This window comes from Pseudoalteromonas sp. RB2-MNA-CIBAN-0110, assembly GCF_040309305.1.
GTDB lineage: Bacteria > Pseudomonadota > Gammaproteobacteria > Enterobacterales > Alteromonadaceae > Pseudoalteromonas > Pseudoalteromonas arctica.
Genome location: NZ_JBEOOQ010000039.1, coordinates 1 through 47,882 on the forward strand (window position 1 = coordinate 1; position 47,882 = coordinate 47,882).

Annotated in this window: 42 protein-coding genes and 7 tRNA genes; 19 read left to right on the plus strand and 30 right to left on the minus strand. The window is 39.0% G+C overall.

The features are described 5' to 3' along the window. Positions 1–2: 2 nt before the first annotated feature. From AAEY68_RS16545 to AAEY68_RS16570, 6 genes are all read right to left on the minus strand, one after another. Positions 3–75, minus strand: a tRNA-Thr gene (locus tag AAEY68_RS16545). Between the two features lie 102 nt (positions 76–177). Further along, positions 178–253 (minus strand) — tRNA-Phe (locus AAEY68_RS16550). A gap of 131 nt (positions 254–384) precedes the next feature. Further along, a tRNA-Thr gene (locus tag AAEY68_RS16555) sits at positions 385–460 on the minus strand. Positions 461–517: 57 nt separating this feature from the next. After that, positions 518–593: transfer RNA gene (locus tag AAEY68_RS16560), tRNA-Phe, on the minus strand. A gap of 55 nt (positions 594–648) precedes the next feature. Beyond that, positions 649–724, minus strand: a tRNA-Thr gene (locus AAEY68_RS16565). 59 nt (positions 725–783) lie between these two features. Further along, a tRNA-Phe gene (locus AAEY68_RS16570) sits at positions 784–859 on the minus strand. Positions 860–1,200: 341 nt separating this feature from the next. Between AAEY68_RS16570 and AAEY68_RS16575 the strand changes: the two genes are divergently transcribed. Further along, positions 1,201–3,978 (plus strand): ATP-binding protein, encoded by a 2,778-nt coding sequence (locus AAEY68_RS16575; RefSeq protein ID WP_007582951.1) that lies wholly within the window; start codon positions 1,201–1,203, stop codon positions 3,976–3,978. 52 nt (positions 3,979–4,030) lie between these two features. On the opposite strand, the gene AAEY68_RS16580 is transcribed toward AAEY68_RS16575, so the two are convergent. Together AAEY68_RS16580 and mutY are read right to left on the minus strand one after the other, a co-directional pair. Continuing rightward, positions 4,031–4,303: an oxidative damage protection protein gene (locus tag AAEY68_RS16580; RefSeq protein WP_007582954.1), complete on the minus strand. Its 273-nt coding sequence runs from the start codon at positions 4,301–4,303 to the stop codon at positions 4,031–4,033. Positions 4,304–4,338: 35 nt separating this feature from the next. After that, positions 4,339–5,400 (minus strand): A/G-specific adenine glycosylase, encoded by a 1,062-nt coding sequence (gene mutY / locus AAEY68_RS16585; RefSeq protein WP_024594521.1) that lies wholly within the window; start codon positions 5,398–5,400, stop codon positions 4,339–4,341. Between the two features lie 161 nt (positions 5,401–5,561). On the opposite strand from mutY, the gene trmB reads away from it, so the two are divergent. From trmB to arcA, 4 genes are all read left to right on the plus strand, one after another. Next, on the plus strand, positions 5,562–6,287 hold the full coding sequence (gene trmB / locus AAEY68_RS16590; protein WP_007582957.1) for a tRNA (guanosine(46)-N7)-methyltransferase TrmB: 726 nt from the start codon (positions 5,562–5,564) through the stop codon (positions 6,285–6,287). 66 nt (positions 6,288–6,353) lie between these two features. Then, entirely contained in the window at positions 6,354–7,379 is a 1,026-nt protein-coding gene (locus AAEY68_RS16595; RefSeq protein WP_165722087.1) for a methyltransferase, read from the plus strand. A 151-nt stretch (positions 7,380–7,530) separates the two neighbouring features. Then, the gene (locus AAEY68_RS16600; RefSeq protein WP_350586452.1) at positions 7,531–9,135 is read left to right on the plus strand and encodes a sensor histidine kinase; all 1,605 of its coding nucleotides are present in this window, start codon (positions 7,531–7,533) and stop codon (positions 9,133–9,135) included. A 491-nt stretch (positions 9,136–9,626) separates the two neighbouring features. Beyond that, on the plus strand, positions 9,627–10,343 hold the full coding sequence (gene arcA, locus AAEY68_RS16605; protein ID WP_002962549.1) for a two-component system response regulator ArcA: 717 nt from the start codon (positions 9,627–9,629) through the stop codon (positions 10,341–10,343). A gap of 16 nt (positions 10,344–10,359) precedes the next feature. Here arcA and arcB read toward each other — a convergent pair whose 3' ends face one another. After that, entirely contained in the window at positions 10,360–12,678 is a 2,319-nt protein-coding gene (gene arcB, locus AAEY68_RS16610; RefSeq protein ID WP_350586454.1) for an aerobic respiration two-component sensor histidine kinase ArcB, read from the minus strand. Positions 12,679–12,910: 232 nt separating this feature from the next. Between arcB and folE2 the strand changes: the two genes are divergently transcribed. From folE2 to AAEY68_RS16630, 4 genes are all read left to right on the plus strand, one after another. Further along, a complete protein-coding gene (gene folE2 / locus AAEY68_RS16615) occupies positions 12,911–13,831 on the plus strand; it encodes a GTP cyclohydrolase FolE2 (RefSeq protein WP_024589695.1) in 921 nt (306 codons plus the stop codon). Positions 13,832–13,947: 116 nt separating this feature from the next. Next, positions 13,948–14,544, plus strand: a complete 597-nt coding sequence (locus tag AAEY68_RS16620; protein ID WP_007582968.1) for a DUF2726 domain-containing protein — start codon at positions 13,948–13,950, stop codon at positions 14,542–14,544. 122 nt (positions 14,545–14,666) lie between these two features. Next, on the plus strand, positions 14,667–15,374 hold the full coding sequence (mtnN, locus tag AAEY68_RS16625) for a 5'-methylthioadenosine/S-adenosylhomocysteine nucleosidase (protein ID WP_024594517.1): 708 nt from the start codon (positions 14,667–14,669) through the stop codon (positions 15,372–15,374). Next, positions 15,375–16,319: a cobalamin biosynthesis protein CobD/CbiB gene (locus AAEY68_RS16630; protein WP_024594516.1), complete on the plus strand. Its 945-nt coding sequence runs from the start codon at positions 15,375–15,377 to the stop codon at positions 16,317–16,319. A 74-nt stretch (positions 16,320–16,393) separates the two neighbouring features. On the opposite strand, the gene tyrS is transcribed toward AAEY68_RS16630, so the two are convergent. Beyond that, positions 16,394–17,593: a tyrosine--tRNA ligase gene (gene tyrS, locus AAEY68_RS16635; protein ID WP_007585427.1), complete on the minus strand. Its 1,200-nt coding sequence runs from the start codon at positions 17,591–17,593 to the stop codon at positions 16,394–16,396. Positions 17,594–17,915: 322 nt separating this feature from the next. Here tyrS and AAEY68_RS16640 point away from each other — a divergent pair, with 322 nt between their 5' ends. After that, positions 17,916–19,229, plus strand: a complete 1,314-nt coding sequence (locus tag AAEY68_RS16640) for a peptidoglycan DD-metalloendopeptidase family protein (protein WP_007585425.1) — start codon at positions 17,916–17,918, stop codon at positions 19,227–19,229. 82 nt (positions 19,230–19,311) lie between these two features. Here AAEY68_RS16640 and AAEY68_RS16645 read toward each other — a convergent pair whose 3' ends face one another. The 5 genes from AAEY68_RS16645 to AAEY68_RS16665 all read right to left on the minus strand — a co-directional run bounded on the left by AAEY68_RS16645 (position 19,312) and on the right by AAEY68_RS16665 (position 23,795). Further along, the gene (locus AAEY68_RS16645; protein ID WP_007583822.1) at positions 19,312–19,488 is read right to left on the minus strand and encodes a hypothetical protein; all 177 of its coding nucleotides are present in this window, start codon (positions 19,486–19,488) and stop codon (positions 19,312–19,314) included. Between the two features lie 13 nt (positions 19,489–19,501). Continuing rightward, entirely contained in the window at positions 19,502–20,473 is a 972-nt protein-coding gene (locus tag AAEY68_RS16650) for an aldo/keto reductase (RefSeq protein ID WP_350586457.1), read from the minus strand. Between the two features lie 142 nt (positions 20,474–20,615). Then, entirely contained in the window at positions 20,616–21,746 is a 1,131-nt protein-coding gene (locus AAEY68_RS16655) for a sodium ion-translocating decarboxylase subunit beta (RefSeq protein WP_002961942.1), read from the minus strand. 13 nt (positions 21,747–21,759) lie between these two features. Continuing rightward, positions 21,760–23,541, minus strand: coding sequence for a sodium-extruding oxaloacetate decarboxylase subunit alpha (gene oadA / locus AAEY68_RS16660; RefSeq protein ID WP_024594514.1), 1,782 nt, complete (start codon positions 23,539–23,541; stop codon positions 21,760–21,762). 11 nt (positions 23,542–23,552) lie between these two features. Continuing rightward, on the minus strand, positions 23,553–23,795 hold the full coding sequence (locus AAEY68_RS16665) for an OadG family protein (protein WP_007583814.1): 243 nt from the start codon (positions 23,793–23,795) through the stop codon (positions 23,553–23,555). A gap of 519 nt (positions 23,796–24,314) precedes the next feature. Here AAEY68_RS16665 and AAEY68_RS16670 point away from each other — a divergent pair. The 3 genes from AAEY68_RS16670 to AAEY68_RS16680 all read left to right on the plus strand — a co-directional run bounded on the left by AAEY68_RS16670 (position 24,315) and on the right by AAEY68_RS16680 (position 25,339). Beyond that, positions 24,315–24,488 (plus strand): DUF1328 domain-containing protein, encoded by a 174-nt coding sequence (locus AAEY68_RS16670; protein ID WP_002961939.1) that lies wholly within the window; start codon positions 24,315–24,317, stop codon positions 24,486–24,488. Positions 24,489–24,546: 58 nt separating this feature from the next. Further along, complete coding sequence (locus AAEY68_RS16675) at positions 24,547–24,738, plus strand: hypothetical protein (RefSeq protein ID WP_007378921.1); 192 nt, start codon at positions 24,547–24,549, stop codon at positions 24,736–24,738. 133 nt (positions 24,739–24,871) lie between these two features. Continuing rightward, on the plus strand, positions 24,872–25,339 hold the full coding sequence (locus AAEY68_RS16680) for a YcxB family protein (RefSeq protein WP_010555487.1): 468 nt from the start codon (positions 24,872–24,874) through the stop codon (positions 25,337–25,339). A gap of 50 nt (positions 25,340–25,389) precedes the next feature. On the opposite strand, the gene csrA is transcribed toward AAEY68_RS16680, so the two are convergent. The 6 genes from csrA to AAEY68_RS16710 form a co-directional block, all read right to left on the minus strand. Beyond that, entirely contained in the window at positions 25,390–25,581 is a 192-nt protein-coding gene (gene csrA, locus AAEY68_RS16685; protein ID WP_004587515.1) for a carbon storage regulator CsrA, read from the minus strand. A gap of 91 nt (positions 25,582–25,672) precedes the next feature. Further along, on the minus strand, positions 25,673–26,890 hold the full coding sequence (locus AAEY68_RS16690; protein WP_101217461.1) for an aspartate kinase: 1,218 nt from the start codon (positions 26,888–26,890) through the stop codon (positions 25,673–25,675). A gap of 6 nt (positions 26,891–26,896) precedes the next feature. Beyond that, the gene (gene alaS / locus AAEY68_RS16695) at positions 26,897–29,497 is read right to left on the minus strand and encodes an alanine--tRNA ligase (protein ID WP_350586460.1); all 2,601 of its coding nucleotides are present in this window, start codon (positions 29,495–29,497) and stop codon (positions 26,897–26,899) included. 19 nt (positions 29,498–29,516) lie between these two features. After that, on the minus strand, positions 29,517–29,969 hold the full coding sequence (locus tag AAEY68_RS16700) for a regulatory protein RecX (RefSeq protein ID WP_007583805.1): 453 nt from the start codon (positions 29,967–29,969) through the stop codon (positions 29,517–29,519). Beyond that, positions 29,969–30,757: a BPSS1780 family membrane protein gene (locus AAEY68_RS16705; RefSeq protein ID WP_007378958.1), complete on the minus strand. Its 789-nt coding sequence runs from the start codon at positions 30,755–30,757 to the stop codon at positions 29,969–29,971. The genes AAEY68_RS16700 and AAEY68_RS16705 overlap by 1 nt, the downstream gene beginning before the upstream one ends. 81 nt (positions 30,758–30,838) lie before the next feature. Beyond that, positions 30,839–31,462 carry a GTP cyclohydrolase II RibA gene (locus AAEY68_RS16710; RefSeq protein WP_169060590.1) on the minus strand — a complete coding sequence of 208 codons (624 nt, stop codon included), beginning with the start codon at positions 31,460–31,462 and terminating at the stop codon, positions 30,839–30,841. A 248-nt stretch (positions 31,463–31,710) separates the two neighbouring features. Between AAEY68_RS16710 and AAEY68_RS16715 the strand changes: the two genes are divergently transcribed. Next, positions 31,711–32,826, plus strand: coding sequence for a TonB family protein (locus tag AAEY68_RS16715; RefSeq protein ID WP_350586462.1), 1,116 nt, complete (start codon positions 31,711–31,713; stop codon positions 32,824–32,826). Positions 32,827–32,893: 67 nt separating this feature from the next. Here AAEY68_RS16715 and AAEY68_RS16720 read toward each other — a convergent pair whose 3' ends face one another. The 3 genes from AAEY68_RS16720 to AAEY68_RS16730 form a co-directional block, all read right to left on the minus strand. Beyond that, complete coding sequence (locus AAEY68_RS16720) at positions 32,894–33,403, minus strand: hypothetical protein (protein WP_007583799.1); 510 nt, start codon at positions 33,401–33,403, stop codon at positions 32,894–32,896. A gap of 99 nt (positions 33,404–33,502) precedes the next feature. After that, entirely contained in the window at positions 33,503–33,952 is a 450-nt protein-coding gene (locus tag AAEY68_RS16725) for a low molecular weight protein-tyrosine-phosphatase (RefSeq protein WP_350586464.1), read from the minus strand. A 34-nt stretch (positions 33,953–33,986) separates the two neighbouring features. Then, positions 33,987–34,493, minus strand: a complete 507-nt coding sequence (locus tag AAEY68_RS16730; protein WP_282115304.1) for a DUF3087 domain-containing protein — start codon at positions 34,491–34,493, stop codon at positions 33,987–33,989. Between the two features lie 155 nt (positions 34,494–34,648). On the opposite strand from AAEY68_RS16730, the gene AAEY68_RS16735 reads away from it, so the two are divergent. From AAEY68_RS16735 to AAEY68_RS16755, 5 genes are all read left to right on the plus strand, one after another. Continuing rightward, positions 34,649–35,284, plus strand: a complete 636-nt coding sequence (locus AAEY68_RS16735) for an energy transducer TonB (RefSeq protein WP_350586466.1) — start codon at positions 34,649–34,651, stop codon at positions 35,282–35,284. A gap of 14 nt (positions 35,285–35,298) precedes the next feature. Beyond that, positions 35,299–35,907 (plus strand): sigma-70 family RNA polymerase sigma factor, encoded by a 609-nt coding sequence (locus AAEY68_RS16740; protein WP_350586468.1) that lies wholly within the window; start codon positions 35,299–35,301, stop codon positions 35,905–35,907. Then, complete coding sequence (locus AAEY68_RS16745) at positions 35,894–36,517, plus strand: hypothetical protein (RefSeq protein ID WP_024592801.1); 624 nt, start codon at positions 35,894–35,896, stop codon at positions 36,515–36,517. The genes AAEY68_RS16740 and AAEY68_RS16745 overlap by 14 nt, the downstream gene beginning before the upstream one ends. Positions 36,518–36,710: 193 nt before the next feature. Then, positions 36,711–36,995: a hypothetical protein gene (locus AAEY68_RS16750; RefSeq protein ID WP_024592802.1), complete on the plus strand. Its 285-nt coding sequence runs from the start codon at positions 36,711–36,713 to the stop codon at positions 36,993–36,995. Positions 36,996–37,105: 110 nt separating this feature from the next. Continuing rightward, positions 37,106–38,329 carry a methyl-accepting chemotaxis protein gene (locus tag AAEY68_RS16755; protein ID WP_024592803.1) on the plus strand — a complete coding sequence of 408 codons (1,224 nt, stop codon included), beginning with the start codon at positions 37,106–37,108 and terminating at the stop codon, positions 38,327–38,329. A 612-nt stretch (positions 38,330–38,941) separates the two neighbouring features. Here AAEY68_RS16755 and AAEY68_RS16760 read toward each other — a convergent pair. The 6 genes from AAEY68_RS16760 to AAEY68_RS16785 form a co-directional block, all read right to left on the minus strand. Beyond that, positions 38,942–39,889, minus strand: a complete 948-nt coding sequence (locus AAEY68_RS16760) for a hypothetical protein (RefSeq protein ID WP_024592804.1) — start codon at positions 39,887–39,889, stop codon at positions 38,942–38,944. A 591-nt stretch (positions 39,890–40,480) separates the two neighbouring features. After that, complete coding sequence (locus AAEY68_RS16765) at positions 40,481–42,223, minus strand: potassium/proton antiporter (protein WP_024607631.1); 1,743 nt, start codon at positions 42,221–42,223, stop codon at positions 40,481–40,483. A gap of 252 nt (positions 42,224–42,475) precedes the next feature. Beyond that, positions 42,476–43,852, minus strand: coding sequence for a Na+/H+ antiporter NhaC family protein (locus AAEY68_RS16770; protein ID WP_007583783.1), 1,377 nt, complete (start codon positions 43,850–43,852; stop codon positions 42,476–42,478). 191 nt (positions 43,853–44,043) lie between these two features. Then, a complete protein-coding gene (gene pbp4b, locus AAEY68_RS16775) occupies positions 44,044–45,702 on the minus strand; it encodes a penicillin binding protein PBP4B (RefSeq protein WP_024592807.1) in 1,659 nt (552 codons plus the stop codon). Positions 45,703–45,711: 9 nt separating this feature from the next. After that, positions 45,712–46,887 carry an exo-beta-N-acetylmuramidase NamZ family protein gene (locus AAEY68_RS16780; RefSeq protein ID WP_024592808.1) on the minus strand — a complete coding sequence of 392 codons (1,176 nt, stop codon included), beginning with the start codon at positions 46,885–46,887 and terminating at the stop codon, positions 45,712–45,714. A gap of 918 nt (positions 46,888–47,805) precedes the next feature. Beyond that, positions 47,806–47,882, minus strand: a tRNA-Arg gene (locus AAEY68_RS16785).

A 47,882-nucleotide genomic window follows, 5' to 3' on the forward strand; every position in this document is an offset into this window, starting at 1 on the left:
GGTGCCGACTAACCGAGTCGAACGGTTGACCTACTGATTACAAGTCAGTTGCTCTACCAGCTGAGCTAAGTCGGCACACAAAACTGTGTGCTAAGGCACGTTCAATTTTAAAGATTGATAACTTTTATAAAGCACTTAAAATAAAAAAACCTTGCATAAGCAAGGCTTCTCAATAAATGGTGCCTCGACGCGGAATCGAACCACGGACACGAGGATTTTCAATCCTCTGCTCTACCGACTGAGCTATCGAGGCACATAAACTGTGCTAATTAATTGTGATACTTTACAATTAACTTTAAATAAATGGTGCCGACTAACCGAGTCGACGGGTAATTTGAACAGACTACTGATTACAGCTTTTCTTTTCAAACTACTTTAAATAAATGGTGCCGACTAACCGAGTCGAACGGTTGACCTACTGATTACAAGTCAGTTGCTCTACCAGCTGAGCTAAGTCGGCACACAAAACTGTGTGCTAAGGCACGTTCAATTTTAAAGATTGAGAACTTAAAGTAAATGGTGCCTCGACGCGGAATCGAACCACGGACACGAGGATTTTCAATCCTCTGCTCTACCGACTGAGCTATCGAGGCACATAAACTGTGCTAACTAAAAGTAAAATAATTATTTAACTTTTAGCTTTATAAATGGTGCCGACTAACCGAGTCGAACGGTTGACCTACTGATTACAAGTCAGTTGCTCTACCAGCTGAGCTAAGTCGGCACACAAAACTGTGTGCTAAGGCACGCGTAATAATGTTTAAACACCACTACTTTAATAAATGGTGCCTCGACCCGGAATCGAACCAGGGACACGAGGATTTTCAATCCTCTGCTCTACCAACTGAGCTATCGAGGCACTTAAACAGTGCTAATTAAAAATCTTAAGGGATTTTTAATGCAATTCCCACTCATCTCTAGCGACTGAGCTATCTGGGCGTGCGGCGTATTAAACGAGTTTTGCCCTTACAAGTCAACTTTTTTTTTCTTCTTTATAACTGTTTGAACGGTTTTCAGACAATTCAGTACATTTTTTATTAATAACGTTCATTTTTACCACAAATCGGGCTATAACTATAAATAAATATAACTAAATCAGACTAAAACCGTAGTGAATTATTTTTTGTAAATGTTACGATTAGCTTAGATACGTACGATAGGGACTTATCGTAGTAAAAACACATCAATTGGAAACAATCAATGCAGAGTAAATTCTCATCGCCAGTAAAAGGCTTACTGCCACTTTTTTTAATCATTAATATTGCTGTAACAGCGCTCGCTATTGTTGCCCACTCATTTTATACACAAACTGAAGTTAAGACAGCCCAACCAGTATCATCTATTAATATTGTAACGCTTGCCGATAGATTAGACTTACCTATGGTTGATGCATTAACTATGTATGGTCAAGGTAAAGTAAAACAGTTACTTGATTTAACCTCCTTATTAGACGGTGACTTTGAATATACTCTATATCGCTTCAATGCTACATCAGATACTCAGTTGGTATATAGCAGCAGTAAACCAGCCATCGCTTCTGTTAAAACTGAAAAGCACTTAAAAGAAGAAGGTATTCTGCATCACCTACTATTGTTAAACGATCAACCCATTGGCGAGCTTATTATTAAGCAAAACATACCAGCCACGCCTTTAAGCGCTCAAGACTCTCAAGTTATCGCTTACATCATCGCGATAGCGAGTGTTGCTGCATTATTTATACTTACTTTAATGTTTAATATGTACATTAATACGCGCTTACGTAAAAGTACTGACACTCTTACTCAAGAGTTACAGGCAATCACTGAAGATGCTAATTATAATAGTAATGTTGATGAGCAACTTGATATTGGTTTAGGTGTAGTAGCAAAAAACATCAACTTATTGCTACAAAAAGTACAAACTGCAATGAGCGAGAATGACTCTGCACAAAAAGAGCTTTATAAATTACAAAATGGCCTAGAAGCCGAAGTGCAAAATCGTACCTTAGCGCTTGAGCAAGCCACATTAAAAGCAGAGCGAGCAAGCGAAACTAAAACAACATTCTTAGCAACGATGAGTCACGAAATAAGAACACCGATGAATGGTGTTATAGGTACTATTGATTTACTGCGCCAGACCGAACTTGATGGCGCTCAGCATCGTTTAAGTACGATTATTCGTGAATCAGCATTTTCGTTATTGAGCATTTTGGATGATATTTTAGATTTTTCTAAAATTGAGGCTGGAAAGCTAAATATTGACCCGATCCCATTTTCGGTAACCGATACTATTGAAGAAGTTGCTCGTGTGCTCTCATCAGTTGCTAAAAAACGTGAGCTTGATTTAGAGCTAGCAATAGCACCAGATATTCCTATAAATCTTACCGGTGATAGCGTACGTGTACGTCAGGTTCTTTATAACCTATGTAGCAACGCAATTAAATTTACGAGCACTGATGAAAAAACCCAAGGGCATGTAAAAATATCAGTAGAGGTGGTACATAATACGACTGATCACTTTACCTTACGCTTTTGCGTAACTGATAACGGTAAAGGCATGTCGCAGGCACAACTACGCGAAATATTTAATCCGTTTATTCAAGCCGAAAATTCGATTACCCGAGAATATGGAGGGACAGGTTTAGGTCTTTCTATTTGTAAAAGCTTAACTGAGCTTATGCTAGGGACTATTCATGTAACTAGCCATACAGGAATTGGTAGTGAGTTTACTGTTGAACTGCCGTTTAGCACATCGGGTAGAATTAAGTACGCACACAAAGGTGCATTAAATGGTAAGCAAATTGTTGTAGTTAGTAATCACCTAGAACGTGAAAAAACAATGTACCGTTATTTATCGTTTATGGGCGCTAAAATAGTTTATGCACACACAGAAGAAGAAATTGAAGAGCATCAACATTCGCAAGATATTATTTGGGTGGCTGATGGCATAGACAATATGGATAAAACAAACGCGCTGCTAAGACGCTTATTTTATTCATTAGAGGATTATAACCAACAAGTTGTTGTACTAAGCAAGCTTGATGAAGCGGCTATAAATCATAATAATATTTTTTATATTAATGCCTCTCCTTTATGTAAGTCTAACTTTATGCTGTCTATTTTAGTCGCTGCAGGTTTGCATACACCTAAACAAATTAAAAAAACCAAAACACTTAATAACTATTTAAATGTTGAGCAAGCTCGTAAATCAAACAAATTGGTTTTACTTGTTGAAGATAACCTTCTAAACCAACAAGTGCTGACCGATCAATTACACATACTAGGTTTTGGCGTTGAGATAGCAAACAACGGTGAAGAAGGCTTAGATATGTGGAGAAAAGGTGATTACTCACTTATTTTAACCGACTTACACATGCCTAAAATGTCGGGTTACGATATGGTCGAAAAAATCCGTAACGAAGCAGAGCTATTAGAATCAATTGATGCACAGCCTTACATTATTGCTGTAACAGCAAACGCACTTAAAGGCGAAAAAGAGCGTTGTTTAGCCGTAGGTATAAACGACTTCATTACCAAACCTATAGAGCTAAACGCGTTAGAGGACACCTTAAAACGCTGGAGCGATAAGCAAAGCCAAAACCCAAATGTAGTTATCCATCAAACCATGGCGCTACCTATTGATATGGAAGCGGTTGCTAAATATGTAAATGGTGACGAAGCTAAACAGTTACGCTTTTTCAAAATGTATTTAGAACAAAGCCAAGGGCTAATTAAGGGGATTAATTCAGGCGTTATGGTTAACGATTTAGATGAGATTATTGAAGGGTGTCATCAATTAAAATCGATCTCTAAAACAATTGGTGCCCTAACGGTGGCTGAACTTTCAAGTGCATTTGAAGATAAATGTAAAAAAGGTGAACTCACTACCGATGAATTAATAGACTTAAGAGATAAGTTAGAAATTGAATACTCTAAGGCAGCTCAATTTTTAAAAGAACAAATTAAAATCTCTGAGCAAGAAGATGAGTTAAGTGATTAAATAATCGCACACAAAAAAAGGGCTATTTAGCCCTTTTTTTATGTTCAAAATATTATTTTTCAGGCGGTCGATAACCTTCAATTTCCACATCTTTGTTTTCAAACAAAAAGCCAACCATTTGCTCTTCTAAAAATGTGCGGTGCTCTGGGTCCATCATATTTAAATGCTTTTCGTTAATAAGCATTGTTTGCTTATGCTGCCACTGACCCCACGCTTCTTTAGAGATGTTATTAAAAATCTTTTCACCAACTTCACCAGGGTATAACTGAAAGCCAAGCCCTTCGGCTTCTTTTTGTAACTTTTGACAAAATACTGTACGTGCCATGATTGATTCTCTCTAACGCTAAATATGGGGCTATTCTATACTATTGCTGTAATTTGTTTAACCAACTTTTTAGTTGGCGCTGCTAGGCCAACCTCTATTGATTGATCAAGCGGATACCATACTAATTGTTTGTCATTTACTACATCAGGAATGTTCTTAACATTGAGCACATGCGGATTAATCTTCAGCTCAAAATGTGAAAACACATGAATAAACGCTTCAAGCTCTACTAAGTTGGCTTCTAATCCTTGCTGAGCTAAAAATATTTGAAGCTCCTCGTACTCATTAAATTCAAAAAAGCCAAATAGTCCTCCCCAAATACCGCTGTTAGGGCGTTTTTCCATAAGCACTTTATCGCCGCACTGAATAATTAACTGATGACAACTCTTCTTCGGCACTGCTTTTTTAGGTTTAGAATGTGGAAACTCTTTTACTTTACCTGCATTAAAAGCACCACAACCTGAATTTAATGGGCAAGCCTCACAATCAAAACGACTGCGTGAGCAAACACTCGCACCTAAATCCATCATAGCTTGATTAAATTCGGTGACATTATTTTTAGGTGTTAATTGCTCTGATAAATGCCAAAGCTGGTTTTCGACTTTTTTAACACCGTACCAACCTTCTATCATAAAGTAGCGCGCTAAGACTCGCTTAACATTCCCATCTAAAATTGGATGATGCTGCCCAAGCGACAATGATAAAACAGCCCCGGCAGTAGAGCGTCCTATTCCCGGTAAATCCATTACTTCATCAAGCGTTTGCGGAAATTCGCCTTGGTACTTGTCACGTACTATTTTAGCTGTTTTATGTAAGTTACGCGCACGAGCGTAATACCCTAAGCCGGTCCAGTGATGCAGTACTAAATCTTCATCAGCATCGGCTAAAGCAATAATATCTGGAAAGCTTTGCATAAATTTTTCAAAATATGGGATAACAGTAATAACTTGAGTTTGCTGGAGCATCACCTCAGACACCCACACTTTATAAGGTGTTTTACCCAACTGCCATGGAAGTGTTTTACGCCCATGAAGGTGATACCAATCAACGACTTGATTAGAAAACGAATTAGACTGTTCTTTATTTAAATCCAACATATTGTACTTTTACTGATGCTCAATGGCGGCTCAGTCTATTGTAGTTAATAAAAAGATCAAGCTATAGGGCGTGTAAAACCAGCTAATACTTGTGATTGCGGGCTCGGTCAGGGATAATATGCAACCATTTTTAAACACATTGTTTTTGTCAGGCCAATAATATGAGTGAATCAAGCAACACTAACCTTGAGCAAGCTAAGCAAGAAGGTAAATACATCCGCACCATTCGCAGTTTTGTAAAACGCGAAGGTCGATTAACCAAAGGCCAAGCCGCTGCAATCGAAAAATGCTGGCCAACAATGGGCCTAGAGCATAAAAACGGTATGCTTGATTTAAGCGAAGTTTTTGGCAACAACAACGATGTAGTAGTAGAAATTGGTTTTGGTATGGGTAAATCGCTTGTCGAAATGGCAACAAATGCCCCTCACCTAAACTTTATTGGTATTGAAGTACACCGCCCAGGCGTTGGTGCTTGTTTAATGGATGCCGATGAAGCAGGCATTACTAACTTGCGTATTTTTGAACACGATGCAGTTGAAGTACTTGCAGACTGTATACCTAATGAAAGCTTAACAACACTACAGTTGTTTTTCCCTGATCCTTGGCATAAAAAGCGTCATCATAAACGCCGTATCGTACAAACTGAGTTTGTTGAAAAACTAAGAGCCCAACTAAAAATGGGTGGCGTTTTTCATATGGCAACAGATTGGGAAAACTATGCAGAGCATATGCTCGAAGTAATGAATGTAGCTCCTGGTTTTAAAAACCAATCAGAAACAAACGATTATGTTCCACGTCCAGATTTGCGCCCGCTTACTAAGTTTGAGCAGCGCGGACATCGCCTAGGTCATGGCGTGTGGGATTTAATGTTTGAACGTACTGAGTAATTTGTAACTTTAAGCACTCACTTTTATTTTTGATAAAACTAAACATACTGTAAGGCAAAGCCATTTATGAGCGTACTAACCAACCCAAGTTTACTGTTACTTCGTAATAGCGAGGCACTAACGGGCAAATCTATCTTGGTGGTCAACTTTGTTCAAGATGGCTTTTTAACAGAGCTTAAAAAACTTAACCCGCAAAGCAAGGTAACTGCATTTAGCTACAACCATGCTAACGGTGAGTTTGCTAAAAACACCAAAGACGTTGAGATTTGTGTAAATCACACAATACCTGGTAACGGCTACGATTTAGTTATTCTTTACTATCCTAAATCAAAACCTGAGTTATTAATGGCGCTTGATAATATTCGATCTGCTATTACTGACGATGCCGAACTATTGGTGGTAGGTGAAAACAAAAGTGGTGTTAAATCAATTGAAAAGCAATTAGCTGGTAAAGCTGAGTTTAGTAACAAAATTGATTCAGCTAAGCACTGCGTTCTTTACTCATTTGCTGAGATTACCCAGCATCCTGACTTTGATATTACGACCTACCATAAAAAGTTTGTTGTTAATGTTGCCGACACCGAGTTTACAGCTATTAGTGTCCCAGGGGTGTTTAATCACGGTAGTTTAGATATGGGAACGAAAGTTCTACTCGAAAACGCACCGACAATTAAGCAAGGTAGGGTTCTCGACTTTGGTTGTGGCGCAGGTTTAATAGCAACCTTTTTAGGGCTGCATAATCCAGCACTTGAGTTTGTGTGTAGTGATGTAAGTGCACTGGCAACTTACGCAACACAGCAGACCCTAAAGCTTAACAGCATCAAAGGCGAAGCGATATTAAGTGACGGCCTTAAAAGCATTACCGGTAAGTTTGATTTAATTATTAGCAATCCACCTTTTCATACAGGTATTGCAACCGACTACACAGTAGCAGAAACATTTTTAGCAAATGCAAAACAGCATTTAACTAAAGTAGGAAAGCTGAATATTGTTGCTAACAGCTTTTTAAAATACCCGCCTATTTTAGAAACGCAATTTGAAAGCTACCAAACGGTATTTAAAAATAACAAGTTTGCCGTATATAGCAGCTAGTATTATTTTTAAAAATGCTTGAGTGCAAACGCGCTCAAGCTAACCTTCGCATAAATATAAGAATTAATTTAGCTTTTTTCCTTCATTTTCTCCCGTCTTTGCTAAACTAAAATTCTAAATAATCAAAATTAATTCAGGCGATAACGAAATAATGCCTAAAAAAGTTCATCAAAGTAGCATTCGCAAAGCACTCATAAATTTAATTATGCTTATTACAGCTATTTGCTTGTCGCTATCTATTTCGATATCTACTTATTTAAGCGTAAAAGAGCAAAAGCAATTAATCATTAATAAACTCGTCATACTTTCTGAAATTGTAGCTTTTGATGCTGGTAAATCAGTAGTTGAAGATGATAGAAAAACAGAAGAAAAACGCCTCAAGTCATTTGAAAATATCCCCCTTGTAAAAAACATACATATTTATTCAATAGAAAAAGCATCTCAAAAACCTGTTTTTTTTATTAGCTTTAATGCAAAAAAAACACCTCCAGTACCACTAAGAATAGACAGTGTTGATGAGCTAAAAATGCCACGAATTACGAGCGATCATATTGAACTAACCCGCCCTATTTACGATAACGAAAAGTTGGTCGGTTTTGTATACATGCGAGGGAGCCTCGAAAGTTTAGAGACTTATATTGAGAGAAAAATATTAATAGACGTGCTATTAACTCTATTAATTTTAATCGTTGTTTACTTTATTGCTATAAAAGTTCAACGACGTATAGCCAAGCCAATAGAGCAGTTAAGCATGCTATTGCAGGATGTATCTAAAAATCATAACTATGATGCACGCGCGCCAATAACCGATGTAAAAGAAATAACCGCTCTTTCAAATAGTTTAAATATCATGCTTACACGCACCAAAAAGCAACTTGAGCGCCACGAAAAAGATAAACAAGAAATAAAACAACTAAACCAGAGCCTTGAAGAAAAAGTAAACCAGCGAACAATCGCTCTCAGAGAAGCAAATCAAGAGCTTTTATCAACCCTTGAGCGAATGCATCAGTACCAAACGCAAATTGTTGAAAACGAAAAAATGGCATCGCTTGGGCAAATGGTTGCTGGAGTTGCCCATGAAGTGAATACACCAATAGGGCTAGGTATTACAGGCTCTACATTACTTCGAGATAAACTGGCAGATATACAGCAAAGCTTTGACGATAAAAAACTTACCTCAAGCCATCTAAAACGCTTTATAGATGAAGGTATTGAAAACTTAGACTTAATTTATCGTAATCTAAATCGTGCCGCAGACCTGATATCTAACTTTAAAAAAGTGGCCGTTATTCAAGATGACGGTGTTAATACCCATATTAATGTACATAAATTAATAAGTGATGTTTTAACATCGATTCAATCTGAACTACTGCCTAAAAAGCCTGTCGTTATTATTAACTGTCCGACCGACTTGGCTATTCATAGTAAGTCTGAACCTCTGCAACAAGTGTTTCAGCAGTTGCTTATGAACTCTGTGATTCATGGATTTATAGGTAAAGAAAATAATGAAATTCGCTTTGACGTAGAACTGGTAGGGAAAAAATTAACAATAGTTTATTCTGACAATGGTCAAGGCGTTGATAAAAACATTAAAAATAGAATTTTTGACCCGTTTGTAACTTCAAAGCGCGGACAAGGCGCAAGCGGCTTAGGCATGCACTTGGTCTACAACCTAGTAACACAAGCACTTGGCGGAAGAGTTATGTTTGATCTTGAAGAAAAACACGGTGCTCGCTTTATAATTACTATTCCTTAAATAAAGATCACTAAAAAGTGCATATATTTAAAATTTATCCTTGAATTAGCATTTAATGACCTCATTAATGAGGCATGTGATAAGCGCGTAACATTATTTAATTGCATTAAATAAATATTACCAAGCGATTTATGAACTTTTTTATCTTTGCTGTATCACATACATTGATGAAAGGTTAGAAAGTGATATAGTTTTGCTTTGAATTAGTCTGATTATTTTAAGTACCTTGTTTGATTGAATGATGTATCAATTATTAAAGGAAAATGGCTTCGACTTTATGATTCAAATAGCTACATCCACGTATATATCAATTAAACAGTAGTTTTTGCACTGCCCTTTTTAGTAGACTTTGGACACCCTACTGTTTTATTTTTATCCAATTTGTTTTTTCCTTGTTAACAAATGGGTATAATCCTATAATCTCTAGTAATCGGTTATAAATTCGTCACCGGTTTTTTTATAAATAAAATATTCCAAAAGGTTAATTAATAATGCAAACGCCAGTCATTCTAATCGTAGAAGATGAAGACGTAACTCGACTGAACCTAGTTAGTTTATTTGAAGCTGAAGGGTACAAAGTTATTGAAGCCATTGATGGCGATGATATGCATGACAAGCTTACAAATAACGATGACGTTAATCTTGTAGTTATGGATATCAACCTTCCTGGTAAAAACGGTCTTATTTTAGCCCGTGAATTACGCCAAAAGCGTAAAGTAGGTCTTATATTCCTAACGGGTCGTGACAACGATGTTGACCGTATTTTAGGTCTTGAAATTGGCGCAGATGACTACGTTACTAAGCCATTCAACCCGCGTGAATTAACTATTAGAGCTCGCAACCTTATTACTCGTACTGCTTTAGGCGGTGAAGAGTCAGCACTAGAAACAAATGGTGTTATTACGTTTAACGGTTGGGAACTTGATGAAAATAGCCGCTGTCTTACTTCTCCAAATGGCGACGCTAAACGTTTACCAAAAGGTGAGTACAGAGCACTTCGTTTAATGCTTGATTCTCCAGGTCGTATTTTTAGTCGTGAGCAATTAATCAAGCACATGACAGGCCGTGAGCTTCGCGCAAATGACCGTACTGTTGATGTTACTATTCGTCGCATTCGTAAGCATTTTGAAAGTGATAACTCAACGTCAGAGTTAATCAGCACCATCCATGGTGAAGGTTACCGTTTCATTGGTAAAATTGACGCTTAATTAGAGCTAATTAGTTTTACTCTAATTGCTGTAAAAATAAATGAAGGGCTTTTTGTCCTTCATTTATTTTATCTGCTAAAACATCTAACCACTGCTTTAACATTTCATCAGATTCATCAATCGCACCATGCTCCATTATTTTGGCATGAAGCTGCACATCATTTAAACCTACCGATCCAGCCGCACCTTTAAGTTTATGCGCTACTGATTCATACTCTTCTCTATCGCCGGTATTTAATGAGGTAAGTAATTCTTGCTGATATTGTGGACTTAGCTTTTCGAATAACTGACTACTGCGTCTAAATACAACCAAGCCCATCGAATTTACAAAGTCTTCTATTGTTTCAATATCTAATAAGTGTGCATCAATGCCCTCTAGCGCCTCTTCACTTACTTTTAGCTGTGGCTCTGTGCACTCACTTTGCTTAATGCCAAATAAGTCAGCCAGCATTTTATCAAGCTTGACTGTGTTAATTGGTTTAGCCAACGCACCTTGTATTGATATACCTTCAAGCTCTTTTTCAGCACTGCGTACATTGGCAGTTAGAGCAACAATAGATAATTTATCGAAGTGGCTATCTGAGCGTATTTGTTTAGCAACCACATCACCGTTTATATCTGGCAATTGCATATCAAGTAGTACTAAATCTAAGTCATCTTCGGTTTCGACAAACGAGAGTGCATCTTCACCGGTTTCAGCCCATAACACTTCATGGCCGCGTTGCTCTAATAGGTTTGTAGCAATTTCGGCGTTAAGAGGCACATCTTCTACTAGTAGAATATACAAACTACGGCCAACATAACTTTGCTCTGTTGGTGCAACACATAAACTAAGCGGTATTTGCACTGTAAAACAACTCCCTTCGCCTTCAGTACTATTTACCGTAATTATCCCTTTCATTGCACTTACAAGTGCCTTAGTTACAGCTAAACCAATACCGGAGCCTATCGCGTTAGTGCCTTTTAAATCCGGCGCTTTGTAATACATATCAAATATATGGGCAAGTTGCTCTGGTGGAATACCTTGACCGGTATCTAGTACCTTAATAACTAACCATGGGCCTTCTACGCGATTTTCTCTGCTGCATTCGAGTGTTACTTTGCCTTGCTGAGTAAACTTAACGGCGTTGTTAATTAAGTTCCAAACAACTTGGCGTAATCGAGTCGGATCGAGCTGCGCGTAAACATCAAGTATGCCATTGCGCTTAATATCAAACTCAAGCTCTTTTTGCTCTGCTATTAAGCCTGCAAAATTAACTACATCGTTTATAAAGTCTGACACATTAATAGAATTGGTTGCTATATCGAGCTGATCTCTATCTATTTTATCTAAATCTATAATATCGTTAAAAATATTACCGAGTGTTTCAGCACTCGAAAAAATAGTATTGCCCCAACTACGCTGCTGCTTGTTAAGCTCTGTGTCTAATAACATACGCGTTAAACCAACAATGCCATTTAAAGGAGTACGTAATTCATGGCTCAGCGTAGCAATAAACTTACCTTTGTCTTTATAGGCAGTTTCGAGTGCCTGTGCTGCTTCTTTACGGCTAGTGATATCACGACCAAAGCCCAGTAAACCAATGTAGTCACCGTCATCATTTATAAAAGGTAATTTACGCAGCTCAAACCAACGTGTTTCACCATTTACTTCATAGCCTACATCTATAGTTAGTGCTTTATGGCTTTGCTCTACTTCTTTATCGGTTGCCAAAACTTCAGCTAAAAAATGACTCGGGAATATCTGCTCAACCGTTTTTCCTATTAACTCACTACTTGATTTTCCCATTACCTCTTCAAACATTTTATTACAGCCGGCAAATACACCGTTGTTATCGCGGTAATAAAATAGATCGGGAGATGAATCAACGATTGAGCGTTGCAACATACTTTGCTGGGCAAGTTCTTGTTGTGTTTTTTTACGCTCAGCAATTTCTCGGCGCAGCTCTTCAATAGCGCGATGCTTGGCATGAAATGCCATTTTACGCTCATCAATTTCAATATTTAAACGACTAATGTTGTCTTTTAAGGTTTGGTTTAAGAGCTTTTCCTGCTTGGTTGCGCTATCTAAATAAGCATACGAGGCATCTAATTGACGAATTGAATTAAGTAATACACTTATAATTAAAGGAGAAACTACAGCCGTAAAAAATACCACAGCCAAAATATCAACAAGGTGTAATTCGCCTATCGCAACATAATAAAACATGCTCGATAAAATAAGAGATACAGTTAAAAATAAAGTGTAACAAATAGCTGCGGTTTTAAATTCACCAAATCGCGTTATTGAGCTGGAAAGTACCCGAGCCCAAGGGCTCAAAGAATAATCGGTCATACGTAATTTTATCTCTTAGCTGTGTGCTTAAATATAAAGAAGGCAATGCGCATGTATAAACATACCATTTTCCCAGATTTTAGCATTTTTCTCCTACCACTACCCATGTTGTGCGATAAAAACAGAATTTTTCATGTTTGATTTTGCTCATCTCTTAAACTCATCATTTCAGCAATAAATTATTTAGTGTAAAATGCCCCGCTTTATTATCTCCAAAATACGAGTAGCGCACATGCAAACCAATATGCCAGATATAGCAGACACTGCACCCGCTTTACAAACAGGTAAATTAGACTGGGTTGGCATGGGCGAAATCGAACTGCCATTTATTTTTGAGTCACGAGACTTATCTCCAGTTACAGTAAATGCCAAAGCTCGTGCATTTGTAAATTTGCATAAAGAAGATGCCAAAGGCATTCATATGTCACGTCTATTTTTAGCACTTGACCTGCTTTCAACTGAGCAGCAAGTCAATCCGCAAACAATAGCGCAAGCACTCGATACTTTTATAACTAGCCACGAAGGGCTGAGCGATAAAGCACAAATTGAATTTAAATTTGAATTACCGCTACGCCGTAAATCACTATTAAGTGGTAAAGCGGGCTGGAAAAGCTACCCAGTTGTACTTACCAGTACAATTGAAAATAACATTATTAGCTACGAGCTAACTGTAGATGTTACCTATTCTTCAACGTGCCCTTGCTCTGCAGCACTTGCGCGCCAGCTTATACAAAACGCGTTTAACGAAAAGTTTAACCAAGAAACCTTAAGCCAAAAAGATGTGCACGAATGGCTAGGCACTACACAAGGCATAGTCGCTACACCTCACTCGCAGCGCTCTATTGCCAACGTAAAAGTAAAGCTTGACAGCAATATTCAAGAATTTGACGTAGTGACTCTAATAAATACCCTCGAAGCTGAACTTAAAACGCCTGTACAAGCGGCAGTAAAACGCGAAGACGAGCAAGAATTTGCCCGTTTAAATGGTCAAAATCTTATGTTTTGTGAAGATGCAGCGCGTAAAATTAAAGCTTTATTAGAAACAGATAATTACAGCGATTACTGGCTGCAAATAAACCATTATGAATCACTCCATGCACACGATGCTGTAGCTATTGCGGTTAAAGGTATTGAAGGTGGATACAAAGCTTAATAGCTACATAGTTTTAGCTTTTATAAACAGTTGGTAATTATTTTATAACTCATACTTTTTAGGCACGTAAATTGCTTTATTTGAGCAGTGTCAATTTGTTGTTATGGAGTTACCGTATGGAATTCGCTTTATTATTAATTCTAGTATTAGTTGTCGGGGCTTCTGTTGTTGCGTCAAAATTTAATGACGATGGCGGAAACCCGTATCCTTTTACCCGCAAGCAAACTGTTTTTACGCAGGTTGAAGGCGCTTTTCTAAATCTTCTCGAGCGTGCTGTAGGCGATCAATATAAAATTGTTAGTCGCGTTAAGCTAATTGACGTTATTGACTGTAAGCAAGGTCTTTCTATTAAATCTAAACGTGCTGCTTTAGCTAAAGCTAAAAATAAGCAACTCGACTTTGTATTAATCGATAAAGAAAAACTAACTATTGTTGCGGCCGTTGACCTAGTTAACAATGCCAATAAAGATGGCCACAAAGCTCAACGCGACTGGTTTGTAAACGGTGCACTAGAGTCTGCGGGCATTCCACATATTCGTATGAAAGTTAAATCGGGCTACCGTCCTTCTGAAGTACGCGATGCAATTATGTTTAAACTTGGTAAGCCTGCAGCAACACAAACGCAGCGCCCTGTTCGTAATCGCTCACATAAGCCAGCGGTACTTTCACCTTCTCAAGCCAAAGCACAAACAACTGCTTTAGCTGAAATTTAAAAACCAAATTAAATACTCTCCTAAAAAGTATTTAAAGCGAGCTCATAAACAAGCTCGCTTTTTTGTTTTTTATTGCTAACTTCACGTATAATCAAGTGATTCAAACTCAGGAATTAAACATTATGAATGTTGGTATTATTGGCGCAATGGAGCCAGAAGTTAAAATTTTACGTGAAGCGATGCAAAACCCACATATTTTAACTAAAGCAGGTTTCACTTTTTATACTGGTGAATTGGCTGGTAACACAGTAACACTTGTTCAATCTGGTATTGGTAAAGTAGCATCAACAATTGCAACTACCTTACTGATTGATAACTTCAAACCTGATTGCGTAATTAACACAGGCTCTGCCGGTGGATTCGATCCTTCTCTAAGTGTTGGCGACGTAGTAATTTCGTCAGAAGTACGTCATCACGATGTAGATGTTACTGCTTTTGGCTACGAAATTGGCCAAGTACCACAAATGCCAGCAGGTTTTACAGCACACCCTAAATTAGTTGAAGCAGCACAACAAACAATCGAACAAATCAGTGATGTTAAAACACTTGTTGGCTTAATTTGTACTGGTGACACATTTATGTGTGACCCTGTGCGTATTGATAAAGCACGCAGTGATTTTCCTACAATGCTTGCCGTTGAAATGGAAGGCGCTTCGATTGCACAAACGTGTTTTACGCTTAACACACCGTTTGTTGTAATTCGCTCAATGTCTGATATTGCAGGTAAAGAGTCACCACAATCATTTGAAGAATACCTAGAAACTGCATCAATCAACTCATCTAAAATGGTTGTCGCACTTTTAGAAAAGCTAACTGCAGTGTCTCTGTAAATGCTTAGCAATATTGTTCAAAACCACTTGGACTTTATTGCCTTCATACTAGCGCTCCTTGCTGAGCGCTTTATTCCCCTTATTAGCTGGTATCATCCTAATACAGCGTTAAATGCTGTTTTTAGTGCTATTGGCAAGCGCATATACAAAAGCAAAGAACCTAAAAGCTATCAATATTTGGCAGCTATACTCGCAAGCACGCTCATTTTAAGTGTCATTCTCATTATTGTAGTGCTACTACTCGAGTTTGCTTTTTACCCTGAATTACTCGCTGGCCTTATTTTATACTTATGCTTAGAAAGTAAGAGTATTGATAAAAAAGCACTTCGCATTGCAAAGCTAACTAAACAAAATCAAAAATCGACAGCACGCGAATTACTAAAACCACTGCTTGCCCGTGAAGTTAATAGGCTTTCATCTCCTGGTATTATCAAAGCATTAATTGAAAGCTTAATACTGCGCACTGCTCGATACTATTTCGTAGTTATATTTATATTTTTAGCCTTTGGCCCTATTGCGGCCCTCGCCTATCGATTACTTACTTTAATACAACAAGCCTGGCGTAGTGACATATCCCCAAATAGCTACTTTTTAAAACCGCTTAAAACTCTCTTGTTTATTATTGAGTATATTCCAATGCGCTTACTCGCTTTAACTATTGCAGCAAGTAGAGCGAGCAAACAAAGCATGCACTACATAAAGCATTATGGTAGACATTTTTATCAAACAAATACAGGTTGGCTACTAAGCACATGCTCTGCATCACTTGGCGTGCAGCTGGGCGGGCCTGCAGTTTATTTGGGTACTCGCTTTAATAAAATGCGTATAGGTACTGATAGACTACCTACACCCGAGGATGTACCTGTAATAATTAATAGATTAAATCAGGCGCGTGTATTTTGGTTGTTAGTAATTGTAAGTATCGAAATATTAAAAGTGATTTAGTGACTATTTACAGATCCCAAAATACGAGCACAAAAAAACCAGCCTAGGCTGGTTTTTTAGTTTTCAAACGGTATTTAAGCTACAGTGATGTTTGCAAACTTACGTTTACCTACTTGGTAAATAGCTGTTGTGCCTTTTGCTATTTCAAGTTTGGTGTCAGTGATTTTATCTTCACCGTTAAGTTTAACTGCACCTTGCTTAATCATACGCATTGCTTCTGATGTACTTACTACTAAATTTGCTTCTTTAAGCAAGTTAGCAATTAAAATAGTATCTTCTGCGATAGTGATTGTCAGCTCAGGGATTTCATCTGGTAACGCTTTTTTCTGAAAACGCTGAATAAAATCATCATGTGCACCTTGTGCATCAGCTTCACTATGAAAACGAGCAATTAACTCTTTAGCTAGTTCTATTTTAATATCGCGCGGGTTAGTACCTTGCTCAACACGTTCTTTTTGAGCTGCAATTTCTTCAATAGAAAGCGCGCTTAATAAATCGTAATAACGCCACATTAGCACATCACTAATTGACATTATTTTACCAAACATATCGTTTGGCGCATCAGTAATACCAATGTAGTTACCAAGCGACTTAGACATTTTTTGAACGCCGTCAGTACCTTCAAGTAATGGCATCATTAATACTGTTTGCGGCTTTTGACCTTCAACTTTTTGTAGCTCACGGCCCATTAACAAGTTAAAGCGCTGATCAGTACCGCCCAGTTCAACATCTGACTCTAGTGCAACCGAATCCCAACCTTGTACCAGTGGATATAAAAACTCGTGAATTGCAATTGGTTGACCGCTGCCGTAACGCTTTTTAAAGTCATCTCGTTCAAGCATGCGCGCTACAGTTTGGTTTGCAGCAAGTTTAATCATGCCTGCAGCGCCTAACTTTTCCATCCAAGTAGAGTTAAATGCAACAGTGGTTTTAGCAGGATCTAGAATTTTGAATACTTGTTCTTTATATGTTTCGGCATTGGCTAGTACGTCTTCGCGAGTAAGTGGTTTACGCGTTACGTTTTTACCTGTTGGGTCACCAATCATGCCAGTAAAGTCACCAATTAAGAAAATAACCTCATGACCTAAATCCTGAAAGGTTTTCATTTTATTAATGAGTACAGTGTGCCCTAAATGTAAATCAGGGGCTGTAGGATCAAAGCCAGCTTTTATTTTTAGCTTTTTGCCCGACTTTAGTTTTTCAACTAGTTCGTCTTCAATTAATATTTCTTCTGCACCGCGTTTTATCTCTGCTAGAGCGGTTTGTAAATCCACTTTGTGTTACTCCAAAATTCTGCCTACGAAGGGGCGGACTAGTTACTTGTAATCACGGTTTAATATAGGTTTAAACCGAATATATATATGTAGCTAACATAACAAATTTCTACCTAATTAAAATAACTTTTTAAGTTATTAATGCAACTAAACAAAATGAATTGAGTCTTAGTTAGATAGGACGTTAAAAAAGGCTTCTTAACCCTGATTTTAGCGTAGTTTAAGGTTAGTTTAAATCTACAAAGCACTAGTATTCGTACATTATTAAGTATATCCTGCAATATTATGTATTTATTATCTTGACAGCAGAAAAAGGCACGTTATGGTTCACGTGGTTAACACTCTCCCAAAAAAACACAAATTGCTTATTTTAGGTTTAGTTTCTGCTATTGCCGGCTTGGCATTTCTTCCTTCTGAAAAAGCGACTGCTTCTAAAGACAATAATGCAGATGCATTAGAGATAGGCAAGCGCTATGAGTTACAAGTTAAAGTTGATGACAACGAAAAATTAACTGAGTTAAATTCAGAGCAAGCAGCAGAAAAATTACCAGAATACGACTTTGTCGATCATAAAGTTAAAAATGGCGACAATTTAGCAATTATCTTCAAACGTGCTGGTTTTTCAGCTCAAACGCTCCATAAACTAATTAACACTAACGCAGAAACGCGCAAGCTAACTAAAATTCACCCCGGTGAAATACTTAGCTTTGCGACAGCTGAAGATGGCTCTTTGGCTCAACTGCGCTATGTAATTTCAAAAACCGATACTTTATTTGTTACCTTAAATGAAGAAGGTAACTACGATACAGCTATTGATAGTAAAGAAATTGAAACGCTAACCAAAACCGCTGGCGGCGAAATATCTAACAACTTTTGGACCTCAGCAATAGCGGCTGGTTTAAGCGAACGTCAAATAATGAACTTTGCTGACATATTTGGTTGGGATGTTGATTTTGCAAACGACATTCGTAAAGGCGATGTGTTTGGCTTAATTTACGAGTCTCACTATGTTGATGGCGAGTTTATTGGTACCGGTAAAATTATTGCCGCTGAATTTGTAAACCAAGGTCAGCGCTTTGCAGCGATTCGACATACCGATGGCAATTTTTATACGCCTGAAGGGCGTAGCATGAAAAAAGCATTTTTACGTGCACCTGTAAGCTTTAAGTATATTAGTTCGAGCTTTAATCCTCGTCGCTTACACCCAGTTACTGGGCAAGTTAGAGCGCACCGTGGTATTGACTTTGCGGCACGCACTGGCACACCGGTGGTTGCATCAGGTAACGGTAAGGTAGTTAAAGCGGGTTACAGCAAGTACAACGGTAACTACGTATTTATTAGCCATGGCACACAATATGTAACTAAGTACTTACACCTAAATAAGAAACTAGTTAAAACGGGCCAAAAAGTTAAACAGGGCCAACAAATTGGTACTGTAGGTTCTACGGGTCGTGTTACTGGCGCGCATTTACACTATGAATTTTTAGTAAATGGCGTTCACCGTAATCCTAAAACAGTAAAACTTCCTAAGTCAGAGCCACTACCTCGCTCAGAACTTGCTAAGTTTAAACCGATTGCAGATAACTTTATTGCCCAACTTGAGCGCAATCGCGAGCTACAGTTAGCACTTAAATAAAGTTTATTAATAAACATTAAAAAAGCCTTTGCAGGTTAAACCTGCAAAGGCTTTTTTGTATACGCTAAAAACCATTAATACATTAATACATTAATACATAAATGAGCTGAATCACTAAGGACACCATCACTAATGGCCAAATATATTTGCTGTATTTGGTTGCACCGTTGAGCCCTATTTTACTTTGATATTTTTCAAGCAGTGGAATAAGTATCGCTAGCGCGACAAACAAACCAATTAAAATAACGAATATATTCATATCAATGCCCTACTTATGGTAGCTCATGGCCTTTAGCGCTTACATAAAGTGCATACCAATGCTCACGAGTTAGTTGTACGTTTACAGCATCACAAGAGGCTTTAATACGCTTGGCATTAGTTGTTCCAATAATAGGCTGAATAGATGCGGGATGGCGCAGTAACCATGCAATAACAATAGCCTCAGCAGAAGTATCATAAAGTGCAGCCAGCTTATGAACTAAAAGACTGGTGTTTATATCAGCCTGCGATGCGTTTGATAAATCACTGCCGCTGTATAATCCTTGGCATAAACTGCCCCAGCTTTGAATTTGAATTTCAAAATGGCGACAGTACTCAATACTACCTGGCGTAAAATTAAGATCCTTACCGTCACTGTTACCGGCATATACACCTTCATCAACAAACTGATGTTTTTGTAAACTAGCCTCAATTTGATTAGCCACAATCGGCATATCAAGTGCATGCTGTAAAAAATTCATTTGATGTTGCTGCATATTCGATACTGCAAAATTGCGCACTTTACCGCTTTCTTTTAAGCAACTAAATATACGAGCAATTTCGTTAACTTCCATGAGTGGATCAGGACGATGCAGCATAAGTACGTCTAAATAGTCTGTATTTAATCGCTTCAAGGATGCTTCAACTGATTGCTCAATCCACTTTGATGAAAAATCATAGCGCTTGGGCCCTAAGTCATCTTCAAAACGAATCCCACACTTAGATTGAATATACATGTGCTCTCTAAGCTCTGGTCGCTCGCTTAATGCTTTACCAAAAACCTGCTCCGCTTTACCAAAAGTATAAATATCAGCATGGTCAAAAAAGTTAATGCCACCTTCAATAGCGTTATCTATGCATTCATGAGTTTGCTTAACATGTGCATCAGTGATTGCGTCTTTATTCCAACCGCCTCCCAGACCCATGCATCCGAATACAAGTTTACTAACATGAGGTAAGTGCTTTGCTAAAGGTGTGTGAAGCATGATAACTATCCTTAAAATTTTGAAGAGCTGTTACTGTAAACAAAAAGCGCTGAACAAGAAACCATTTAGCGGTGAACAAATTAAGAACAAAAAAAAGCGCAGTAAACTGCGCTAAATCATTTATTAACTACCACGTTAATTATTAGCCAACAAGTGCTAATAAAATACCCGCAGCAACTGCACTACCAAGTACACCCGCTACGTTGGGTCCCATAGCATGCATAAGTAAAAAGTTATGTGGGTTGCTTTCAAGGCCAACTTTATTAACTACTCGTGCCGCCATTGGCACAGCCGATACACCTGCTGCCCCAATTAATGGGTTTATAGGTGTTTTAGATATACGGTTAAGTCCTTTTGCCATAAATACGCCAGATGCCGTACCAATTGCAAAAGCCAGTGCGCCAAGCACTAAAATACCAATCGTCTCAACAGTTAAAAACTTATCTGCAGCAAGCTTTGAACCTACAGCTAAACCTAAAAATATAGTTGTAACATTGATGATTTCGTTTTGAGCACTGTTACTTAATCTATCAACAACACCCGACTCTCGCATTAAGTTACCTAAACAAAACATACCTACAAGCGGTATAGCAGCCGGTAAAAACATAGCCGTTAAGCTAAGCACCATAAGAGGGAAAATAATCTTTTCCTTTTTAGATACTTTGCGAAGCTCTGGCATCTTAATTTTACGTTCTTCTGGGGTTGTTAACGCACGCATAATTGGCGGTTGAATAATTGGTACAAGAGCCATGTATGAATATGCGGCTACCGCTATTGCACCAAGTAAATCAGGTGCCAGTTTTGATGCTAAAAATATTGCTGTTGGCCCATCGGCACCACCAATAATGGCAATAGCTGATGCATCCTGTAGGGTAAACTCAAAACCTGGTACATAATTTAATAATATTGCGCCAAACAAAGTAGCAAAAATACCAAACTGTGCAGCCGCACCTAATAACAACATACGTGGGTTTGCAATAAGCGCGCTAAAGTCGGTCAGCGCCCCTACTCCCATAAATATTAATAACGGAAAAATCCCCGTATCAATACCCACGTAATAAACGTAATACAAAAGCCCACCTGGGTCTGACAAACCTGCCACTGGTACATTTGTTAAAATTGCACCAAAACCAATAGGTAGTAATAATAGTGGTTCAAAGCCTTTAGCTATCGCTAAAAACAGTAATAAACACCCTACCGCAATCATAATTAATGATGGGATTGTAAAGTTAGCAATGCCTGTCGCATTCCAGAGGTTTAAAATACCTTCCATCCTCTATTTACTCCTAAGCTAATGCAATCATAGCGTCGCCGGTAGTTACAGCATCGCCTTCACCAACTAACACTTCAGCAATTGTTCCTGTATGCGTAGCGCGTATTTCAGTTTCCATTTTCATGGCTTCCATAATAATCACTACATCACCTTCGTTAACAACTTGCCCAGCTTTTACCTTAATCTTAAAAATATTACCGGCTAAAGGTGCGTTAAGGGTTTCACCTGATGCAACTGAAGCAGATTGAGGAATGTGCTCAGAGTCTTTTAATGTTACCTCTTTTAGCTCACCACCTTGCGCCACTACTACGTCGTAAACTTTACCATCTACTTTTACGCTGTATTGCTCAGCTTTAACGCTGTTATTATTTGATCCTGATTTTGGTGCTGCCTTATTGCTCTTATCTTCAACGGTAGGAATAGGCTCAAATGCATCAGGGTTATTACGATTTTTAATAAATTTCAAACCAACCTGCGGAAATAATGCATAAGTTAGTACGTCATCAATTTGCTCATCAGCAAGTGTTAAACCTTGCTCTTGCGCTTCTTTTAATAATTCAGCTTCAAGCGTTGCAAGCTCTGGTGCAATGTTATCTGCAGGGCGACAAGTAATAACCTCTGCTCCATCAAGCACACGCTCTTGTAGCTCTTTATTCATTGGTGCTGGTGTTAAGCCATATTCACCTTTTAATACGCCAGCAGTTTCTTTAGTAATTGTTTTATAACGCTCACCGGTTAGCACGTTAAGTACTGCTTGAGTACCTACAATTTGCGACGTGGGTGTTACTAAAGGTAAAAAGCCAAGATCTTCACGTACACGTGGGATCTCAAGTAAAACTTCATTAAGCTTATCTGCCGCGCCTTGCTCTTTAAGTTGGTTTTCCATGTTTGTAAGCATGCCACCAGGTACTTGAGCTAGTAAAATACGACCATCAACCCCTTTTAAGCTACCTTCAAATGCCGCATATTTTTTACGTACATCTCTAAAGTAAGCAGCAATTTCTTCTAGATGATTTAAATCAAGGTCAGTATCGCGCTCAGTTCCTTCAACTATCGATACAATAGTTTCAGTTGCTGTGTGTCCGTAAGTCATACTCATTGATGAAATAGCGGTATCAAGCATATCAATGCCTGCATCAATCGCTTTTTGATAAGTCGCAGTACTTAAACCTGTTGTAGCGTGGCACTGCATAGCAATAGGAACCGATACGGTTTCTTTAAGTGCTTTAATTAGTTTTTCAGCATCGTACGGCTTTAATAAACCCGCCATGTCTTTAATACAAATTGAGTGACAGCCTAAATCTTCTAATTGCTTAGCAAGAGTCAGCCACATATCAAGCGTATGAACAGGACTTACCGTGTACGAAATAGTACCTTGAGCATGCGCGCCTACTTTTATAGCCGCTTTAATCGCTGTTTCTAGGTTACGTACATCGTTCATTGCATCGAAAATACGAAATACGTCAACGCCATTTTTATGTGCGCGTTCTACAAACTTTTCAACTACATCATCAGCGTAATGGCGGTAGCCTAATAGGTTTTGACCGCGTAATAGCATTTGCTGTTTAGTATTAGGCATCGCTTTTTTAAGCGCACGAATACGCTCCCAAGGATCTTCGCCTAAATAACGAATACACGAATCAAATGTAGCACCGCCCCACGATTCAATAGACCAATAACCTGCATCATCTAGCTTGCTAGCAATAGGTAGCATATCGTCTAGGCGCATACGTGTTGCGAGCAATGATTGGTGCGCATCGCGTAATACCAATTCTGTTAATTTTAATTTAGCCATGTGTGTGCCCCTTATTTATTATTTGATTTGTACTGAGCAATGGCAGCACTAATAGCAGCGATGTGCTCATTAGGCACACCTTGAGATTTAAAAGACGGTGATTTAGCTGGTGATGCCTCTGGTTCGCTATAGCGCGTCACCAAATTAGACATAAGCGTTACTGCACCAATTAATATCGACAGAAATACAAACACCCCAACCATACCAGTTAGCATTAAGCTACCAGCCGTTGTGAGTAGAGCACCTATATCCATTTTTCTCCCCCTTGAAACCCATATCGAAAATAAAAAATCGATTTAATTAAATATTTATTCACTGGATAATAACAAAACTAGTCGCTTTGTCTACATCTTGTAAATTGGTAAAACCAATTAAACTATAAACAACATAACACTCAACAAATTTACATGCCATAACCCAGCAATCATGCGCCCTACAATACATACAGAAAATAACGACTATAGCTAATAGTTATATGGAAGTTGTTAATTAACTATTCAACTTAATAAAAATAACCGCCAAATTTTATAATAAGTACAAAAACACACATCAATTGTTAATTGGTCTTACCAAAAACATTATTTTTAGTGAATATTTACCGGTAACTTGTAACAGTGTGAATAACTTACATAACAAAGCGTAAAAATTACTAACTAACTAATAACTAAAAACACAGTTAAAAACCATAACTAGCTGATATAAAACAAAAATAAACTTTGGCATATAACTGGCATTAGTTATTGTGAGCAAATTTGATAACCAAGGAGAAAACAATGTTACGCTGGACAATTACATTTTTAGTTATTGCTTTAATCGCTGCAGTGTTAGGTTTTGGTGGCATCGCAGGTGCCGCAGCTGGTATAGCAAAAATTATATTTTTTATATTTTTAGTACTTTTAGTGATCTCATTAGTTTCAGGTGCACTACGTGGTAAATCACCCAGGTAGATAAAGCATTCAACTAACAAACACTAAAATTTAATCAACACTTACAAGGAATTACATTATGAATTCAACAACTGTAAAAGCAGCACTAATCGGTCTATTCGCAAGTTTCTTCATCATGGGTTGTGAAGACAATCATGCAGAAGACGCAGGCGAACGTATTGACGAAGCAGTAACTGACGTGCAAAACAAAGTAGAAGATGCATGTGAAAATGTTAAAGAAGGCGTAAACGCTGAAGAAACTAACTGTTAATTCTTCTTGTAACGCTAAAAAACGGCCTTAGGGCCGTTTTTTTTGTGTCTGTAATAAAATCACTGACTATAAAGCTGCTCATTTAGCGGTTAGCTTGTTAAAATAAAAAAAACGATATTTAAAGCAAGGCAATATGGCATTTACAACAACCTACACACTAGATAAACCTTACTTTTACGAGTGCTTTGACGAGTCACTCCCCTACAGTAAGCGCGCCAAACCTAAGTACTTTTTACTTGTACTCCTCGTTGCGCTTGGTTTATTTGGCATTTATGTTTTAAACGATCATTACTTAGGATCGTTTATGATCATGCTAGGTGTACTAGAGTGCGTCGCTTTTTACTATCGCAGACCTTGGTGGGTAACCAGACAAATGCTCAGCAGAGCGTCAGGCTCTGAGGTAACACTTACCTTTGATGAAGAAGGCATTAAATCGGCTAATCATTACAAAAGCTTTCAGCTAACTTGGCAAGACATAAGCGAAGTAATAGATACTCAGCAAGGTATTATTATTAAAAATAAAAGCGGAATGCAGTACATTTCAAAACAAATACTAACCCCAGAAACACTCGTTTTTATAAACAAAAAAGCCACTCAGTGAGTGGCTTTTTGACTAGTTGAGTTAATTACTCAACTACGTATACGTGTTGATTAAGCATTGCCCGGATTAGGGTTCGACTTTTCAGCTTGTATGCGCATGTAAATCTCTTCACGATGCACTGATACGTCTTTTGGTGCATTAACACCGATTCGAACTTGATTTCCTTTAACACCTAGAACAGTAACTGTTACTTCGTCACCAATCATTAGGGTTTCACCTACTCTACGAGTTAGTATTAGCATTCTCTTGCTCCCATGTTCCAATAAAAATTATAAGATTCCGCTTAAACATACTAATGAAAATTAGACTGAAAAGTAAGTAAAAACTCTCAATCTATCCATTTTCTGTTAAAAATGCTTTGTGTAATGCACGAACTGCCAACTCTAGGTACTTTTCATCTATTAAAACTGAAATTTTGATCTCAGAAGTCGAGACTAAAACCACATTAATATTTTCCTGCGCTAATGCATCAAAAAATAAACTTGCTACACCAGAATGCGATTTCATACCCATTCCAACAGCAGAAACTTTAGCGACTGTTGGTAATCCGCTTATATTTTGAGCACTGAGTTGAGCTTGATCTTCGCTCAATAATTCAAGTGCTTGCAGATAATCATTCGAGTGCACAGTAAAAGCATAGTCTATTTTTTCAAAGATATGATTAACTTGATTAATCATATCTATTTCGATGCCATTATCAGCAAAAAGTTTCAATATTTTTGAAAGATATTGCGTACCGCTTGGCACACCATCTACTTTAATTAAACATTCGTCACGATTAAACGCAATCCCCGATACCACCTTGCTTGGCATATCGTTCTCCTCAAAACTTATTAATGTGCCTTCATCAGGATTAAAACTAGAAAGCACCCTAAGTGGCACATTGTGTCTACCTGCAGCTTCTACCGAGCGAATATGCAAAACTTTCGCGCCTAAACTTGCCAGCTCCAGCATTTCGGCAAAAGTAACTTGGCTCATTCTGCGCGCGTTAGGTTCAACACGAGGATCTGTAGTATATACGCCGTCAACGTCTGTATAGATCTGGCATTCGTCGGCTTTTATAGCCGCTGCTATTTCTACAGCCGATGTATCGGTGCCGCCGCGTCCAAGCGTTGTAATATTGCCCTCAACGTCACGCCCCTGAAAGCCAGCAATAATAGCAATACGGTTATGCTCAAGCTCATGCTTTAAACGTGTAGCGGCAACGTCTTCAATACGGGCTTTACCAAACATGTTGTCGGTTAGAATATTGACTTGATCGGCTAATAAGCTTACAGCTGAATGACCACGTTTGATAATAGCCATAGCAAGCAGTGATACAGAAACCTGCTCTCCGGTGCTAATAAGTACATCTAGTTCACGGCTACTCGGGCGAGTATCAATTTGTTTGGCGAGGTTAATTAAGCGGTTGGTTTCTCCCGACATAGCAGAGAGAACCACAACCACTTGATGTCCTTGTTGTCTGGTTTTAACAACAAGGTCGGCGACTGCTTCAATTCGCTCTATTGAGCCGACCGAAGTGCCACCGAATTTTTGAACAATAAGTGCCACTTAGGCTTAAGTACGCTCAGTTAACCAAGCTGTAACGCTATCTAGTGCAGCAGCAAGATTTTGTGGCTCACTACCACCAGCTTGTGCCATATCTGGACGACCGCCACCTTTACCACCTACTTGACCTGCCATATGGTTAACTAACTCACCGGCTTTTACTTTGCCTGTTAAGTCTTTCGTTACACCGGCAATTAGGCTTACTTTGTCGCCACTGGCAACACCCAGTGCAATAACACCTGAGCCAATCTTGTTTTTAAGGTCATCAACCATACCGCGAAGCGCTTTAGATTCAGTACCTTCAACGTTTGCTACAAGTAGCTTAACGCCATTAATTTCAACAATCGAATCAAGTAAAGACGCGCCCGCTGCACTTGCTAGCTTATCGCTAAGCTGTGCAATTTGCTTTTCAAGGCCTTTAGATTTTTCAAGCAACGCAGTTACTTTTTCAAGTACCGATGCGCTATCGCCTTTAACTAAAGCTGCAACATCGCTAAGTTGTTGCTCTTGCTCGCTAACGTACGCTACAGCCTCTGCACCGGTTACCGCTTCAATTCGGCGAACACCTGCGGCAATACCGCTTTCAGATACAATTTTGAATAAACCAATATCGCCAGCGCGCTCAACGTGAGTACCACCACAAAGCTCAATAGAGTAGTCGCCAATAGTAACTACACGTACTTCGTCATCGTACTTTTCGCCAAACAATGCCATAGCACCTTTCGCTTTAGCATCATCAATAGCCATAAGCTCAGTATTAAGTGCAAAGTTACGACGAATTTCGTCATTAACTACACGCTCAATTTCACGTAGCTCATCTTTAGTAACTGCTTCAAAATGCGAAAAGTCAAAACGTAAACGATCTGGCTGAACAAGCGAGCCTTTTTGGCCTACATGGTCACCTAATAATTGGCGTAGTGCTTCGTGTAAAATATGCGTAGCTGTGTGGTTTTTCTTAATGCTGTCGCGGCGCGTATCATCAATAGTTGCGTCAACTTTGTCATTAACACCAATACGGCCTTGTACAGTACCGTGGTGAGCAAAAGCATTACCAAGCTTAGTGGTATTAGTAACATTAAATTCGCCACCAGCAACTGTAATAGTACCCGTGTCACCCGTTTGACCGCCTGATTCAGCGTAAAACGGTGTGCGGTCTAGTACTACAATACCTTGTTGACCATCTTCTAATAACTGAACAGCTTCGCCACCGGCAAAAATTTCAATAACGGTCGCGCTGTAATGTGTGCTGTCGTAACCTTTAAAGTCAGTGTGTTTATCTGATTTTAATTGGTCATTGTAATCTGCACCAAATTTACCTGCTTGCTGCGCTGTTTTACGTTGTACAGCCATACACTCTTCAAAGCCTTGATGATCAATTGTCATCTGGCGCTCACGCGCAACATCGGCCGTTAAATCAGCTGGGAAACCGTACGTATCGTAAAGTTTAAATACTAAGTCGCCCGGTATAATATCGCCTTTAAGGTCGCTTAAGCTTTCTTCTAAAATAGCTAAGCCACGCTCAAGTGTTTTACCAAACTGTTCTTCTTCAATGCGTAATACTTTTTCAATAATTTCTTGTTGCTTAGCAAGCTCAGGGTACGCTTGACCCATTTGCTCAATTAGCGCAGCAACTAATTTATAGAAAAACGAACCTTGTGCAGCTAACTTGTTACCGTGGCGCACAGCACGACGAATAATACGGCGCAGTACATAACCACGGCCTTCGTTAGATGGCATAACACCGTCTGATATCAAAAACGCACACGAACGAATGTGATCGGCCACTACGCGTAGTGACTTGTCGTCCATGTCTTGTGCATTAGTAACACTTGCAGCAGCAGCAATTAAGCCTTGGAATAAATCGATTTCGTAGTTTGAATGCACGCCCTGCAAAATAGCAGAAATACGCTCAAGGCCCATTCCCGTATCAACAGATTGCTTAGGTAGAGGCAACATTGTACCGTCGCTTTGACGGTTGTATTGCATAAATACAAGGTTCCAAATTTCGATGAAACGGTCGCCGTCTTCCTCAGGAGAGCCCGGAGGACCACCCCAAATATGCTCGCCGTGATCATAAAATATTTCAGAACACGGACCACACGGACCAGTATCGCCCATAGACCAAAAGTTATCTGAGGTCGCAATACGAATAATACGATCCTCTGGCAAGCCAATTTCGTTAGCCCAGTAACCAAACGCTTCTTCATCATCGTGATAAATAGTTACTAAAAGTTTTTCTTTAGGTAGGCTTACTACCTCAGTTAAAAACTCCCATGCAAACTTAATCGCGTCTTGCTTAAAGTAATCACCAAAGCTGAAGTTACCTAACATTTCAAAAAATGTATGGTGGCGAGCAGTGTAGCCTACGTTTTCTAAATCGTTATGCTTACCGCCAGCACGTACACAGCGCTGCGAGCTTGTCGCACGTGTATAAGGGCGGCTTTCTGCGCCTAAAAATACATCTTTAAATTGCACCATGCCGGCATTGTTAAATAACAACGTGGCATCGTTACCCGGTATAAGCGAGCTAGAAGGTACTATTTGATGTTGCTTGCTGGCAAAAAAGTCTAAAAACTGTTGCCTAATTTGTGCGGTAGTCATGTGCTGCATTTGAAAGTCTCACCTGTATTTACTGTGCTTGCATTGCAAAATTAATTTCATCGTAGCTAAAACCCCGATACATTAAGTAGCGCACGCGCTTAGCTTTATCTTTGTAATCGAGATCGGCCGGTGTATTCGAATATTTTTTATTGTACGCATCCTGCGCAAGCTCAAACCAATCTACTTCAAGCTCTTCAACTACCAATTCAAGTAGCGAACGATCAATCCCTTTGCCCATAGCTTCGCTTTGTATTCGCTTAAGCCCGTGGCATTTAAATATGTGTTTTCTTACAAAGCCTTCACAGTATCGCTGCTCGTTAATAAAATTATGCTTTTCGCACCAATCAAGCAGCGTTTCAATAAACTCTTCTGTGGCTTCTTTTTGCTGTAATTTTAGCGTTAACTCACGACGCGAATATTCTTGGCGCCCTAGTAACCAAAGTACATAGTTTTTTAGTTTTTGCTTTAATTTATCATCCATTAAGCGTCAAAACGCCCGCTTGTTTCACTGCTAAGTGGCTTAACATTAATGTCGTCACTTGGTGGTACAACAGGCATAAAAATGGCTTGATAAGATACAAAAAAGCTAATGTAGCAAATCGGCATTAAAATCAACAGTGGTAAGAACGATAAGAACATCGAAAGCGCCATAAATAATGCGCAAATAAGGCCAAAAACGCCAAGTGGCAAAATGTTATGATAAAACACCATTAACGATTTTTTAAGCGCCGTTAAAATACGTGTTTCTTTACTAAAATAAACAAGCGGTACAGCGTAAGCAAACGCCGTTAAATAAATTAGCATTGCCATAAAAAACAAAATTACATTCGCGCCCGAAATACTCTCAAGCATTTGTTCAAGTGCTACGTTTGGATCAAGTCCCGGTTGGCTCATAACAGCCACTGCATCGGCAAATAAGCCATTAGCAAGTAACGCCATTAAAATGCCCGCCCCCATCTGATAAAGTGCTAAACGCAATAACCCTAAGCGATTTCCCTTAGCCGTAAATGGCTTGAGAATATCGGCTAGCATAATTTTTCCGCCCTGCTGCTTACTAAGCACCGCTTGGTAAAACCCTGCGGTTAAAAATGGCGTAGCTAGTGCTGCTACTACTTGCAGCAGCGGTAAAAATAAAGACAGCAGCCCTACAATACCAATAAATAAATGCATAAAAATAAAGGTTGCTGGCTGGGTTTTAAAAATAAGCCATCCGGCTTTTAACCACTTTAGCCCTGCATCGGCTTTAAAAATTCGTAATTGTGTAGACATACTTGCTCTTAATTTAAAACGAAACACGCCAAGTATAACTTGGCGTGAGGGGGTATTAATAGACGAAACGTAATTAAATGATTAAGGTTTTTTAATTTTCTTAATATCTAACATATGCGCGCCATGCTTAATTTTTGTTTCTAGGTACGATTTATTACCCGCAACACCCGCTTTAATGTGCGCATGCGTGCCCACAACCGAGTCAACATTAATACCGGCATCTTTTAGTGCGTTAAGCTTTTTAGGATTATTGGTCATTAATTTAACGTGGTTTAAATTAAGCGCATTAAGCATTAACACAGCATCCGAAAAGTCACGTAAATCATCAGCAAAGCCTAAATGATTATTAGCTTCGTAGGTGTTCATACCTTGCGATTGCAATACGTAAGCATCAATTTTGTTGTATAAACCAATGCCACGACCTTCTTGGCGTAAATACAATAAAATACCGCCTTGCTCGTGCATCATTTCAATACATTCATTTAGCTGCTCGCCGCAATCACAACGCGATGAGTAAAATACATCACCTGTTAAACACTCAGAATGCATACGAATAAGCGGTACATCTTGCTCTGAATCAGCGTTGTTAAACACCATAGCAATATGTTCTTTGCCATCTTTTAAATCAGTAAATGAGATTATTTCTGCAGGGATATCACTATTTCTGCCAACATTAAGCTGGACTCTTGCTCTTACTTGCGCCACGACAAATCCAAATATTTAAATAACTACGACACGACAATAAAGTGATAATATCACAAAATAGGATAAATACACCGTAGTACAAGACTGTTTATGGCAATTATATGGCGACGACAGGCGTTATTTTCAATGATTGTTAGCAATAAATTAATACAAATAACAGCCAATGTTATTTACGTTGATTTACCTTAATCAGTGACACCTACAGGCGCGTTTGGTATTTTGTATTTTAAACAACGATAGGGATTATTATGAAACGTCAGCAACTCGCTTTATTTATAGGCTTAAGTTTATCTGCTTTAAGCGCAACAACTTTAAGTACTACAGCACTTGCCAGCCAAGCAAGCGATCCTCAAACGGTATTTAGCCAAGCATACCAAAGCTATTTAGCAGCAGTTAAAGCAGACGAAAACGTACAACAAACTGCCAAACTTGCTTACACATCAGGTAAAGCCGTTTACGGTAAAAGCGACGACAATACTGCCAACTTAGCTATTAATTACGCTAAAGCAATAAAAGGCTACGGCGATGAGCTAAACGAACAGCGTTTTGCACTCTATAACGAAGCCCATACTATTTTAGCTGCAAACCACGGTAAACTATCAATAGAAACAATTGATGCACTACTCGGCCAAGCTAACTACACAACATCAGCTTACAAAGCAGCTAACTTTTTAGAACAAGTAATAGATATAGCTAAAACACAAAATAAGCCTAAATTTGTAGCCGACATGAAACTAGAAGCGGCATCACTGCTTGCTAAAAAGTTTAGCTCTAAAAAATATAGCGAAGCGAAAAACTACCTAGAAGAAGCCGACGAATACTACCGTGAAAATCTGCCCAGTAGCTCGGTAGAGCAAATTAAAGCTAACTTTTTAATAGCCGCATTTGCCGAAGGCAGTAAAAAATATAATCAGGCAATTGAGCGCTTAAACAACATAGTTACCGCGTTTGACGATAACTTAAAATACGATCACAGTGCTGAGCTAACCGCTCACTCTAAACTTGTAGGTCTGTACGAAAAACAAGGCAAAAGCGAAGAAGCAACTAAACATTGCCTCGCTATCGCTCAAATGGTGCCATGGAAAGAATCGCAAGAGCAAACACCACTCTATCGTGTTAATCCTAAATACCCAGTGCACAAAGCCAGATTTAGTACCGATGGTAGCGTTATTATGGAGTTTGAGGTAGACGCAGCTGGCTTTGTAAAAAACCCAAAAGTACTTAGCTCTGAAGGCGGCAGCGCATTTGAAAAGTCAGCCAAAGCAGCGCTTGAGCAATGGCGTTACGCGCCAAAGTTTGAAAATGGCAAACCCGTTAGCGCTATTTCTCAGGTACAACTCGACTTTAAAATTAACCGCCACTAAAAGCGGCTCATTAAAAAAGGCGCTTTATGCGCCTTTTTTAATGCCAACTAATACAAATTCTACGTAGTTAAAATTCGTAACTTACGCTAATACCGCCATCGGCTCTTTTTTCGTTGCTGTCGCTTGCTTTACCATAGCCCACATCTAGCTCTAATCTAAAACCAGCGCTGTTCAATCCATTAAAGTTATAGCTGTACGTAAGCCCTATGCCGTTTGTTGTTTCTTCATCAAAAATTCCGCCAATTACACAACCTAGCGTATTAGCAAAGTCAGTTGCTACATCATTAGTTGAACTTTCACACTCTTGGTCTGTATCTCTTGCGCCAATTGCACCTACAAGCGCGCCAAAAGCATGTTTTTTATTATCGCTAACTGCTTGTTCAAAACCGGCTGAAAAACCATCATCAAGGCCTAGTTTATAATTTGCATACCAGCGTTGTGTGTCGTCGTTAGCCGACAAAGACACTTCAGGAATAACTAAATAAGGATAGCCACCCCCAATCGAAAAACTAACATCGTTAGCAAAAGTAGAACAAGAAGCGATAGATAAAGTGAGTAGTAATATTTTTATTTTCATAAAGTTCCCTTTGAGTAAGCATAAAATGTACTTACTTTAGGGACACTGTGCAATACGACAAAAAGCTCGTTAAATTTAGCTTTAGTAATAAAATAGGGATTAAATTTTAGCGAGTATTTTATCGCTAGCCGCTTCTATTAAATCGAGCACATTTTCAAAGCCATCATCGCCGCCGTAATAAGGATCGGGAATAGCGCTTTGGGCTTGCTCGCCATATTCTAAAAATAGCGCCAGCTTATAGCGTAAATGCTCAGGGCATTGCGCTGTTAAATCAGCTAAATTTTGCGTATCGGCCGCTAAAATTAAATCAAATTCAGTAAAGTCGTTTGTGCGCACTTTACGTGAATAAATACCTTTAAAGCTATAACCGCGTTTCTCCCCTGCAGCCATTGAGCGACTATCAGGCGTTTTACCTTCGTGGTAACCAATAGTCCCTGCCGAATCAACTTTAACGTTAACGCCTAGTTTTTTAGCACGGGCTTTTAATACCGCCTCTGCGGTTGGCGAGCGGCAAATATTACCTAAACAAACTATGAGTACTTTTTTCATTAAGGCTCCTCTAACTAATTTAAAAACCTAAGCTTTAAAACTGTTTTAAAATACTTGCGTCGTAATCTTCAACGTTAAGCGTTACGTTATGTTGCGCTGCAACAGATTCAAGCTCAGCTTGTTTAATGGCTAAATCGTCCATAGTGATTAGATTATCGTCTAGCTGCCACAATAACCGAGAGCCCGCATAGCTATAGTGAATCGCTAATAACGCATCGGCATTACCTTCACGGCCAGCAGCTTTTAACTTAGCCATTTTACGGGTTATTTTATTAAGTGCTTTTTTAAGCTCCCACACATAAACAACTTCTGTCATAAAGCTATGTGTACGATATTTATGAAGTAACCACGCAAGCCCAACGCTAGTAATAGCAACACCTATTAAGTTCCAATGAAAGTGGCTACCACTTTCATCAGGAAATAAAGCAATCAACGTTTGCGATATAGCCAAGCTGCCTACAGCCAAACCAATACCACATCCTGCAATAACACGGTTTAAATGTTTACGGTAACGTGCTTTATTTATTTCAATGAGTTGCATAACAGCCTAAAAAGTTAAGTTTTAATATTTGCGAATGGCTATTGTAACTAAACCCCACATTTTTTATAAAATTATTTCACCCCTTTTTGATTTGCCACCCGTTATAGCTTTGAAAACACCCTAATTGTAGTGGTCAATAAAATTTGGAGCGGCTTATGCACACACTTGAAGTACCTAACAACCCAGTATTTATTAAAACATCGACTGCCGTTATTGGCGGCGCCGCTATGACCTTTGCAGCTTTTGCGTTTATGCAATATTTAATAAGTGGCGAGCAACGCGCACCGGTAAAACCAGGGGACGATATTATAGTAGAAATTTTTAAGGCGCCTGAGAATTCAAAGCTAAGGCATATACAAAAAATACAGCCGCCACCGCCAATGCCTAAAGTGCCGCAAAAAGCTCCACCGCTTGATACATCAGCCGATCCTGTGCTAGCAATTAGCGACTTTACGCCGATTACAATTGACGATTTTGGTGGCGACATTAACAACACCATTAATCGCCCAACGGGAGATGCAACACCCATTGTGCGCATTAGCCCTAAATACCCAACAACAGCCGCGCGCGATGGTATTGAAGGTTGGGTGCAACTAAGCTTTAGTATTTCGCCAACGGGGGAGGTAATCGACCCAGTAGTTATTAACGCCGAGCCAAAACGTACCTTTGATCGCGAAGCAATAAGAGCCATTAAACGCTGGAAATATCGCCCCAAAGTAATTGAAGGTGTGGCACAATTACAAACAGGTCAAACTGTACAGCTCGATTTTAAATTAGATAACTCTATTTAACGGACTAAACGCCTATGCTACTAAGTATTAAGTCATGGTTATTTGAAACGCCAAGCAAGGACTGCATGGCAAGTTACGCAAAAAGTGGCGACAATCGTTACTTAGAGCAGCTTATTGCCCTCTACAGTAACGACTTATACCACTACCTTGTTACGCAATCTAATACGCATTTAGCATACGACGTAAGTCAACAAACATGGCTAAAAGTAATCGAAAAGCGCCACCTTTACCAAGCACAAACCACACCCAAAGCGTGGTTATTTAAACTTGCCCGCAACACACTCATTGACGAATACCGCAGGCAACAGCACTTTGTAGCGCTTGACGAAAACACGCATTTAGCAGCACAAAATGATAAAATCGAAAGCGACTTAACTAGTGGTCACTTAACTAGCAGAGACTCGCATATAGGAAGCTCAAACATAAGTTACGAAGCGTTCGACGCCGCGCTAAAACAACTTAGCTTTGTACAGCGCGAAGCCATAACATTACAACAAGAAGGCTTTTCGCTCACCGACATAGAGCTTATAACGCAAAGCAGCCTTGAGACCATTAAAACAAGGCTGCGCTATGCCAAGCAAAACCTTAAACGTTTATTAGGAGCAAACAATGAACAAGCCTGATGAGCCGTTTGATCAAAAGCTCACACAACACTACAAAGAGCGAAAAGCGCGCACTACACTTACAAGCACTCAGCAAAAAGCGCTACTTAATAACGCTGTGCATGCAAAGCCTAAAAAGTTCGGCTTTACGCTGCAGCTAACTAGCCTAGCCTGCGCACTGGGTGTGTTCGCCTTTATTGTGTTTGATAATAACAACGTAATAAATACAGAGCCTAAAACCGTACTTAACAGCGTATTTAACACTATAGACATTCACGACTACTTATTTATTAAAACACACGAAATAAATCCATCCGGCAGCTACGCAAGCATCATTACAGAGCAAAAACACGCGCTCGATAGTCAATTAGCTAATGATTTACGCCGCCACCAACAGCGCCACATAGAATACGGCACTCTAGTGAAGGTAGATAACGACTGGTACATAGCCAGCTGTGATGACGAGGTGCTAGTGCAAATTAAGCAGTCACTGTTGAGTGATTTAAAAGGTAAACACGCGGTCGAAAGTAATATAAATACGGGTGATATGCTCGCTATGGCGCATAACGGCAAAGGGCAAATTATAGCGCTTAAACATGCGGGTGCTGGGGTTAGGCAATGTGGGGCTTAACTTTAAATATATATGTTAATTTATAAATGAGAAATAATATTTAAACCCCTTTGGAGACAATTTTTTTACTACTATCAAGGTCTACTCGTTTTGATATGTTGTATTTTATCGGCTTTTTACATATAACCTTATATTAGCGCTTTAATATCAAGTCATGTTTATAAGTACTCACGTTTTATTTTAGGGAAGCTCCATGTTTGAAAACTTGTCATTAGGTAAGCGATTAGGCTCATCTTATTTTATTCTTATTACTATTTTATTAATTATGACAGGTTTTGCAGTGGTAGAAATGCGAACTATTTCTAGCTTCACTCAACAACTTTATAAGCATCCATATACAGTTAGTGTATCTATTGCAAAAATTGAAGTAAATGTAACAAGTATCCATAGCGCAATGAAAGATGTTGCACAGGCAAATACAATAGAGCAAATAAACGATGCAGCAAAAGAAATAGCTAGGCTTGAAAAAACACGTTAAAATTATTTTCTGTATTAGAGGAACGCTACCTCGGTAACAAGTCTGAAATACACTCACTTAAAAAGCAGTTTATTGATTGGGCCCCTATTCGAAACGATATCATTTTATTAATGAAAGAAGATAAACGTGCCGAAGCTGCAAAAATCACAAAACAAGAAACCCTCTATATTAAAAACCTAAGTAAACAACTTTTTTCACTCGAAGAGTTTGCAGCAAATAAAGCCAATGAGTTTACCAACAAATCAATTACTCAAGGCGAATCAGCCATATTCAACTTAATAATATTAGTACTTATTGGTGTTGTTATTGCGGTATTACTAACATGGAAAATTTCGGTTTCTATTTTAAAGCCAATTGGTGGAGAACCCAAAGACATTGAAATACTAACCCACAAAATTGCAGAGGGCGATTTGAGCATGCGCTTTGATAATACACAGCAGACGACTGGTATTTATTCAGCAATGCAGTTAATGGTAGAAAAACTTAAAATAATGATGCAACAAATCTCCGACTCAGCTACCTCTCAAGCAACAGCAGCTGAAGAACTCGCTTTAATATCCACCCAAACAAAAAATAATGTGTCAGAACAAGACTTAGCAACAGAGCAAGTAGCTACAGCCATTAACCAAATGCAAGCAACTGCAGCTGATGTTGCTAAAAACACTAGCGTAGCTGCTAGCGCAACAGAAGCAGCACGCTTACTCGTTGACCAAGGTAGTGAAAAAGCAGAGCAATCTTTTAGTGGTGCAACAAAACTATCAGACGATCTTCATAATGCATCTGCAATCATCAGCGAACTAGCTCAAAGCACACAAGACATTACGGGTATTCTTGGCGTTATTAAAGGCATTTCAGAGCAAACTAATTTACTTGCATTAAATGCCGCAATTGAAGCCGCCCGAGCTGGGGAGTTTGGAAGAGGCTTTTCGGTTGTTGCCGGAGAAGTTCGTACATTGGCATCTAATACTCAAAAATCGACTGCCGAAATTGAAGAAAAAATCACTAAGGCGCAAGCACAAGCAAAAGCATCTGTTGAAGCAATGATGGTTGGTCGAGAGCGAGCTAATAACATAGTCACTCAAACTACTGACGTGCAACAAGCCCTTGGCGAAATAAAAGAGTCGGTTCATCAAATTATTGATATGAACTCGCAAATAGCATGCGCAACTGAAGAGCAAAATGCAGTGGCAACAGATGTTAGTAAGCAAGTAATAGAAATAAAAGAGCTATCGAAACAAACAGGCGCTGGGGCAGAAAAAATCAACATTGCTACCGATGAACTAACCCAATTTGCAGCTCAACTTAGCAGCCTTGTTACACGCTTTAAAATTTAGAGTTTCAGTTTCAGTATAAAGGGCGTAATGCCCTATTCTCTTGTTTAAAAATTAAAAGTGAATTTAGTAAATATAAGCCCCATGCTTATAATTACCCGCCGTCAAATTACGCTAAAACACTATATTAAATACGGCATACTATTGAAAGTAGGTAACTAATTGTAAAAACAAAGCACTCGCTACTGAGTGATTTAAAAGGAAAACACGCAGTTGAGACCGGGATAAATACTGGCGACATGCTCGCTATTGCACATAACGGCAAAGGGCAAATTATTGCATTAAAACATGCGGGAGCTGGGGTGAATTAGTGCTAAGGAAGCTTGATTGATAGTACGTAGTTACACACTTCAATTGTAGTTCTAATATTAACAATAAAAAACCCGCGAAAGCGGGTTTTGTAAAATAATTTAATCCCATACACCTACGGGACTGTCCCAGACACCTACATCTTGTATAATTTTCATAATATATATTCCATTCCATCTGTTGTGTATAACATCTATAGCAAAGGCTATCTAATAAGACAACCATAGCAGGGAAAAATTCAGATTATTTACATTCAATCTATACCGCGAATTTTACGCGCTTGTGCTCATATTTACAACATTTAAACTATTGATGTTTTTTATGCCACCAAAAAGTTATACCTTGATACGGAAACACACCATGTTTTAGCTCATATTTAACTCTATTAACATTCGGGTTTTTAGGGTGATTAATTAGGCTTTTAGGATGATTAGCTTTTGCACCAACCTCTAAACAAGAAGGGAAACCAACTTCAAGTTCCATATTTTCTGTTGGCATTAATGTAGTCCATACTTCAGTATCCCCCAATTTTTTAAATGTTCTTGAACAAAATGCCACCGTAAATTCTTTAGTTCCAGCAATATTTACACTTTTTTTGAATTCTTTGACCCCTTGCCCTTTGCCCTCAGATATATATTTATTGAGTTCATCCTTAGTAAGTACTTGATCATCAATTCTGGCCTCATAAATACTGGTATGCTCTCTTAATTTGTCATTCAAGTCGCATGAAACACCACATCTAACTTCATGACTAGTGATTGGAATATCGCTAAGGTTTTTTAATCTATAAGTAGTCGTTATTTCACAAACTAAAATTTCTTCAGCCTCTTCATTAGACAAGCCATAATCTAATATTTGTTGCGGTTCTAGCTTAGATAGTTCATATGAAAGAAAAGCGTTTTTCTTGATCAAAGTCTGGTCTAATACCGATCTCTTAACTTCAATAAAAATCGAATCTGGTATAATCTTTCTGAAAACAGCACTTAAAACATCTTCACTAATCTCTTGTTTAAACTCAGCTAGCTCTTTTGCTTGCTTCTCCCTGCTCATAGCCTCAACTGTATAACCAAGAACTGCTGCAATCATCATAGCAACTCCAGATTCCTTAAAAAACAAAGCTAAAATGTCTACTAACAACTTATAAGAATCAGGCTCAAAACTACTTATAAACTTTGAAACTAAAATTGCAATAAAGCCTAAAAAAAAGACTTTAAGTAAAAATATTTTATCTTCTGATTTCCAAAAAGAAGTCATATCTAATATCCATTTATATTTTAATCTTCTATGATATTTCTTTATAAATAAAATTACAACGCACTAATTTTTTGTCTCTTGTACCATTTATTAAAGCTATAAAAACTTTTGGAAGCTCAATAAAAAATAAATACCAATGCACCGGTTTAGATTTTATTTTATAAACTAAAAACGTTACATGTAACTCCCTCGTTATTACACCATAACAATAAATAATGGATAAGTAATATTGCGCGCTGACGCGTGACAAGCAGTTACCTTTTAAGTGTGACAAATAAATTTGGTTTACGTTTACAACTATTAATTTGAAGAAATAGGATTGCGTGATGCTCAGGCGCGTTGAGAGGATTCAGCCCCCTTCTCTTTAGCATCGACGACAAGCAAGAAAATGCTTAAATAAGGTTTTATGCTGTATTTAACTTTTCAAGCTAACGCCCGTCGCGCTAGCAAGCTGTTCGCCTAAAAAACACTACATATAACTAGTTTTGGGTGTGCTCATTGTATTGGAGATTCGTTGGGTTTCGTGCCACTCAACCCAACCTACGTCAGCTATAAACGTGAGCCTAGCGCTAAATAAATTATTGTAAATAATTACTGCTTTAAAAGTCGTTTTTCTGGATTGTTTAAATACTTTAGACCAATGGTCACTATGCGTGTATGTACCATGGTTATAACGCGTATTTGCACATTGCCAATAACAACAATATCGCCTTTACTGACTTCTCCTGAAAGCTTTTGGTTGATCACTTCTTCCAAGCTTATCTCTTCTGGGGCGTCTATTTGCATGTGATAAGAGTAAAATATATCCCCTACCAACGTTACCCCTTTCACTTTAAGTTCGTTGTGCGCTAAGTGGCTATCTTGATGGTTTGTTTTATCGGTTGCTGTAAAAACTAAATCAACAAAAGGTCTGTTATCTGGTTTTAAAACAACAAATAAGTGGTCATTTGCTTTTAACTTAGTTGAACCTCGTGGCGGTATGATTGACGGGCCCCGTGTGATCATGGCAACAACTACACTCTCAGGAAGTGCCGCATGTGACAAACTGCGCCCAGAAACCCGAGAAACATCACTTAAAGTGTATTCTACAATTTCTATATCAATATCGTTTAGCGCTGTAATTTCGAGCGTTGCAGCAGCGAGATCTGGTGGCGGCTCTACTAAATTTAGTTTTTTAGCCATCCAAGGCATTGTTGAGCCCTGTAACGTGGCTGAAATTAACACCACGAAAAAAACAACATTAAAAATAAGTTCAGCCCCTGAAAGGCCAAATAATAATGGGAATATAGCTAAAATAATGGGTACTGAGCCTCTAAGACCAACCCAAGATACAAAAAGGGTTTCGCGATTATTAAAGCCAAACAGTTTTAAAATAGGCGCTACCGCTAATGGGCGAGCAACAAAAATGAGTGCCAATGCAATAAGCAATCCTTCTAGCCATACGTCAACCAATGACGACGGATTAATAAGAAGTCCTAATACAACAAACATGGTTATTTGCCCAAGCCATGCTAAGCCGTCATGAAACAGAAAAATACCGCGTTTATATACAAATTTGCTGTTACCTAAAATAACACCCGTTATAAATACAGCTAAAAATCCACTGCCGCCGAGCGTTGCAGAAAGGCCAAAAGAAAGCAACCCAAATGCGGTTACCATCACTAAATACAAACCCGATGCATTTAGTTTAATTCGATTAATAAACCAAACCGATACCTTACCAATTAAAAGACCACAAATAGCGCCAACACCCATCTGTTGAGCAAATAACTGTAGTAAATCCAGCCCTATTGGCATGTCGTTAACGAGCATTTCTAACAAACCAACCGTTAGAAAAATAGCCATTGGATCGTTCGAGGCACTTTCTATTTCAAGCGTAGATTTAAGCTTTTTATTTAAGTGAATGCCCGCACTTCGTAAAAGCGCAAACACTGCTGCGGCATCTGTAGAGCCAACAATGGCGCCCAGTAAAACACCTTGTAATATGGGCAGGTCTAAAATATAAGTGGCCACAAGGCCTGTAATTACGGCAGTAAATAACACCCCGACGGTTGCTAAAGCAGACGCGGGTTTCCACACTTGTTTAATTGAACTGGTAGGCGTTTGTAAACCGCCATCAAATAGAATAATGGCAAGCGCAAGAGTACCCAAAGCATGTGCGGCCTCTGCGTTGTCGAATGAAATACCTGCAATACCGTCTTCACCTGCGAGCATACCTACAAGTAAAAATAGCACCAGTACAGGTAAGCCAACGCGTGCAGATAACTTGCTCGAGATCACTCCTAGTAAAATTAATATGGCACTAACGAGAATGATATTATCAATTGCAAACATAGTGTGGATTTACAGCCTTATATGAGTTGAAAAGTAAGAATTGCCAGCTATCAAAAAGCTTAAAGCTCATGCTATACAATAACCTAAAAAATATAAATACGGGTACTTAAGTCTATAATTAAATAGTTTTTCTAATAGTTATAGAGCCTTTGAGTTTGGTATTGCTTGGCTCTATATTAATTAGCTTTATTTATTTTGAAAACAAAAAAGCCTGCGACTAAGCAGGCTTTTGAGTATTTAAATAATCAAATTTTACAAAACAATAATGCTTGTTACTAAGTACGCTAAAAACGTAAGGCCACCACCAAATAAGGCATACGGTAGCTGCGTTTTAACGTGGGTGAGTAAGTCACACCCCGATGCAATAGCCGATACAGCGCTGGTGTCGGATATAGGCGAGCAATGATCGCCAAATATACCACCACCCAAAATAGCACCTACAACAAGCGATGGCGGTAAACCTAGCGCTTGAATAAGTGGCACACCAATTGGGATTAATATAGCAAACGTACCCCACGATGTACCCGTAGTAAACGACATTACAGCGCCGGTTAAAAACAGCACAGGTACGATTAAGTAAATAGGTAAGTAGTCGCCAACAAGTGACGCTACAAATACGCCAGTACCAAGCTCTTTTAAGCTTGCGCCAAGTGTAAGCGAAAGCAGTACAATAGCGACTAGCGGCATTAATTCGCCCATACCTTTAAAACCGGTATCAACTAATTGATGGTGCGTAAATTTACGAGAACCAATCATTAAAAAGTAAGCGACAACAATGGCTAAAACCGTTGCGTACAATACTGATTTAGAGCCACTACCCTCTGCCAACACACCATTACCGGTGTAATACATAAAGCCAACCATGCTGGTAATGAGCGTAATAAGCGGGATTAACATGTAACGCGCTTTAGAGGCTTTTATTTCATCTTTTAAGTCGGTTGTTTGAAGCTCTAGTTTTTCTTCGGCTTCTTTCATTGGACCGTGCACTTTATCAAACGCGATTGTGTAAAAAACAATAACAAGGGTAATTATGGCGTAAAAGTTATACCCAACGCTGCCCCACAATACCGATACAGCCGACTCACCTAGCTCGTAGTTACCTAACAAACCAAGTACAAATGCGCCCCAGCCGTTAAGTAGTATTAAAATACACACTGGCGCACTGGTGCTGTCAATAATGTAAGCTAGACGCGCTCGGCTCATTTTAAATTTGTCGAACAAGCCACGCGATAAAATACCCGAGGTAAGTACGCTCAGGTTAGATTCTATAAACACCGCAATGCCGGTAAACATGGTTAAAAAGCCCACTTGGCGCTTACTTTTTGCAATGCCTTTGTTCATTAGCATATTAACAGTTGCTGCAACGCCGCCAGATTCGCGAATGTAGGCAAGCAGTGCACCAATTAAAATACTAAATATTAATATGCGTGTATTACCTGGCGAGCTGGCAACCGAAATAATACGTTCAATGGTATTTAAAAAAGTATCAAACAAGCTATTACCTTCGCCCTGAAAGGCGAGTAAAAACTCAGAAGAAGCAACAGCAACAAGTAGCGCCATAATCACTTCTTTTCGCCAAAACACGATAGCAATCGCAATTAGCGGCGGTAAAATAGAATACCAATGCATAAAAAGTTAACCTTAATTATTAGCGAGTAAACCTCGCTTTGTACGCGTTTTAACGCTTATTTGTTAAGCCTAACAACATAAACCGGCTTAGTTTTATAGACCGCTTAGCTTAATGGATTGGCTTACTCAAGTCACCTGTAAATAAATCACTTAAGGTGGCACAGTTAGTACGTTTTAACCTATACGATAGCTTATTGATTTAGTAACGCTTCATAAATAAGCGACACCACCGATCCGTACTGTGCGGTTTCAAATTGTTTGCCTGTAAATTCGTAACGTTTTAGCGAGCCTTTAATTGCACTATGGCGAGCATTGGTAAGTAAAACAATAGCCAAGTCGTAAGCGGGGTCAATTACGGTCACTGTACCCGTCCAACCTGTGTGGCCATAAGCTTGTGCGCTTGCATAAGGGCCAAAGTGCCAACGCCTTGCTTGGTTGTTACCGGCAAGCCTAAAGCCAAGCCCGTAGGTTTCGTCGCTTGATTGCGGCGTTAAAAATTGCGCTAAGGCGCTTGCACTAAATAATTGTTGGTCGCCGTAGCCACCATTATTTAGTAATAGCTGGCAAAGCACCGCTAAGTCATGAGCATTACTAAATAATCCAGCATGCCCTGCTACGCCATCAAGAGAATAGTAAGCACGCTCATCATGCACTTGGCCTTGTAAAACAGTGGTGCGAACATTATCAAACTTAATGCGCCCGTCTCGCGTGTTGCCGCTAAGCTCAGTGGCTGCAAATTGCTGCGGCTTAAAGCCTTTTTTAAGTGGATTAAATAACGTGTTAGTTAATTTTAGTGGCGCGTACACTTGCTGCTCTAGGTATTCGTCAAGAGGCTGCCCTGTAATGCGCTCAATTAGCACACCTAAAATCATGTAATCAATATCTGAGTAAACATGCTGCCCAGATGATTTACTACTGAAAGGCACGCTGGTAAGTAATAGCTGTTTGGTGGTTTTACTGTTTTGCGAATAAAACGCGTCGCCATTGCTGCCATCTTTACGGTGAAAGTCAAATACTGGCGGGTATCCGGCGCTGTGAGTGAGTAACTCTTTTACTGTACGTTGTACTCGCCCTTCACCTTTATATTCGCTTAGGTAGCTTTGTACGGGTTTATTAATATTTAACAGCCCTTCGCTTACTAATTTCATAAGTGCAAAGTTGGTGGCAAATATTTTGGTGTTTGAGGCTAAGTCAAACAAGGTATTAGTTTGCATGGGCTCTGGACGAAGTAGCATTAAATCACTTTGCTGATATTGCTTTGCATCGCCATAGGCGGTTAATTTTATTAGCTCACCATTTTTAACAACAGCCAACACAGCCCCAGGAAAACCTGCTTTTACATCGCGTTCAATTAATGCATCTACTTCACTAAAGTCTACGAGCTTTATGGGCTCATCGCTTAAAGTAGGGAATGCAAAACGTAGCGTTAAACTTGCGCCAACAGGGAGAATATTTTCAACTTTAAAAGTATTAACACCATTGTGAGTATTTTTTGCCAAGCTGTAATTGTATAGAGTGTTGCCGCTCAGTTGGCTAACGTCGAGCTTTTGATTATTAATGTAAATATCGGCGCTTTGTGCGTTGTGGTTTTGTATTAATAATTGCCCGCGCCCTTTGTAAGCTTTAAACGTTCCTCGGTTATTTACATAAAACCGGCTACTTGGATTTACCTCAGGAAACGTTACAACCACTTGTGCATTAGGCAGCTCTACAAGTTGGCTCTTTGTAAGTGGTAGCACCGAGCTAATAGGCTCAGGTGGTGTACTACAACCCACAACAATAAAGCTTAACGCCGCTATAAATGCTTTTTTTATATAACTACACCTTTGATTTTTTAAAGCAATAAACATGCTTAGCCCTTATTTATATAACAAGTAAGGCGCTCTTTGCGCTTTAAATTGCGCAAGCCCCGCCTGCCAACTTTGTTTTATTTGCGCCTCTGATTGCCCTGCTTCAATAGCTAAGCGCAATTTATTAGTACCCGCTAGTTTATCCATAAAGTCAGCGCGCTCAAAAAACGAGATGTTGCTTTTACTAAGCTCCGTGTACGCATTTATTAAGTAAGTTAAATTTAGGCCTGTGATATTTGCTTGTCTTAAATCGAGCCCTTGTACGGTTTGGTTTTTAAATTTAGGGTTTAAAGCAGCCCCTTTAATTGCACGCGGTGTAAAATTAAAATCACCTAATGCAACTGGCGAATAGCCAATTACTTGAAATGCAAAGTCGGTGCCTCTACCAATGCTGATAGGCGTTGCTTCAAAAAAACAAAGTGATGGGTAAAGTGCAATGGCTTGATCGTTAGGTAAGTTAGGGCTTGGTTTTACAGGCAAGCTGTAAGTACTTTTGCGAGTGTAATGATCAACAGGGATCACGGTTAATTTTAAATCGGGCGCTTTATTGATCCAGCCCTCGCCCTTGATCATTTTGGCAAGTTCGCCAACGGTCATGCCGTGTAACACAGGAATTGGGTGCATGCCTACAAACGATTTAAATTGTGGCTCTAATATTGGCCCATCAACGTAGGCAATATTTGGATTGGGTCTGTCGAGTACTAAAAATTCTATCCCCTGCTCTGCAGCGGCTTCCATCATGTAGTGCATAGAGCTTATGTAGGTATAAAAGCGCACTCCCACATCCTGAATATCAAAAATAATGACATCAACATCAGCTAAAGCAGCTTGGCTTGGTTTTTTATTTTTACCGTAAATAGAAATAAGCGGAATACCGGTTTTGCTATCAACGGCATTTTTTACATGCGCGCCCGCATCGTGATCGCCGCGAAAGCCATGCTCAGGTGCAAAAATTTTAGTTATATTAATATTTTTAGTCAGCAGCGCATCTACTAAGTGAGTTTGCCCTACCATTGATGTTTGATTAACTACTAGCCCTACGCGTTTATTTTTTAACTGTGGTAAATATTTAGCATATTGCTGCGCACCTACCATAAGTGAGTTATTAGCTTCGTTGGCTTGTGCGCTGGAAATACAAATAGCGCTAAAAATAAAAAATAACGTAATAAATAGGGTTTTAAACATACTGCAATATCCTTTTAAACAAGGCGTTTAAAATAACATAGGTAATATTAAAGAGCAGCTTTAGAAAAGGGTTAAGTGGGCTTGAGCAGATACAGTGATTAGAAGCTGGCGCTTCTCACGCGAGCAAGCTCTGCGGCTACAACGGATAAATAAAACTCGGAGTTTAGATTTAAAGATTAGAGCTAATTTTACTTGAAAATACCACCTCCCATTTTAAGCTTAAAGACCGTATTTAACCTTCTTAGAGCTAAACGCTTCTAGTTATTTAATTTCTTGGTCAATGAACCACTTAAAGATCTATTACACAAAGAAAAGTAAATGAGAAGACATAAGCCCGGGTTTATTAGTTTAGCTTAGCTTTATTACTACCTCTAAAAGCGCAGCGCCTCTTAAACTCTTTGTGAATAAATTACTTATTTCTGGCGTTGCCAACAAATAAAATCTTATAAATTATATTTTTGAGGGGGGAATAGAAGCTGTCGCTTCTCACGCGAGCAAGCTCAGCGTCTACAACGGATGAATAAACTCAGGGTGTGGATTTAAATATTAGAGCTAGTTTTACTTGTAGGCGTGCAGCTTGCTGACGCGACGAGCGAAGCTCGTAAATGAAGTATCAGTTATATCAGTGGTAAGTAATTAGAAGCTGGCGCTTCTCACGCGAGCAAGCTCAGCGTCTACAACGAATGAATAAACTCGGAGTTTAGATTTAAAGATTAGGGCTGGTTTTACTTGTAGGCGTGCAGCTTGCTGACGCGACGAGCGAAGCTCGTAAATAAAGTATCAGTTATATCGGTGGTAAGTGATTAGAAGCTGGCGCTTCTCACGCGAGCAAGCTCTGCGGCTACAGGAGTGGTAGTTTACGTTTCACTTTATTTTAGGCACAAAAAAACCGACTTAATGTCGGCTTATTTATGAAAGTGGTGGGCGCAGGAGGATTCGAACCTCCGACCGCTCGGTTCGTAGCCGAGTACTCTATCCAGCTGAGCTATGCACCC

Excerpts from the sequence above, each read along its gene's own strand:
- AAEY68_RS16575 (WP_007582951.1), top strand. The coding sequence starts at position 1,201 with ATGCAGAGTAAATTCTCATCGCCAGTAAAAGGCTTACTGCCACTTTTT.
- AAEY68_RS16580 (WP_007582954.1), bottom strand. The coding sequence starts at position 4,303 with ATGGCACGTACAGTATTTTGTCAAAAGTTACAAAAAGAAGCCGAAGGG.
- mutY (WP_024594521.1), bottom strand. The coding sequence starts at position 5,400 with ATGTTGGATTTAAATAAAGAACAGTCTAATTCGTTTTCTAATCAAGTC.
- trmB (WP_007582957.1), top strand. The coding sequence starts at position 5,562 with ATGAGTGAATCAAGCAACACTAACCTTGAGCAAGCTAAGCAAGAAGGT.
- AAEY68_RS16595 (WP_165722087.1), top strand. The coding sequence starts at position 6,354 with ATGAGCGTACTAACCAACCCAAGTTTACTGTTACTTCGTAATAGCGAG.
- AAEY68_RS16600 (WP_350586452.1), top strand. The coding sequence starts at position 7,531 with ATGCCTAAAAAAGTTCATCAAAGTAGCATTCGCAAAGCACTCATAAAT.
- arcA (WP_002962549.1), top strand. The coding sequence starts at position 9,627 with ATGCAAACGCCAGTCATTCTAATCGTAGAAGATGAAGACGTAACTCGA.
- arcB (WP_350586454.1), bottom strand. The coding sequence starts at position 12,678 with ATGACCGATTATTCTTTGAGCCCTTGGGCTCGGGTACTTTCCAGCTCA.
- folE2 (WP_024589695.1), top strand. The coding sequence starts at position 12,911 with ATGCAAACCAATATGCCAGATATAGCAGACACTGCACCCGCTTTACAA.
- AAEY68_RS16620 (WP_007582968.1), top strand. The coding sequence starts at position 13,948 with ATGGAATTCGCTTTATTATTAATTCTAGTATTAGTTGTCGGGGCTTCT.
- mtnN (WP_024594517.1), top strand. The coding sequence starts at position 14,667 with ATGAATGTTGGTATTATTGGCGCAATGGAGCCAGAAGTTAAAATTTTA.
- AAEY68_RS16630 (WP_024594516.1), top strand. The coding sequence starts at position 15,375 with ATGCTTAGCAATATTGTTCAAAACCACTTGGACTTTATTGCCTTCATA.
- AAEY68_RS16640 (WP_007585425.1), top strand. The coding sequence starts at position 17,916 with ATGGTTCACGTGGTTAACACTCTCCCAAAAAAACACAAATTGCTTATT.
- AAEY68_RS16645 (WP_007583822.1), bottom strand. The coding sequence starts at position 19,488 with ATGAATATATTCGTTATTTTAATTGGTTTGTTTGTCGCGCTAGCGATA.
- AAEY68_RS16650 (WP_350586457.1), bottom strand. The coding sequence starts at position 20,473 with ATGCTTCACACACCTTTAGCAAAGCACTTACCTCATGTTAGTAAACTT.
- AAEY68_RS16655 (WP_002961942.1), bottom strand. The coding sequence starts at position 21,746 with ATGGAAGGTATTTTAAACCTCTGGAATGCGACAGGCATTGCTAACTTT.
- oadA (WP_024594514.1), bottom strand. The coding sequence starts at position 23,541 with ATGGCTAAATTAAAATTAACAGAATTGGTATTACGCGATGCGCACCAA.
- AAEY68_RS16665 (WP_007583814.1), bottom strand. The coding sequence starts at position 23,795 with ATGGATATAGGTGCTCTACTCACAACGGCTGGTAGCTTAATGCTAACT.
- AAEY68_RS16670 (WP_002961939.1), top strand. The coding sequence starts at position 24,315 with ATGTTACGCTGGACAATTACATTTTTAGTTATTGCTTTAATCGCTGCA.
- AAEY68_RS16675 (WP_007378921.1), top strand. The coding sequence starts at position 24,547 with ATGAATTCAACAACTGTAAAAGCAGCACTAATCGGTCTATTCGCAAGT.
- AAEY68_RS16680 (WP_010555487.1), top strand. The coding sequence starts at position 24,872 with ATGGCATTTACAACAACCTACACACTAGATAAACCTTACTTTTACGAG.
- csrA (WP_004587515.1), bottom strand. The coding sequence starts at position 25,581 with ATGCTAATACTAACTCGTAGAGTAGGTGAAACCCTAATGATTGGTGAC.
- alaS (WP_350586460.1), bottom strand. The coding sequence starts at position 29,497 with ATGCAGCACATGACTACCGCACAAATTAGGCAACAGTTTTTAGACTTT.
- AAEY68_RS16700 (WP_007583805.1), bottom strand. The coding sequence starts at position 29,969 with ATGGATGATAAATTAAAGCAAAAACTAAAAAACTATGTACTTTGGTTA.
- AAEY68_RS16705 (WP_007378958.1), bottom strand. The coding sequence starts at position 30,757 with ATGTCTACACAATTACGAATTTTTAAAGCCGATGCAGGGCTAAAGTGG.
- AAEY68_RS16715 (WP_350586462.1), top strand. The coding sequence starts at position 31,711 with ATGAAACGTCAGCAACTCGCTTTATTTATAGGCTTAAGTTTATCTGCT.
- AAEY68_RS16720 (WP_007583799.1), bottom strand. The coding sequence starts at position 33,403 with ATGAAAATAAAAATATTACTACTCACTTTATCTATCGCTTCTTGTTCT.
- AAEY68_RS16725 (WP_350586464.1), bottom strand. The coding sequence starts at position 33,952 with ATGAAAAAAGTACTCATAGTTTGTTTAGGTAATATTTGCCGCTCGCCA.
- AAEY68_RS16730 (WP_282115304.1), bottom strand. The coding sequence starts at position 34,493 with ATGCAACTCATTGAAATAAATAAAGCACGTTACCGTAAACATTTAAAC.
- AAEY68_RS16735 (WP_350586466.1), top strand. The coding sequence starts at position 34,649 with ATGCACACACTTGAAGTACCTAACAACCCAGTATTTATTAAAACATCG.
- AAEY68_RS16740 (WP_350586468.1), top strand. The coding sequence starts at position 35,299 with ATGCTACTAAGTATTAAGTCATGGTTATTTGAAACGCCAAGCAAGGAC.
- AAEY68_RS16745 (WP_024592801.1), top strand. The coding sequence starts at position 35,894 with ATGAACAAGCCTGATGAGCCGTTTGATCAAAAGCTCACACAACACTAC.
- AAEY68_RS16750 (WP_024592802.1), top strand. The coding sequence starts at position 36,711 with ATGTTTGAAAACTTGTCATTAGGTAAGCGATTAGGCTCATCTTATTTT.
- AAEY68_RS16755 (WP_024592803.1), top strand. The coding sequence starts at position 37,106 with ATGAAAGAAGATAAACGTGCCGAAGCTGCAAAAATCACAAAACAAGAA.
- AAEY68_RS16760 (WP_024592804.1), bottom strand. The coding sequence starts at position 39,889 with ATGACTTCTTTTTGGAAATCAGAAGATAAAATATTTTTACTTAAAGTC.
- AAEY68_RS16765 (WP_024607631.1), bottom strand. The coding sequence starts at position 42,223 with ATGTTTGCAATTGATAATATCATTCTCGTTAGTGCCATATTAATTTTA.
- AAEY68_RS16770 (WP_007583783.1), bottom strand. The coding sequence starts at position 43,852 with ATGCATTGGTATTCTATTTTACCGCCGCTAATTGCGATTGCTATCGTG.
- pbp4b (WP_024592807.1), bottom strand. The coding sequence starts at position 45,702 with ATGTTTATTGCTTTAAAAAATCAAAGGTGTAGTTATATAAAAAAAGCA.
- AAEY68_RS16780 (WP_024592808.1), bottom strand. The coding sequence starts at position 46,887 with ATGTTTAAAACCCTATTTATTACGTTATTTTTTATTTTTAGCGCTATT.